Below are 45,187 nucleotides of genomic sequence, written 5' to 3'. Positions count from 1 at the left end.
AAGCGTGACGACGTCCAGCGCGGCCAGGTGCTGTGCAAGCCGGGTTCGATCAAGCCGCACACCGAGTTCGAAGGCGAGGTCTACGTGCTGTCGAAGGACGAAGGCGGCCGTCACACCCCGTTCTTCAACGGCTACCGCCCGCAGTTCTACTTCCGTACCACCGACATCACTGGCGCCGCCAAGCTGCCGGAAGGCGTCGAGATGGTGATGCCGGGTGACAACGTGAAGATGGTCGTGACCCTGATCAACCCGGTCGCCATGGACGAAGGCCTGCGCTTCGCGATTCGTGAAGGCGGCCGTACCGTCGGCGCCGGCGTGGTCTCCAAGATCATCAAGTAATCTGCTAGACTCTGCGCCCCGATGTTGCCTGGGTAGGGCATCGGGGTTGCAACACAAACGGGAAAAGAGGCGCAGGACGCACCTCGTGTTCCCCAGACCAGGAAGGGTCGCGCCATTCAGGCAGTGTCAACAGGACCCCCTGTTGACCGCCGCGTTGTATGCGCGCTATACTTTTTGTCTGGGCAGATCGGGAGACCGGTCTGCCTCGATTTTTGAGGTCTACGGAAAGATCTTGTCGCCGCGCAGGAATGTGCGGCGTCCGCATTCAGGATATTCATGGGACAAGGCAACCCAGAGGCCTTGTCCGTCGCTCTTTTAACGAAGGAACCTACCGCCATGGCGGACCAAAAGATCCGGATTCGGTTGAAGGCGTTCGATCATCGTTTGATCGACCGTTCGGCCAGCGAGATCGTTGAAACGGCAAAGCGGACCGGCGCGCAAGTGCGTGGCCCGATCCCGCTGCCGACCAAGATCGAGCGTTACACCATTCTCGTCTCGCCGCACGTCGACAAGGACGCGCGTGACCAGTACGAGACCCGCACGCACAAGCGCGTGCTCGACATCGTCGACCCCAACGACAAGACCGTGGACGCGCTGATGAAGCTCGAACTGGCTGCCGGCGTCGACGTTCAGATCAAGCTGACCTGAGGACTACGACCATGACGAAGAAATATTCGTTGGGCTTCGTGGGCCGCAAGGCTGGCATGAGCCGCGTGTTCACCGAAGATGGCCAGGCCATCCCGGTGACCCTGATTGAAGCTACCCCGAACCGCATCGCGCAGATCAAGACCGTCGAAGCTGACGGCTACAGCGCCGTGCAGGTGACCGTCGGCGCGCGTCGCGCTGCCCTGGTCAACAAGCCGGAAGCCGGCCACTTCGCCAAGGCGAAGGTGGAAGCCGGTCGTGGCCTGTGGGAATTCCGCGTTGAAGACGCGCAGCTCGGCGATTTCGCCGTTGGCGGCGAAGTCAAGGCGGACATCTTTGAAGTTGGCCAGAAGGTCGACGTCCAGGGTGTCACCAAGGGTAAGGGCTTCCAGGGCACCATCAAGCGCTACAACTTCCGTATGGGCGATGCAACCCACGGTAACTCGCTGTCGCATCGCGCGCCGGGTTCGCTGGGCCAGCGCCAGACCCCGGGTCGCGTTTTCCCGGGCAAGAAGATGTCGGGCCACATGGGTGCCGTGCAGCAGAGCACGCAGAACCTGGAAGTTGTCAAGGTCGACGTCGAGCGCGGTCTGATCGCGATTCGTGGCGCCGTGCCTGGCGCTGCGGGTGGTGACGTGATCGTGCGTCCGGCTAGCAAGGCATAAGGAGAGATGACGATGGAACTCGTTATCACGGGTAGCAACAACAAGGTCTCGGTCTCCGATGCCGTGTTCGGTCGCGATTTCAGCGAAGATCTGGTCCACCAGGTCGTCGTTGCCTATCGCAATGCCGGTCGCGCCGGCACCAAGGCACAGAAGACTCGTTCTGAAGTGGCTGGTACCACCAAGAAGTCGAAGAAGCAGAAGGGCGGCGGTGCGCGTCATGGCGCGCTGACGGCTCCGATCTTCGTCGGCGGCGGTGTCACCTTCGCGGCCAAGCCGCGCAGCTTCGAGCAGAAGGTCAACCGCAAGCAGTACCGTGCCGCCATGTGCGCGATCCTGTCCGAGCTGAACCGCCAGGGCCGTTTGACCATCGTGGAGTCCTTCGATGTCGAAGCGACCAGCACGAAGGCTCTGATCGCCAAGCTGGCCGGCCTGGAAGTGGGCAAGCGCCCGCTGATCGTCACCGAGGAAGCCACCGAGCACCTGTACCTGTCGGCCCGCAACATTCCCTACGTGGAAGTGCGTGACGTGCAGGGCCTGGATCCGGTGTCGCTGGTCGGTGCCGACACGGTCGTCATCACCGCTGATGCGGTCAAGAAGGTCGAGGAGTGGCTGGCATGAACAGCAACGAAAAAATCTTCAGCGTGCTGCGTGCTCCGCGAGTCTCCGAAAAGACCGCGCGCCTGCAGGAACATTCCAACCAGTATGTCTTCGAGATCTCGAACGAAGCGACCAAGGCCGACGTGAAGGCCGCGGTAGAGCAGTTGTTCGACGTCAAGGTCGAAGCGGTCAACGTGCTGAACGTGAAGGGCAAGAACAAGTCCTTCCGTAACCGCACCGGCCGCCGCGGCGATTGGCGCAAGGCGTACGTGCGTCTCGCCGATGGCCAGTCCATCGATGTAACGGCCAAGGCCTGAGGTACATCCCATGCCATTGATGAAATTCAAGCCCACTTCCCCCGGCCGCCGTTCGGCCGTGCGCGTGGTTACGCCCGATCTGCACAAGGGCGCACCGCACGCAGCGTTGCTGGAGCCGAAGAGCAACACCGGTGGTCGTAACCACCACGGTCGCATCACCACCCGTCACGTGGGCGGTGGTCACAAGCAGCATTACCGTCTGATTGACTTCAAGCGCAACAAGGAAGGCATTCCGGCGCGCGTGGAACGCATCGAATACGATCCGAACCGCACCGCCCATATCGCCCTGCTGTGCTACGTCGACGGCGAGCGCCGCTACATCATCGCACCGAAGGGCCTGAAGGCCGGTGACCAGGTGATCGCGGGTTCGGATGCGCCGATCAAGACCGGCAACACCCTGCCGCTGCGCAACATCCCGGTTGGTACCACTGTCCACGGCATCGAACTGAAGCCGGGCAAGGGTGCCCAGATCGCGCGTGCCGCCGGCGCTGCCGTGCAGCTCGTCGCTCGTGAAGGCGTCTTCGCCACCCTGCGCCTGCGCTCGGGTGAAATGCGCAAGGTGCCGGTCGAGTGCCGCGCAACGATCGGTGAAGTCGGCAACGACGAACACAACCTGGAAAAGCTGGGCAAGGCTGGCGCCAAGCGCTGGCGCGGTGTCCGCCCGACCGTTCGTGGTGCTGCCATGAACCCGGTTGACCACCCGCACGGTGGTGGTGAGGCGAAGGCCGGCCAGGGTAATCCGCATCCGGTCACCCCGTGGGGTGTTCCGACCAAGGGTTACAAGACGCGCAAGAACAAGCGCACCCAGCAATTCATCGTCCGCGATCGTAGGGGCTAATCGACCATGGCACGTTCACTCAAGAAGGGCCCGTTCGTCGATCACCACCTCGTCAAGAAGGTGGAGGCCGCTGCGGGTAGCAAGAAGCCGATCAAGACCTGGTCGCGCCGTTCGATGATCCTGCCGGAAATGGTAGGCATCACCATCGCCGTTCATAACGGTAAGAACCACGTTCCGGTGCTCGTCAACGAGAACATGGTCGGCCACAAGCTCGGCGAATTTGCCATCACCCGGACCTTCAAGGGTCACGGTGGTGACAAGAAGTCGGGCAAGTAAGGAGAGATGACAATGGAAGCGAAAGCAATCCTGCGCTCCGCGCGCATCTCTGCGCAGAAAGCACGCCTGGTCGCTGACCAGGTGCGCGGCCTGCCGGCCGAGCGTGCGGTCAACCTGCTGAAGTTCTCGGACAAGAAGGCTGCCCACCTGATCAAGAAGGTGGTGGAGTCGGCTATTGCCAATGCCGAGAACAACCAGGGCGCCGACGTCGACGAGCTGAAGGTTCAGACCATCATGGTTGATGAAGGTCCGACCCTGAAGCGTTTCATGGCGCGGGCGAAAGGCCGCGGCACCCGCATCCTCAAGCGCACCAGCCACATCACTGTGGTTGTGGGCGCCGGCAAGTAAGCGGAAAGGAAAACACCATGGGTCATAAAGTTCATCCGATTGGTATCCGCCTCGGCATCTCCAAGGACTGGAACTCCAAGTGGTACGCCAACAAGGCCGAGTTTGCTGGTTATCTGGCAGCCGACCTGAAGGTGCGGGACATGCTGCGCAAGAAGCTCGCGCAGGCCGGCATCAGCAAGATCCTCATCGAACGTCCGGCGAAGACCGCCCGCGTGACGATCCACACCGCCCGTCCGGGCGTGGTGATCGGCAAGCGTGGTGAGGACATCGAGAAGCTGCGCAAGGAAGTGAGCGAAATGATGGGCGTTCCGGCGCACATCAACGTCACCGAAGTGCGCAAGCCCGAGCTGGACGCGCAGCTGGTTGCCGAGTCGATCGCGCAGCAGCTGGAGCGTCGCATCATGTTCCGCCGCGCAATGAAGCGCTCGGTCGGCAACGCGATGCGCCTCGGTGCCCTGGGCATCAAGGTCAACGTCGGTGGCCGCTTGAACGGTGCTGAAATCGCCCGTTCAGAGTGGTACCGCGAAGGCCGCGTGCCGCTGCACACGCTGCGTGCCGACATCGACTATGGCTTCGCTGAAGCCAAGACGACCTACGGCATCATCGGCATCAAGGTCTGGATCTACAAGGGCGAGGTTTTCGATTTCTCCCAGGTTGGCCAGGAAAAGCAGGACGACACCCCGTCGCGCAACGATCGTAACGATCGCGGTGACCGCGGTGACCGTCAGCGCCCGGCCCGTGAAGCGAGGTAACGACAATGTTGCAACCCAAGCGAACCAAGTACCGCAAGGTACACAAGGGCCGTAACGATGGCCTGAGCTGGAGCGCCAACGCTGTCAGCTTCGGCGAATACGGCCTGAAGGCAACCGCCCACGGTCAGCTGACCGCGCGCCAGATCGAAGCGGCCCGCCGCTCGATCAGCCGCTACGTCAAGCGCGGTGGCAAGATGTGGATCCGAGTGTTCCCCGACAAGCCGATCACCAAGAAGCCCATCGAAGTCCGAATGGGTTCTGGTAAGGGCAACGTGGAGTACTGGGTAGCCCAGATCCAGCCCGGCCGCATGATCTATGAAATTGAAGGTGTGGGTGAAGACGTGGCACGCGAGGCGTTCCGCCTGGCAGCTGCCAAGCTCTCCGTGACCACCACTTTCGTGACCCGGACGGTGATGTGATGGATATCAAACAGCTTCGCGAAAAGTCGGCTGACGACCTGAAGTCCCATTTGGTTGACCTGCGTAAGGAGCAGTTCTCGCTCCGCATGCAGCAGGTCACCGGGCAGCTGCCGAAGACTCACGAAACCCGCCGGGTCCGCCGCGAGATTGCTCGCGTCAAGACCCTGCTCGGCAGCAACAAGTAAGGATGGCCGCGATGAGCGACAATACTGAAAACAAGCAGCTGCGCACGGTCGAAGGCCGTGTCGTCAGCAACAAGATGGACAAGACGGTCACCGTGTTGGTGGAGCGCCAGGTCAAGCACGCGCTGTACGGCAAGTACCTGCGTCGTTCGACCAAGCTCCACGCGCACGACGCCGACAACGCCTGCAATGAAGGCGATGTCGTCCGCGTGACCGAAATTGCTCCGATGTCCAAGACCAAGAACTGGCGCGTGGTGGAAATTGTCACCCGTGCGGCTCAATAAGGAGATCTGACTCATGATCCAGATGCAGAGCTACCTCGAGGTCGCGGACAATTCCGGTGCCAAGGAAGTGATGTGCATCAAGGTGCTGGGCGGCTCCAAGCGTCGCTACGCACACATCGGTGACATCATCAAGGTCACCGTGAAGGATGCAATCCCGCGCGGCAAGGTCAAGAAGGGTGAAGTGTTCGACGCCGTCGTGGTGCGTACCCGCAAGGGTGTGCGTCGCGCCGATGGCTCGCTGATCCGTTTCGACACCAATGCCGCGGTCCTGCTCAACAACAAGCAAGAGCCGATCGGCACCCGCATCTTCGGGCCGGTGACCCGTGAACTTCGTTCCGAGAAGTTCATGAAGATCGTCTCGCTCGCTCCCGAAGTGCTGTGAGCGACAGGAGATAATCATGGCTAACCGTATCAAGAAGGGCGACCAGGTCGTCGTCAACACCGGCAAGGACAAGGGCAAGCAGGGCGAAGTCGTCCGCGTCGACGGCGATCGTGTGATCGTCGCCAACGTGAACATCGTCAAGCGCCACACCAAGCCGAACCCGCAGGCAGGCGTTGCCGGCGGCGTGGTCGAGCGTGAAGCGTCGATCCATATCTCCAACGTGAATGTGCTCAACCCGGCTTCGGGCAAGGGCGAGCGCGTTGGCTTCAAGGTGCTGGAGGATGGACGCAAACTGCGTGTGTTCCGCTCCAGCGGTGAGGCGCTTGACGCCTGAGGAATGAGAAGATGAGTTCCCGTCTCGAAAAGTTCTACCAGGAAGAAGTGGTGCCGGCGCTGATGAAGCAGTTCGGCTACACCAATCCGATGCAGGTTCCCCGCCTGGTCAAGGTCACCCTGAACATGGGTGTCGGCGAAGCGGCGACCAACAAGAAGATCCTGGAAAATGCCGTCGCCGACATGGCCAAGGTCTCCGGCCAGAAGCCGATCGTGACCAAGTCCCGCGTCTCGGTGGCTTCGTTCAAGATCCGCGATGGTTGGCCGATCGGCTGCAAGACCACGCTGCGTCGTGCCAAGATGTATGAGTTCCTGGATCGCCTGATCAACATCTCGCTGCCGCGCGTGCGCGACTTCCGTGGTGTCTCGGGTCGTTCCTTCGACGGTCGCGGCAACTTCAACATGGGTGTGAAGGAACAGATCATCTTCCCGGAAATCGACTTCGACGCTGTCGACGCGATCCGCGGCATGGATATCGCCATCACCACCACCGCCAAGACCGATGCGGAAGCGAAGGCGCTGCTCGCAGCGTTCAAGTTCCCGTTCCGTAACTGATACGTCGAGGAATCCGAAATGGCAAAGACCTCCATGGTCAACCGCGACCTGAAGCGTGCGAAGCTGGCCGTCAAGTACGCCGGCAAGCGTGAAGAGCTGAAGAAGATCATCTCCAGCACGACCGCTTCGTACGAAGAGAAGGAACAGGCCGTGATCAAGTTGCAGAAGCTGCCGCGCGATTCGTCGCCGAGCCGCCACCGCAACCGTTGCGAACTGTCGGGCCGCCCGCGTGGCGTGTACAGCAAGTTCGGCCTCGGCCGCAACAAGCTGCGCGAAGCCACCATGCGTGGTGACGTGCCGGGCCTGCGCAAGGCCAGCTGGTAAGGGATCCGTCCCTGCAGTACGGGGTGGGCCTGTTCAGGTTCACCCCGACTTGAAGAGTCCGACCCCGGTCGGGCTCTTTTTGTCGTATACTCCCGCGTCTCACCCGCCCTTAACCTGGTGGAATGGGGAGTGGTAGAGCGGGCTGTTAGCCCGCTGAACAAAGAACGACGGGCCGCCAGGCCCATTCCAAATAGCAAGATTTTCGCGAAAGCGGATATCGGTGCACTCAAAGGTATCGACTATGAGCATGACTGATCCCATCGCCGACCTGCTGGTACGCATCAAGAATGCGGCCGCGGTTGGCAAGCAGACGGTGAAAGCACCGTCCTCCAAGATCAAGGTTGCAATCGCAGAAGTGTTGAAGGCCGAAGGCTACATCACCGACCTGCGCGTGACCAAGACCGAGAACAACAAGGCCGAGCTTGAAATCGTCCTGAAGTATTTCGAGGGCAAGCCGGTCATCGAGACCCTGAAGCGCTTCTCGCGTTCGGGTCTGCGCCAGTACCGTGGCAAGTCCGAGCTGCCGAAGGTCCTGAACGGCCTGGGCATCTCCATCATCTCCACCTCCAAGGGCATCATGACTGATGCGCAGGCGCGCCAGTTGGGCGTCGGCGGCGAAGTCCTGTGCTTCGTGGCCTAAGGCGAGAAGGAAACCACTATGTCCCGCGTAGCCAAGAAGCCGGTCAACCTGCCCAAGGGCGTTGAACTGAACATCCAGCCGGAATCCGTCAGCGTGAAGGGCCCGAAGGGCACCCTGAGCCTGGCCAAGGTTGCTGGCGTTGAAATTTCCGTCAACGACGGCGTTGCCACCCTGGCCGCCAGCAATGACGAGCTGGTCGCCCTCACCGGCACCGTCCGCGCGATCCTGGCCAACATGGTCAAGGGCGTCACCGATGGCTTCGAGCGCAAGCTTGAGCTGGTCGGCGTGGGTTACCGCGCCACCATGCAGGGCAAGGACCTGAGCCTGGCGCTCGGTTTCTCGCACCCGGTTGTGTACGTGGCGCCGGAAGGCATCACGCTGTCGACCCCGACCCAGACCGAAATCCTGGTCCAGGGCACCGACAAGCAGCTGGTGGGCGAAGTTGCCGCCAAGATCCGCGCTTACCGCAAGCCGGAGCCCTACAAGGGCAAGGGTGTGAAGTACGCCGGCGAAGTCATCATTCGTAAGGAAGCCAAGAAGGCGTAAGGGCGAGTCCCCGTTCCGGGGAGGAATCCTGTCTTCAGCTTTCAAGGAAAAAGATCATGAACAAGAACATTGCTCGCCTGCGTCGCGCCAAGTCCACCCGCGCACACATCCGTGTCCTCGGCGTGCCGCGTCTGTCGGTGCTGCGCACCGGTCAGCACCTGTACGCCCAGGTCTTCACCGCCGACGGCTCCAAGGTGCTGGCTGCTGCCAACACCACCCAGGCCGACGTCAAGGAAGGCCTGAAGAACGGCAAGAACAGCGACGCCGCCGCCAAGGTCGGCAAGCTGGTTGCCGAGCGCGCCAAGGCTGCGGGCATCGAGAAGGTCGCTTTCGACCGCTCGGGCTACCGCTACCACGGCCGCATCAAGGCACTGGCCGATGCAGCCCGCGAAGGCGGCCTGCAGTTCTAAGGGATAAGGAAGCGGGGTTGGTCCCCGCTTCCGCCTGCCTGCCGGCACGGGTTGTGCCGGGCGGCGTCCTTCTTCTGCAGGGGCGTTCGATCCACCGCGTCATTCCACAGCTATAAGCGGCCCTGAGCCGTACATACCCAATCAATCAAGGAATCAACATGGCAGAAGAACGTCAGCAGCGGGGTCGCGATCGCGACCGTAACCGCGAAGAGAAAGTCGACGACGGCATGATCGAGAAGCTGGTCGCGGTCAACCGCGTCAGCAAGACCGTCAAGGGCGGTCGTCAGTTCACCTTCACCGCACTGACCGTGGTCGGTGACGGCGCAGGCAAGGTTGGCTTCGGCTACGGCAAGGCGCGTGAAGTGCCGGTCGCGATCCAGAAGTCGATGGAGCAGGCTCGCAAGAACCTGGCCGACGTCGATCTGAACAACGGCACCCTGTGGCACCCGGTGAAGTCCGGCCACGGCGCAGCCCGCGTGTTCATGATGCCGGCTTCGGAAGGTACGGGCGTCATCGCCGGCGGTGCCATGCGCGCCGTGCTGGAAGCAGTGGGCGTCAAGAACGTGCTGGCCAAGGCCGTCGGTTCGCGCAACCCGATCAACCTGGTTCGCGCCACGCTGAAGGGTCTGTCCGAAATGCAGTCGCCGGCCCGCATCGCGGCCAAGCGCGGCAAGAAGGTGGAGGATCTCAACCATGGCTAATGACACCGTCAAGACCGTCAAGGTCCGTCTGGTTGGCGGCCTGCGTGGCACCCAGTCGCGTCACCGCCTGTCGGTGCGTGCCCTGGGCCTGAACAAGCTCAACGATGTTCGTGTCCTGAAGGACAGCCCGCAGGTTCGCGGTCTGATCAACAAGGTCCACTACCTCGTCAAGGTTGAGGAATAATCCAATGACCCTGCATCTCAATGAACTGAGCCCGGCACCGGGCGCGCGCAAAGAGCGCACCCGCGTCGGCCGTGGTATCGGCTCCGGCCTGGGCAAGACCTGCGGCCGCGGCCACAAGGGTTCGTTCGCCCGTAAGGGTGGCGGCAAGATCAAGGCGGGCTTCGAAGGCGGCCAGACCCCCATGCAGCGTCGTCTGCCGAAGGTCGGTTTCCGTTCCAAGATCGCCAAGGACACCGCCGAAGTGCTGTCGTACCACCTGGACCGCCTGGAAGCTGGCGAGATCGATTTCGCCGCGCTGCGCGCTGCGAAGCTGGTCCCGAGCACTGCCAAGCAGGCCAAGATCGTCATGAAGGGCGGCCTGACCAAGGCCTTCACCCTGAAGGGCATCGCAGCAACGGCCGGTGCCAAGGCCGCGATCGAAGCTGCCGGCGGCAGCGTACAGGAGTAAGACATGGCGCAAGCTGGCATTGGTAACCTGGGCGGCGGGCTCGGCAAGTTCACGGAACTTCGCCAGCGTCTGCTGTTCGTCGTCGGGGCTTTGATCGTCTACCGCATCGGCTGTTATGTGCCGGTGCCGGGCGTCAATCCCGATGCCATGCTTGCGCTCATGCAGGCGCAGGGCGGCGGCATCGTGGACATGTTCAACATGTTCTCGGGCGGCGCCCTGCACCGTTTCAGCATTTTCGCGCTGAACGTTATGCCGTACATCTCGGCATCCATCGTGATGCAGCTGGCCGTCCACATCTTCCCCGCGCTCAAGGCGATGCAGAAGGAAGGTGAGTCCGGTCGCCGCAAGATCACCCAATATTCCCGCATCGGCGCCGTGTTGCTGGCCGTGGTGCAGGGCGGCAGCATCGCGCTGGCGCTGCAGAACCAGCTGTCCCCGTCCGGTGCGCCGGTCGTGTACGCGCCGGGCATGGGCTTCGTGCTCACCGCCGTGGTCGCGTTGACCGCCGGTACCATCTTCCTGATGTGGGTTGGCGAGCAGGTCACCGAGCGCGGCATCGGCAACGGTGTGTCGCTGATCATCTTCGCCGGCATCGTGGCCGGCCTGCCGGGTGCGGTCATCCACACCTTCGACGCCTTCCGCGAAGGCAACCTGCAGTTCATCCAGCTGCTGCTGATCGCGCTGGTGGTGCTGGCCTTCACCTTCTTCGTGGTGTTCGTCGAACGCGGCCAGCGCCGCATCACGGTGAACTACGCACGTCGCCAGGGTGGCCGCAACGCGTACATGAACCAGACCTCGTTCCTGCCGCTGAAGCTGAACATGGCGGGCGTGATCCCGGCCATCTTCGCCTCCAGCATCCTCGCATTCCCGACCACCCTGGCCATGTGGTCCGGCCAGGCCAGCTCGGCGACCTGGCTGCAGAAGGTCGCCAACGCCCTGGGTCCGGGCGAGCCGCTGCACATGATCGTGTTCGCTGCCCTGATCACCGGTTTCGCGTTCTTCTATACCGCGCTGGTGTTCAACTCGCAGGAAACCGCCGACAACCTGAAGAAGTCGGGCGCGCTGATTCCGGGCATCCGTCCGGGCAAGGCCACCGCCGATTACATCGACGGCGTGCTGACCCGCCTGACCGCGGCCGGCTCGGCCTACCTGGTGATCGTCTGCCTGCTGCCGGAAATCATGCGCACGCAGCTGAACGCCTCGTTCTACTTCGGCGGCACCTCGCTGCTGATCGTGGTGGTGGTGGTGATGGACTTCATTGCGCAGATCCAGGCGCACCTGATGTCGCACCAGTACGAGAGCCTGTTGAAGAAGGCCAACCTGAAGGGCGGCAACCGCGGCGGTTTTGCCCGCGGCTGATTGGCCTGTTACACTATCGTCTTCCTGACGTGATGGTCCTCCGCTTCGCGGACCTGGCCACACAAACGAAGGGCGGCCCCCGCAGCGGTTCCGGGTGGGGGTGAGATCGGGTCGTCCCGCGCGGGAGTAGCGCGGGCGGCGCCGGAAGAGGGCCCGAAAGGGTCGCTTCCGGAGTCAACCTGGTCCGGCGCCGGAGCCTGGGCACACTCCCTGGGCCGGGTCCATGAAACCTTTCAGGTTTCACGGGCTTCCATGTAAACCGGAACCTTGTTAGTATCGCTAGTTCACTTTTTGATCCATCCTGCCGGATCGGCGCGCCTCGGGTGCGCTGTCGGCCATCACTCAGCTGGAGAACCGCGTCATGGCGCGTATTGCAGGCGTCAACCTGCCAGCCCAGAAGCACGTCTGGGTCGGGTTGCAAAGCATTTACGGCATCGGCCGTACCCGTTCGAAGAAGGTCTGCGACGCCGCAGGCGTGACCTCGACCACCAAGATCCGCGATCTGTCGGAGCCGGAAATCGAGCGTCTGCGCTCGGAAGTGGCCAAGTACATCGTGGAAGGCGATCTGCGCCGTGAAATCGGTATCGCGATCAAGCGCCTGATGGACCTGGGCTGCTACCGCGGTCTGCGTCACCGCCGCGGCCTGCCGCTGCGTGGTCAGCGCACCCGTACCAACGCCCGCACCCGCAAGGGCCCGCGCAAGGCGATCAGGAAGTAAGGGACCTAAGAAATGGCTAAGCCCGTCGCTAAGACCAAGAAGAAGATCAAGCGCGTCGTCACTGACGGCGTTGCCCACGTCCACGCTTCTTTCAACAACACCATCGTGACCATCACCGACCGCCAGGGCAATGCTCTGTCGTGGGCGACGTCCGGTGGCGCTGGCTTCCGCGGTTCGCGTAAGTCCACCCCGTTCGCTGCCCAGGTGGCTGCCGAGAAAGCCGGCCGTGCCGCGCTGGATTACGGCGTCAAGTCCCTGGAAGTCCGCATCAAGGGCCCGGGTCCGGGTCGTGAGTCGGCCGTGCGCTCGCTGAACAACGTGGGCTACAAGATCACCAACATCATCGACGTGACGCCAATCCCGCACAACGGGTGCCGTCCGCCGAAGAAGCGTCGCGTCTAAAGGAGCGATAAGAAATGGCTCGTTATATCGGTCCTACCTGTAAGCTCGCCCGCCGCGAAGGCGCCGACCTTTCCCTCAAGAGCCCGGCCCGTGCGCTGGACTCCAAGTGCAAGCTGGAGCAGAAGCCCGGCCAGCACGGCGCGACCGCCCGCAAGGGCAAGCTGTCCGACTACGCCACCCAGCTGCGTGAAAAGCAGAAGGTCAAGCGTATCTACGGTCTGCTGGAGCGTCAGTTCCGCAACTACTACAAGAAGGCCTCGACCAAGAAGGGCAACACCGGCGAGAACCTGCTGCAGCTGTTGGAAACCCGCCTGGACAACGTCGTCTATCGCATGGGCTTCGCAGTGACCCGTCCGGCTGCCCGTCAGCTGGTCTCGCACCGCGGCGTCACCGTGAACGGCAAGTCGGTCAACCTGGCTTCGTACCAGGTCAAGGCTGGCGACGCTGTCGCGCTGTCCGAGAAGGCTGCCAAGCAGCTGCGCGTTCAGGAAGCCCTGACCGTGTCCAAGACGCACGACCTGCGCCCGACGTGGATCGAAGTGGACGCCGACAAGTTCGCCGGCATCTTCAAGGCCGTGCCGGATCGTTCGGACCTGCCTGCGGATATCAACGAAGCGCTGATCGTCGAGTTGTATTCGAAGTAATTCACATTGGAGAGCCCCCGGCGACGGCCGGGGGTTCACTAGGAGAACCCGCAACATGACGGTTACCGCCAACCAGGTTCTGCGTCCTCGTGGTCCGCAGATCGAACGCCTTACCGACACCCGCGCCAAGGTCGTTATCGAACCCTTGGAGCGTGGTTACGGGCATACGCTGGGCAATGCCCTGCGTCGCGTGCTGCTGTCGTCCATCCCGGGCTTCGCCATCACGGAAGTTGAGATCGACGGCGTACTGCACGAGTACACCACGCTCGAAGGCCTGCAGGAGGACGTTCTCGAAGTCCTGCTCAACCTGAAGGACGTGGCGATCCGTATGCACACCGGCGACAGCGCAACCCTGTCGCTGTCCAAGCAGGGTCCGGGTGTCGTGACTGCTGCCGATATCAAGGTCGACCACAACGTCGAGATCCTCAACACGGATCATGTCATCTGCCACCTGACCAAGGACACGGCAGTCAACATGCGCCTGAAGATCGAGCGTGGTTTCGGCTACCAGCCGGCCGCCGCGCGTCGTCGTCCGGACGAAGAAACCCGTGCCATCGGTCGTCTGGTCCTGGACGCCTCGTTCTCGCCGGTCCGTCGCGTCGCCTATTCGGTGGAAGCGGCCCGCGTCGAACAGCGTACCGACCTGGACAAGCTGGTGCTGGACATCGAAACCAACGGCACGATCGATGCCGAGGAAGCCGTGCGCACTGCCGCCGACATCCTCAGCGATCAGCTGTCGGTCTTCGGTGACTTCACCCACCGCGACCGCGGTGCAGCCAAGCCGGCCAACAACGGCGTGGATCCGGTGCTGCTGCGCCCGATCGACGACCTGGAACTGACCGTGCGTTCGGCCAACTGCCTCAAGGCCGAGAGCATCTACTACATCGGCGATCTGATCCAGAAGACCGAAGTGGAACTGCTCAAGACCCCGAACCTCGGCAAGAAATCGCTGACCGAGATCAAGGAAGTCCTCGCCCAGCGCGGCCTTTCGCTCGGCATGAAGCTGGAGAACTGGCCGCCGGCCGGTGTCGCCCAGCACGGCATGCTCGGCTGATCCAGCGCAGTAAATGCTTTACCCCGCACCTTCGGGTGCGGGGGCTTTACCCGAAGCACCTCGCATCGACAGGCGCCAGCCTGCGGTGACGGTCGGCCAGGAGGGCCGGCACCGGACCATCCGCAGTCCAAGCAACAACGCCGGGAAGGCGACAGCGATACCCAACCGATCCAACATTCTTTCAAGGAACATCCGTCATGCGTCACATGAAATCCGGCCGTAAGTTCAGCCGTACCAGCGCCCACCGCGAAGCAATGTTCAAGAACATGGCCGCGTCGCTGTTCAAGCACGAGCTGATCAAGACCACCCTGCCGAAGGCCAAGGAACTGCGCCGCGTCGCCGAGCCGCTGATCACCCTGGCCAAGGTCGACTCCGTTGCCAACCGCCGTCTGGCTTTCGCCCGCCTGCGTGACAACGAAGCCGTGGGCAACCTGTTCACCACCCTGGGCCCGCGTTACGCGAACCGTCCGGGCGGCTACCTGCGTCTGCTGAAGTGCGGCTTCCGCGCTGGCGACAACGCGCCGATGGCCTACGTCGAACTGGTCGACCGTCCGGCCGCCGTGGCTGAAGCCGTCGAAGAATAATCGACGCGCTTTACCAAAGATTCTTCAAAGAACCCGGCCTTGTGCCGGGTTTTTTGTTGGCTGTAGATCAAGAGCAACGTCAACGTCAACGGCGCTGGTTGCTCGCTGGTCACTGCGGGGCCCCGGCCGGTGTGGGTTTGCGGGGGGCGCCGTGAACCCTTCCATGGGGGCTCTTACCAAACATCCATGTTTGGTAAAGCCCCCGCAAACCCACCCCGGCCGGGGCCCCCGACACGTGGTCGGTGGCCAAAGGGCCCATCGGCCGGGCGTGGGAGGCTGGCGCCTGAGACAGGCCGGGCACGCCCGGCCCGGCGTCGCCAACGGTAAAACCGGGCCTTGCCCGACTGCTGTTGCCCTCCCATGCGCACCGACCCACCGTCGGGGTCGCGACGGGGGCGGGTTTGCGGGGGCTTTGCGAAACATGGATGTTTCGCAAGAGCCCCCAAGGACGGGTTCACGGCGCCCCCCGCAAACCCGCCCCCGGCGCGGCCGGGCCGTGGACCTCTCAGCCGTGAAGCTGTTGGCGCAAACCCTGAAACACACCATATGGCCTACTAAGCCGATGTACGGCAAACGGCCGCAGCCTACACCGCACAGCTCCCTGTTAATCTTGGCGTCTGGACTAACAAGAGTGTTGGCAATGAATCCATTGCGCTGGAATTACCGCGCCCAGTTCCTTCTGGGGTTCCTGGTGTGTGCTGGCCTGCTGGGCTATGCGATCTTCCTGCAGCTGAAGATGGGGCTGGAGCCTTGCCCGCTGTGCATCTTCCAGCGCATCGCGTTCGCCGCGCTGGGGTTGTTGTTCCTGATTGGCGCGCTGCATGGCCCGCGGGATCGGCCCGGGCGCATCACCTATGGCGTGCTGGCCTTCATTGCCGCCGCCGTGGGCATCGGCATTGCCGGGCGCCATGTGTACGTGCAGCTGCTGCCCCAGGACATGGGCTCGAGCTGTGGGCCGCCGCTTTCGTTCCTGAGCGAGACCATGGGGCCGTTCGAAGTGTTCCGTACCGTGCTTACCGGTACCGGCAACTGCGGCAACATCGACTGGCAGTTCCTGGGGCTGACCATGCCCATGTGGAGCCTGGTGTGGTTCACCGTGCTGGGCCTGTGGGCGCTGGTGGTGTCGTTCCGCCGTCCTGCCCGTCGCTACTGATCTTTCTTCTGCTGGTTTACTGGATATTCCGATGACTGCCTCCGACCGTGCCACCCCTTCCGCTTCGCTGCCGACCGACTGGTCGCCGGAGAGCTGGCGCGGCCGGCCCGCGCTGCAGATGCCGACGTATCCCGATCCGGTGGCGCTGGATGCGTCCTTGCACGAGCTCAAGCGGCTGCCGCCGCTGGTGACCTCCTGGGAGATCCTCTCGCTCAAGCAGCAGCTCGCCGAGGCCCAGGAAGGCAAGCGTTTCCTGCTGCAGGGCGGCGATTGCGCGGAGAACTTCAGCGACTGCGAGTCCACCACCATCTCCAACCGGCTCAAGGTGCTGCTGCAGATGAGCCTGGTGCTCGTGCACGGCATGCGCAAGCCCGTGATCCGCGTCGGCCGGTTCGCCGGGCAATATGCCAAGCCGCGTTCGGCCGATACCGAAACCCGCGATGGCGTGACCCTGCCCAGCTACCGGGGTGATGTGATCAACGCGCCCGAGTTCACCGAAGCCGCGCGCCTGCCCGATCCGCGCAGGATGCTGCAGGCCCACGCGCATTCGGCCATGACCATGAACTTCGTGCGTGCGCTGATCGATGGTGGCTTCGCCGACCTGCACCATCCCGAGTACTGGAACCTGGAGTGGGTGCGGCATTCGCCGCTGGCCACCGACTACCAGAAGATGGTCTCCTCCATCGGCGATGCCGTGCGCTTCATGGAAACCCTGTCCGGCGCGCAGGTGTACAACCTCAACCGGATCGACTTCTATACCTCGCACGAAGCGCTGCTGCTGCCGTATGAGCAGGCGCTCACCCGCCAGGTGCCGCGCCAGCATGGCTGGCTCAACCTGAGCACGCATTACCCGTGGATCGGCATGCGCACCGCCGCCCTCGATGGCGCCCACGTGGAATACCTGCGCGGCGTGCGCAACCCCATTGCCATCAAGGTCGGCCCGTCCGTGCAGCCCGACCAGCTGCTGCGCCTGATCGACGTGCTCAATCCTGAAGACGAACCCGGCCGCCTGAGTTTCATCCATCGCATGGGGGCGGCCCAGATCGCCGGGAAGCTGCCGCCGCTGCTGGAGGCGGTCAAGCGCGATGGTCGCCGCGTGCTGTGGGTGTGCGATGCCATGCATGGCAACACCGAAAGCACCAGCAACGGCTACAAGACCCGTCGCTTCGACAACGTGCGCAGTGAAGTGGAGCTGTCCTTCGACCTGCACGCGGCCGCCGGTACGCGGCTGGGCGGCGTGCACCTGGAGCTGACCGGGGAGGATGTCACCGAGTGCACCGGGGGCGCGCGCGAGCTCACCGAGCGCGACCTGGAGCGTGCCTACCGGTCATCGGTAGATCCGCGCCTGAACTACGAGCAGTCGCTCGAGATCGCCATGGCCATCGTGCGCAAGCAGGGCGGCTGACCGCGTAACAATTCCGGGCGTGGCTCTACGCTACGGTCATGTCGTGTTTGGCACGCTAGAGCTCCTTTGTGATCAACACGGGAGCGTGCATGCACGTGGATTGGCAGACGGCCGCCGCTTATCTCTGGCCGATCGGGATCGCGCTGGCGATCGGTCTCACCGGATGGTGGGCACTGATGTTGCTGACCCGCCGCCTGAAGGGGCGCGACTACCGCCGTGCGCGCATCGCGCGCGTGATCAGCCGGCCGCTGGCGTTCGCGCTGCCGATGCTGGTGCTGATTCCCGCACTGGAAGCCACCCCGCTGGACGGGCGCTGGCTGGACCAGTCGCTGCGGCTGCTGCATATCGGATTGACGGCGTGCTTCATCTGGCTGCTGGTGCGCGCGGTGGCTGCCGGCGAGCAGGCGATCCTGCGTGACCACCCGATGGAAGTGGCCGACAACCTGGCCGCCCGCCGCATCCAGACCCAGACCCGCGTGCTCAGCCGCGTGCTGATGGGCGCCATCATCCTGGTCGGCGCCTCGATGGTGCTGCTGACCTTCCCGATGGTGCGCCAGATCGGCACCGCACTGCTGGCCTCGGCCGGCATCATCGGCCTGGTCGCCGGCATCGCCGCCAAGCCGGTGTTCGGCAACCTGATCGCCGGCCTGCAGATCGCGCTGACCCAGCCGATCCGCCTCGATGACGTGGTGATCGTCGAAGGCGAATGGGGCCGGGTGGAAGAGATCGGCAGCAGCTACGTGGTGGTGCGGATCTGGGACGAGCGGCGCATGGTGGTGCCGTTGACCTGGTTCATCGAGAATCCATTCCAGAACTGGACCCGGCGCAGCGCCGACCTGCTCGGCACCGCCTTCCTGTGGCTGGACTATCGGGCGCCGATCGCGGCGATCCGCACCGAGCTCGAGCGCATCTGCAAGGGCGAAGCGTTGTGGGATGGCCGCGTCTGCGTCACCCAGGTGACGGAAACCACCGATCACACGCTGCAGGTGCGCCTGCTGGTCAGTGCGCGCAATTCCGGCGACGCCTTCGACCTGCGCTGCATCGTGCGCGAACGCATGCTCGACTTCCTCGCCCGTGAACATCCGCAGGCGCTGCCACGCACGCGCGCCGAACTCCTCGAGCGCCCCGATCCGCCCACGCGCACCCCGCGCTCGCAGCCCGCCGACGACGTGCGCTCACCCGGCGCCGAAGACGGCCCCCCGGCGGTGGTCCCGGTCGAAGACCCCACGGTGGGTTGATCCCGATCCCAATGCGCCCGTAAAAATTCGTAGCCCCGGCCGTTGGCCGGACCGCAGCCAACCTACGGCAACAACGCCTGCGTCCCGAACCGCGGCGGACGCCGGGCCCGGGTGCGCTGCTCATAGTCGTACGCCAGCTCGATCAGCTTCGGCTCGCTCCAGGCCGTGCCCATGAACAACAGCCCCAAGGGCAGTCCGTTCACGTGCGCCATCGGCACGGTCAGGCTCGGGTAGCCGGCCACGGCGGCGGCGCTGTAGCTGCCGCCGGGGAAGTCATCGCCCTGGCCGGTACGGATCGGCCATGCGGTGCCCGTGGTGGGCGCCACCAGGGCGTCCAGGCGCTCGGCCTTGAGCACCGCGTCGATCCCCTCGGGGCCGGCCAGGCGGCGCGCCTGGGTGCGTGCAGCGATGTACTCGGGGCTGCCCAGGCCGCCGGCCTGCGCGGCCGTCTCCATCAGATCCTGCCCGAACAGCACCAGCTCCTTGTCGGCATGGGTCCGGTTGAAGGCGATGATCGCGTCCAGGTCGCGCACCGGGGCCTGGTGGCGGGTGAGGTAGCGCTGCATGCCGGCTTTGAACTCGTGCAGCAGCACCAGGCGTTCGGCGTCTTCCCACTGCCCCTCGGTAGGCAGCTGCACCGGTACCACCACGGCGCCGGCATCGCGCAGCACGCCGATCGCGTGCTGCAGGGCGGGAGCGACCCCGGGCTGCTGGTCCAGCGGACCATGCAGGACGCCGATCCGGGCGCCGCGCAGGCCGTCCGGATTCAGTCGCGCGGTGTAGTCATACACCGCCCGCCCGGGCATGGTCGCCGTGGCCGGGTCGGCGTCGTCGCGGCCGGCCATCGCCGTCAACAGGGCGGCGGCATCGGCCACGCTGCGGGTGATCGGGCCGGCGGTGTCCTGGCTGAAGGAAATCGGCACGATGCCATCGCGGCTGACCAGCCCGACCGTGGGTTTGAGCCCGACCACGCCGTTCACCGCAGCCGGGCAGACGATGCTGCCGTCGGTCTCGGTACCCACCGCGGCGGCTGCCAGGTTGGCCGCCACCGCCACCGCGCTGCCGCTGCTGGAGCCGCACGGGTTGTGGCTGAGCCGGTAGGGATTCCGGGTCTGGCCACCACGCGCGCTCCAGCCGGAAATCGACTGGCTGGAACGGAAGTTCGCCCATTCGCTGAGATTGGTCTTGCCCAGGATCAGCGCGCCGGCCGCGCGCAGCCGGGTGACCAGGAACGCATCGTCGGGGCGGAACCCGGCCAGTGCCAGCGAACCGGCGCTGGTGCCCATCGGGCGTGCCCCGATGTTGTCCTTGAGCAGCAGCGGAATGCCGTGCAGGGGGCCGCGCAGCTGCCCGCGGCGGCGTTCGGCATCCAGTGCCGCCGCTTCCTTCAGGGCATCCGGATTGAGCTCCAGCACGGCGTTGAGGCGCGGGCCGGCGCGGTCGAGCCGGGCGATCCGTTCCAGGTAGGCGCGGGTCAGGGTGACGCTGTCCAGCTCGCCAGCGGCCATCGCCGCCTGCAACTGGACGATATCGGTTTCGGCGTAGGCGAACGGCGTATCGCGTGGGGCCGCGGACGCGGCGGCATGGGCCTGGTTGAACAAGGGCACGGGCGAGGGCGAGCAGCCTGCCAGCAGTGCGATGGCCAACACGAGCGATGTCAGTGGCGCGCGCATCTGTGTATCCCCGGAACCAGCGCTCAGGCTAACCAGCGCTCCGCACGCTTGGCAACTCACGCCGGCGGTTGGGCCGGGCCGTGACGCTTGCGGATGTCGCGGGCGAGGACGCCGACCACGATGAGGTTGATCACCAGCACCGACCACGAGGCCCAGCCCGGGTGGCGGATGATCGCGAAAATGTCGAACGGCAGGTAGATGCCGGCGGTGACGCAGCCCAGCCAGGATGCCCAGGCTTTGGCGCGCCAGAGGCCCCAGGCCTCGAAGAGATGCAGGATGCCGTAGGCAACCATGGCCGCAGCGGCCAGGTGGACGGCATCGGGGCTGATCATGTTGAGCAGCGAGGGCAGGGTGCCGTGATCCGGGTCCAGGCTGAAACGCCGGATCAGGGCATTGACCCCATCACGCAGTGGCTGCGGGCCGAGCACTTCCAGCCCGGTAGCCGCCAACAGCGCCAGGACCGCCTTGCTGGCTTCCAGCAAGGCGATCATGTGAAGTCCCGGATGCTTGTGAGGATCCGGGTTGTAGGCCGTGTCGGTCACAAGGGTCCGATCAGCCGCCGCGCGAGGCCTTCTTGCGGTCGCTTTCGGTCAGGAACTTCTTGCGCAGACGGATTTCCTTGGGCGTGATTTCGACCAGTTCGTCGTCTTCGATGAAGTCCAGGGCCTGCTCCAGCGAGTACTTGATCGCCGGGGTCAGCTGGATCGCGTCGTCCTTGCCCGAAGCGCGCATGTTGGTCAGCGGCTTGGTCTTGATCGCGTTGACGGTCAGGTCGTTGTCCTTGGAGTGGATACCGATCAGCTGGCCTTCGTACACGTTGTCACCTTCAGCAGCGAACAGCTTGCCGCGTTCCTGCAGCGGCCCCAGCGAGTACGCGGGGGTGGCGCCCGGGGCGTTGGCGATCATCACGCCGTTCTGGCGCTTGGCGATGGCGCCCTGTTCCTTCGGGCCGTAATGGTCGAACACGTGGAACAGCAGGCCAGAACCCTGGGTCAGGGTCTTGAACTCGTTCTGGAAGCCGATCAGGCCACGGGCCGGGATCATGTATTCCAGGCGCACACGGCCCTTGCCGTCCGGCTCCATGTTCTTCAGCTGGCCCTTGCGGGTGCCCAGCTTTTCCATCACGCCGCCCTGGTGCACTTCTTCAACGTCCACCACCAGCTGCTCGATCGGCTCCATGGCCTGGCCGTCGATCTGCTTGATGATCACTTCCGGGCGCGACACGGCCAGCTCGTAGCCTTCGCGACGCATGTTCTCGATCAGCACCGACAGGTGCAGTTCGCCACGGCCGGAGACCAGGAACTTGTCGGCGTCTTCCAGCTGTTCCACCTTCAGGGCCACGTTGTGGACCTGTTCGCGGTCCAGGCGGTCCTTGATCTGGCGGCTGGTCAGGAACTTGCCACCGGACAGATCCTTGTTGCCGGCGAACGGCGAGTTGTTGACCTGGAAGGTCATGGAGATGGTCGGCTCGTCGACGGTCAGCGCCGGCAGTGCTTCCGGGGTGTCCGGGTGGCACAGGGTGTCGGAGATGGTCAGCTCCGGAATGCCCGAGATGGCGACGATGTCGCCGGCTTCGGCCGTTTCCTGCTCGATGCGCTCAAGGCCCAGGAAGCCCAGCACCTGGGCGACCTTGCCGTTGCGCTTCTTGCCTTCACGGTCGATCACCGCGACCTGCATGTTCTTCTTCAGGGTGCCGCGCTGGATGCGGCCGATGCCGATCACGCCCACGAAGTTGTTGTAGTCCAGCTGGCTGATGCGCATCTGGAACGGACCTTCCGGGTCCACTTCCGGCTTCGGCGCGTGCTGCATGATCGCTTCGTACAGCGGGGTCATGTCGCCATCGCGCACGCTGTCTTCCAGGCCGGCGTAGCCGTTCAGGGCCGAAGCGTAGACGATCGGGAAGTCGAGCTGTTCATTGGTGGCGCCGAGCTTGTCGAACAGGTCGAAGACCTGGTCGATCACCCAATCCGGACGCGAGCCCGGGCGGTCGACCTTGTTGACCACCACGATCGGCTTGAAGCCCATCGCGAAGGCCTTCTGGGTGACGAAGCGGGTCTGCGGCATCGGGCCGTCCATGGCGTCGACCAGGATCAGCACGGTGTCCACCATCGACAGCACGCGCTCCACTTCACCGCCGAAGTCGGCGTGTCCGGGGGTGTCGACGATGTTGATGCGGTTCTTGACGCCGGTGCGCTTGTCTTCCCAGGTGATGGCCGTGTTCTTGGCCAGGATCGTGATGCCACGCTCCTTTTCCTGGTCGTTGCTGTCCATCACGCGCTCGGCGAGCACGGTGCGCTCGGAGAGGGTGCCGGACTGCTTCAGCAGCTGGTCCACAAGGGTGGTCTTACCGTGGTCGACGTGGGCGACGATGGCGATGTTGCGAAGATTTTCGATAGACATGCGAAAGGGGGCCAGTCGGCGCCGGATTTGGAAAAAGAAGTCCATCATTATACGGCTTTGATGGCCAAACGCGAAAACAACCTTTGGCGCATTCAGGTAGCGCCCGCCGTTGGCGGGCACACGGGTACCTGAGGGCCGGCCAACGGCCTGCGCTACCGGGTGGGTTCGACCATGGTCAGGCGGGCTCCGCGCGTCCCTCCGGTGTATCCTTACGGGCTGACGACAACCCCCGAATATCAAGGATCCTCATGTCCCTCATCGCCACTTTCGACACCACCCAGGGCCCGATCAAGGTCGAGCTGTTCGCCGACAAGGCGCCGCTGACCGTCGCCAACTTCGTGAACCTGGTCCAGAAGGGCTTCTATGACGGCCTGATCTTCCACCGCGTGATCCCCGATTTCATGATCCAGGGCGGTTGCCCCAAGGGCCAGGGCACCGGCGGCCCGGGCTACAAGTTCGAAGACGAGAAGAACGGCGTGAAGCACCAGGTCGGTTCGCTGTCCATGGCCAATGCCGGCCCGAACACCAACGGCAGCCAGTTCTTCATCACCCACATCAAGACCGACTGGCTGGACGGCAAGCACACCGTGTTCGGCCAGGTGCTGGATGGCCAGGCCATCGTGGACTCGGTCAAGCAGGGCGACGTGATCCATTCGATCACCCTGGAAGGCGACACCGACGCCGTGCTGGCCGCCCAGGCCGACCGCGTGGCCGAGTGGAACAAGCTGATCCCGGCCAAGTAATTCCCTTTCAACGGCCTCCCTCGCGGGAGGCCGTTGCGCATTTCCGGCCGCCCCGCCAGGTTTCTCCCCGCCCGGTGGCCACTCCCACACAGCTTCTTAGCAGAGGAAATCCCCATGAAAGCACCTGTTCGTGTTGCCGTGACCGGCGCCGCCGGCCAGATCGGCTACGCCCTGCTGTTCCGCATCGCCTCCGGCGAAATGCTGGGCAAGGACCAGCCGGTCATCCTGCAGCTGCTCGAGCTGCCGGTCGACAAGGCCCAGGCCGCCCTGCGCGGCGTGATGATGGAACTGGAAGACTGCGCGTTCCCGCTGCTGGCCGGCATGGTCGGCACCGATGACGCCGAAGTGGCGTTCAAGGACGCCGACATCGCCCTGCTGGTCGGCGCGCGTCCGCGCGGCCCGGGCATGGAGCGCAAGGACCTGCTGCTGGAAAACGCCAAGATCTTCACCGCGCAGGGCGCGGCGCTGAACAAGGTCGCCAGCCGCAACGTGAAGGTGCTGGTCGTCGGCAACCCGGCCAACACCAATGCCTACATCGCCATGAAGTCGGCGCCGGACCTGAACCCGCGCAACTTCACCGCCATGCTGCGCCTGGACCACAACCGTGCGCTGAGCCAGCTGTCGTCCAAGCTGGGCAAGTCGGTGGGTGGCATCGAGAAGCTGGTCGTGTGGGGCAACCACAGCCCGACCATGTACCCGGACTACCGTTTCGCCACCGCCGACGGTGCCTCCGTCGCCGATGCGATCAACGACCAGGAATGGAATGCCGGTACCTTCATTCCGACCGTGGGCAAGCGCGGCGCGGCGATCATCGAAGCCCGTGGTTCGTCCTCGGCTGCTTCGGCCGCCAATGCCGCCATCGACCACGTGCGCGACTGGGTGCTGGGCAGCAACGGCAAGTGGGTGACCATGGGCGTGCCGTCCGACGGTTCCTACGGCATCCCGGAAGGCGTGATCTTCGGCTTTGCGGTGACCACCGAAAACGGTGAGTACACCCTGGTCAAGGACCTGCCGGTCGACGACTTCAGCCAGAAGTACATCGACAAGACCCTGGCCGAGCTGGAAGAAGAGCGCAGCGGCGTGGCCCACCTGCTGGGTTGATCCCTTGGTCGGTACGCATTGAAAAACGCCGGGCTTGCCCGGCGTTTTTTTGTTCCGCTACCCGGCGCGCAACCGCCCTGCATCTTTCGCCGGCGGCGCGCCGAATACGCGGACGTAGTCGCGGCTGAACTGCGAGGGGCTTTCGTAGCCGACGTGGAAGCCGGCGCTGGCCGCGTCCAGTGCATCGCCCACCATCAACCGGCGCGCCTCCTGCAGGCGCAGGCGGGTGCGGAACTCCAGCGGGCTCAGCGTGGTGATCGCCTTGAAGTGCTGGTGGAAACTGGAGCGGCTCATGCCGGCCACCTCGGCGACCTGTTCGATCCGGCACGGCTGGTGGAAGTTCGTCTTGATCCACGCGATGGCGCGGGCGATCTGGTTGAGCCGGCTGTCGGCCTGCGCGATGTGGCGCAGGATCCCGCCACCGGGCCCCTGCAGCAGCCGGTACAGCAGTTCGCGCACGGTCAGGGGCGCCAGCGCGTCGATATCAGACGGTGCGTCCAGCAGCGCCAGCAGGCGAACCGCAGCATCCAGCAGTTCCGGGCTGGTGCGGTTGAGCGACAGCCCGCTGGCGGGCGCTGGCGCAAGTGCCGGCGCGGCCGGGTGGGCGAGGGCGAGTTCGGACAACGTGGCCATGTCCAGATCCAGCTGCAGGCACAGATAGGGCCGTTCGGGACTGGCCTGGATCACCGAGCCCATCACCGGCAGGTCCACCGAGGCGATCAGGTAGTGTTGCGGGTCATAGCGGTACGAGGTCGCGCCCAGGTGCGCCTGTTTGACGCCCTGGCCGACCAGGCACACGGTGGGTTCGTAGATCACCGGCATGGGCAGCGTCGGCGATGCGGCGCGGATCAGCGTGACCCCCGGCAGTGCGACGGCATGCATGCCGTCGGACGGCGCGTGGCGGTCCAGCAGGGCAACGAAGGCAGCGAGTCGGTCCATGCCGTTGGATGGTACAGGCCGACCGGCGCGGGGCGCGTGGGGGATGGACGATCGTGCAAGCCTGCCGGACGCACAGGCTATCGCCTCCCGGAGCCGCCGCCGGAAGATTCCCGGCACTTCCCTGGCCCGAGGCTCTGCCGATGACCACCAACGCCCTCAATCACTACCGCCTGCTCGGACGATCCGGCCTGCGCGTGTCGCCGCTGTCGTTGGGCACCATGACCTTCGGTGCCGACTGGGGCTGGGGCGCCGACGACACCGAGGCCGCGCGCATCTTCGATGCCTATGTCGAGCGCGGCGGCAACTTCATCGACACCGCCGTGAACTACACCAACGGCAGCGCCGAACGCATCCTCGGCCGGCTGATCAAGGCCATGCGCGAACGCATCGTGCTCGCCACCAAGTTCACCATGTCGCGCGAGGCGGGCAATCCCAATGCCGGTGGCAACCACCGTCTCAACCTGGTGCGCTCCGTGGAAACCAGCCTGCGCCAGCTCGATACCGATCGTATCGACCTGCTGTACCTGCACGCGTGGGACTTCACGACATCGCCGCAGGAGGTGATGCGTGCGCTGGACGATCTGGTCCGCGCGGGCAAGGTGCTTTACCTCGGTATCTGCAACACGCCGGCATGGCGCGTGGCGCAGATGCAGACCCTGGCCGACCTGCGCGGCTGGTCGCCGTTCGTCGCGCTGCAGATCGAGTACAGCCTGCTCGAGCGTACCGTGGAGCACGAGTTGATGCCGATGGCCGAAGCGCTCGGTCTCGGCGTGCTGCCCTGGTCGCCGCTGGGCGGCGGGGTGCTCACCGGCAAGTACAGCCGCGCGGATCTGACCGACGACAATGCTGCCGACGTATCGCCCACGCGCAAGGGCGTGATCGCGTCCACCGGACACCTTACCGGGCGCGCCCTGGATATCGCCGACGTGGTCGGTGCGATCGCCGAGGAGCTGGGTGCCAGCCGTTCGCAGGTCGCCCTGGCCTGGACGCTGCGGCATCCGGCCGTGGTCTCGCCGGTCATGGGCGCGCGCACCTTGGCGCAGTTCCAGGACAATATCGGTGCGCTGGACATCGTGTTCAGTGATGCGCAGCTGCAACGCCTGGACGCGGCGAGCGCGCCGGCACCGATCTTCCCCGCGCGTTTCATCGCACGGCCGATGGCACAGCAGCTGATCACTGGTGGAAGCCGGATCCGGAGCCGGTAGCACCGGGCCCTCCTACGACCAAGGTCGGACGGCCGGTCCACCGCCATCGGACTATGCTCGATCCCATGACTTTGTCTGGGAGGGCTGTCATGCGTTACGAAGAGGTTTACCGTCGGTCGGTGGAAGAACCCGAAGCGTTCTGGGCCGAGGAAGCGCACCGGATCTACTGGCATGTACCGCCGCAGCAGATCCTGGATTACAGCAACCCGCCATTCCGGCGCTGGTACGTGGGGGGCCAGACCAACCTCTGCTACAACGCGGTGGACCGGCACCTGGCCGAGCGCCCCGACCAGCTGGCGCTGGTGGCCATTTCCACCGAGACCAACGTCACCCGCGAAATCACCTACCGCGAGCTGTACCGCGAAGTGAATGCGTTCGCCGCCGTGCTGCAGCGGCTGGATGTGCAGCGCGGCGACCGCGTGGTGATCTACATGCCGAACATGGCCGAGGCGGTCTTCGCCATGCTGGCCTGCGCCCGCATCGGCGCCATCCACTCGGTGGTGTTCGGTGGGTTTGCCGCGCACAACCTGGCGCTGCGCATCGACGATGCCGCGCCCAAGCTGCTGATCGCCGCCGATGCCGGCAAGCGCGGCGGCAAGGTGATTCCATACAAGGCGATGGTGGATGCGGCCTGCGCCGAAGCGCAGTCGCCGCCGCCGCACGTGCTGATCGTCTCGCGCGGGCTGGACCCGGCCGAGCCGAAGGTGCCGGGCCGTGATGTCGACTACGCGACCCTGCGCGACGAAGTCGGCGACCAGGACGTGCCGGTGGTGTGGCTGGAATCGAGCGAGCCCAGCTACCTGCTGTACACCTCCGGCACCACCGGCAAGCCCAAGGGTGTGCAGCGCGACGTGGGCGGCTATGCGGTGGCGATGGCGCAGTCCATGGAAACCGTGTTCGACTGCAAGCCGGGCCAGGTGATGTTCTCCACCTCGGACGTCGGCTGGGCGGTGGGGCATTCCTACAACGTCTACGGCCCTCTGATCGGCGGCTGCACCTCGCTGTTGTATGAAGGGCTGCCCACCAACCCGGATCCGGGCATCTGGTGGGCACTGTGCGAACAGTACGGAGTGCGCACGTTGTTCTCGTCGCCGACCGCGATCCGTGTGCTGAAGAAGCACGATGCCGACTTCATCCGACGCCACGACCTGGACGCATTGAAGTATGTATTCCTGGCCGGTGAGCCACTGGACGAGCCGACCGCGCACTGGATCAACGATGCGCTGGGCAAGCCGATCATCGACAACTACTGGCAGACCGAAACCGGCTGGCCGGCGCTGACCCTGCTGCCGGGCGTGGACCTCAAGCCGGTGCGTTTCGGTTCGCCGGGCTTCCCCAACCTCGGTTACCGCATGAAGGTGATCGATGAGAACACCGGCGCCGAAGTGCAGGCCGGGCAGAAGGGCGTGCTGGTGATGGTGCCGCCGCTGCCGCCGGGCTGCATGAGCACGGTCTGGAACGACGACGACCGTTTCATCCAGAGCTACTTCAGCCACTTCAAGGAACTGCTGTACAGCTCGCTGGACTGGGCGATCCGCGACGAAGACGGCTACACCTTCATCCTTGGCCGCACCGACGATGTGATCAACGTGGCCGGGCACCGGCTGGGCACGCGCGAAATCGAGGAATGCATCTCCGGGCACCCGCTGGTGGCCGAAGCGGCGGTGATCGGGGTCAAGGACGAACTCAAGGGCCAGGTGCCGCTGGTGTTCGTCACCCTCAAGCAGGCAGTGGACGGCGACGGCAGCGCGGTGGTGGCCGAGATGATGCAGCGGGTCACCCAGAGCCTGGGCGCGGTCGCGCGTCCGGCGCACATCCACCTGGTCAACGCCCTGCCCAAGACCCGCTCGGGCAAGCTGCTGCGCCGTTCACTGCAGGCCCTGGCCGAACACCGCGACCCGGGCGACCTGTCCACCCTGGACGACCCCGGCGCGCTGGACGAGATCCGCCGGGCGCTGGGGCGGTAACGTGTCCCGTGCTGCGGTGCATTATCCGCCGCGCGGGACCTCGGTTAAGCTGCGGGGGTGATCGTTGTGGGTCCGATGCGCGACACGCCGGGGATGGCGTGCGCGGCCCGGGCTGCTGTCTGGACGACCGCAAGGGGGCGTACGGGTTCCGGTAACCGCCGGGGAGCGTGCGTGCAGGGGGACCAGGTAACAGGGGGAACACATGGCGTACATCCATGCCAAGACGGCCGCTGGCCGTCAGGAAATCGAAGACCGCGCGCGCCGGCTGGTGCCGGGGTTGCGCTCCATTCTGCTGATGGTTGATGGTCAGCGCGATGACAACGAATTGACCGCGATGTTGCCCGGGCTGCGCGCGCCGGACGATGCGCTGGCCCAGCTGGCGGAGATGGGCCTGATCGAAGTGGTCGGTGGTGCGCTGGCGCCAGCCGCGCCACGGGCGCTGACCTCCGGTCGCGAACAGGACCCGGTGCTGTACAAGCAGCTGTATGACTGGATGAGCGAATCGGTCCGCAGACATCTCGGCCTGAAGGGCTACTTCATGCAGCTCAAGATCGAGCGTTGTACCGATGCGGCCAGCCTGGAAAAACTGTGGCCGGAGATGGCCGCCGCCGTGTCCAAGGCGAAGAGTCCCGCGTTGGCCAACCGCTGGCTGGAGGAAACCCGCGCGCTGCTGCACAGCGATGCGCAGCCCGCCTGACGAGAGCGGCGCGGCGCAGCGTTGATGGCGTACATTGGCGTCCTTGCGGGGCGCCAGGAGCAGCGCGTGGACGAACAACACATCGACAACAGCCTCGACGCCGGCAACGACGACGGTACCCCGGGCTGGGACGCCATCAACGCGGCCCTGGGCCCGCTGTACCCCGGGCAGGCGCCGCGCCATTACGGCACCGCGCTGCCGTACACGCTGGGTGGGCGCGACCCGCTCGATGGCATCAGCGTGTACCGCGCCGAGCCGCCGCGCCCGCACTGGCATTACGTCACCTACGGTTTCTCCGAGCTGTACGACAAGCAGAGCGATGACGCTGACAGCAGCGGCTTCGGCTTCGAGCTCACCTTCCGCCTGGCCATCGACAGCGGCGAGGACACCCCGCCGGCATGGCCGATGAACCTGCTGCAGAACCTGGCGCGCTACGTGTTCGGCAGCGGCAACGTGTTCGAGGCCGGGCACCACATGAATGCCAACGGTCCGATAGCGCTGGATACCGACACCTGCCTGCGCCACCTGGCCTTCATGCCCGATCCGCAGCTGCCGGCGCGGGCCACGCCCAATGGTGAACTGGCGTTCCTGCAGGTGATCGGGCTGAGCGACGACGAGATGGCGGCGATCAAGCGCTGGTCAACCGACGGTGTGCTGCAGGCATTGGCACCGCGCATGCCGCTGTGGATCACCGACCTGCACCGTGCCAGCCTGCTGGATGACCCGGCGCTGGTACGGCAACTGCAGGAAGGCAGCGAACGCGAAGGGTCCAGTACCGCGGTCCTGTTTGTGGAGACCCTGGCGTGGCGCGAAGAAGGCGACCAGGTCGTGCTGGTGCTGGGGGCGGGGCAGGTGCCCAATGTGCTTGAACTGCTGCCGCTGCGCCTGCGCCATGGCAATCCGTTGACCATCGTCAGCCGCGAACACGAATGGGTGTTCGCCCCCGGTGATCGCGATGCTGTCGCCAAGGACGGGGAGGGCATGCGCTGCACGCTGACTGCGCAGGGCCTGGATGCGCTGGAGCAGCAGGTGCAGGCTGGGCGCGGGCGCTATCCCGTACCCGGCACGTCGCTGGTGGTGGAAGTGGTGCCGACCGCACTGCGAGATGCACAGGGCAATGTGGTGCGCGAGATCGGCTGATCGCGCGCACCACTTTTGTTTATTGCAGGCCTTCGGCCTTCAGCGCGGCCTGCACGCCGGTGTCGGCTTCCATCCGGGTCTTGAACGCAGCCAGGTTGTCCAGGCCGGTGAGGTCGACCTTGGCACCGGCTGCCCAACGCAGGGTGATGTAGAAGTACGCGTCGGCGTAGCTGCGGAAGCCGGCCAGCCAGGGCTTGTCGGCCAGCTGGCGGTTGGCGGTCTCGAACAGGCCGCGCAGGCGCTTGCGGGCGGCGTCGCGGATCGCGTCGTACTGGCTGTCATCGGCGATGAACTTGGCCGGTGCGAACAGCGGCGAGAACGCCGGGTGCACGTCCGAGTTGACGAAGGCCAGCCAGCGGTTGGCTTCAGCGCGTTGCTGCGGGCTGCCGTCGCCGCCAAGGCCGGCCTGCGGGTAGCTGTCGGCGATGTAGCCCATGATGGCCGCGTTCTGGGTCAGCACGAAGCTGCCGTCCACGATGGTCGGCACCGAGCCGGCCGGATTGATCGCAAGATAGGCCGGGGCCTTCAGGGTGTCCTTGTCGAGCAGTTCCACCTCGAACGGCTGGCCGGTCCACTGCAGGGCGATGTGGTCGGCGGTGGAGCAGGCACCGGGCTTGCTGTACAGCTTCATGGGGAACTCCGTCGGGATGCAGGAAAGGTAAGCGGCCCACTATTCCAGAGCCGGCCCCGCATCCTCAACGGTATGGCCGTAACAGATCGTTACGACGCGCGTGGCTTGAGTTTCTGCACGCGATAGAACGTATGGTCGCCGATGGTGGCCACCTGGTAGGCATTGCGCCAGCTGGGGCTGGCGATGGACAGCGCGGCGAAGTGGCTGGCACCGGGCACGATCTCCTTGCGCTCGCCTTCCGGCAGCGCCCAGTTGCGCTCGGCATCAAAGGCCACGGTCATGGCTTCTTCCCACGCATCGGTGTTGCCCAGCTGGGTGCCCGGCGCCACGATGGTCGGAGCGAACTGCTTGCGCGCGGTGACCACCTTGCACATCGAATCGCCCCACAGCCCGCTGTCCAGCCGGCGCAGCGCCACTTCCGCAACGGCTTGCTGGCCGCGCAGGGTCTGGTCACGCGCTTCGAGGTAGACGGTCGTGCTCAAGCACAGCGAATCGGCGGCCGGCTGGGGCAACAACTGCGACAGCCAGAGAATCCAGGCCAGTTTCATAAATCTCCTTGCTCCGTATGGGCCGCACCTGGCTGTCCATCCGATCAACGGGATGGGGCGGGGTGTACGACTTGGCGTCATGGGGAGGCGGCCATCGGGGCCGCCCTGGAGCGGCACCCGAAAGACGTGGGGGCCGCGCGCTCACTCGAACTGGGTGGTGAGCGGGAAAGTTGGCGCACGATAGGGGGGGATTTCGCAACGCATCCTGAACCGAAAGGCTTGACATTCAGGTTCGGAAGGGGGCCATTTTCGCCCATTCAGGCAGTGCCGGCCGGTGGCCGGCACTCCGGTTACAGGCCTGCCGCCAGGCGGCTGCCCTGGTTGATCGCGCGCTTTGCATCCAGTTCCGCGGCCACATCGGCGCCGCCGATCAGGTGCGCATCCACGCCTGCGGCCAGCAGTGCGGCATGCAGGTCGCGGCGCGGTTCCTGGCCGGCGCAGACCACCACGTGGCTAACCGGCAGGGTCTGTTCCTGGCCATCGATGCGGATGCGCAGGCCGTCGTCGTCCACGCCCAGGTATTCAACGCCGCCCAGCATCTTCACGCCCTTTGCCTTGAGCGTGGCGCGGTGGATCCAGCCGGTGGTCTTGCCCAGCCGTGCGCCGGGCTTGCCCGGGCTGCGCTGCAGCAGCCAGACCTTGCGTGCGGGTGCCTCGGGCTGCGGCCGGGCCAGCGCGCCACGTGCCTCGAAGTTCGGGTCGACGCCCCATTCGGCCATCCAGCGGGCCGGATCCAGCGCGGGGGAGGGGCCCTCGTGCACCAGGAACTCGCCCACGTCGAAGCCGATGCCACCGGCACCGATGATCGCCGCTTCCGCGCCAACCTGCACCCGGCCCAGCAGCACATCGAGATAGCTGACCACCTTGGGATGGTCGGCGCCGGGGAAATCGACCTGGCGCGGGGTGATGCCGGTGGCAACCACCACCGCATCGAAGCCGGCCAGCGTGGCGACATCGGCCACGGTATCGAGCTTCACGCTCACGCCGGTTTCGTCCAGCTTGTGGCGGAAGTAGCGCAGCGTTTCGTGGAATTCTTCCTTGCCGGGAATGCGCTTGGCCACGTTGAACTGGCCGCCGATCTCGCTGCCGGCGTCGAACAGGGTGACCTCATGCCCGCGTTCGGCGGCCACCGTGGCGCAGGCAAGGCCGGCCGGACCAGCACCGACCACCGCGACCTTCTTCGGGGCCGTGGTGGGGCGGTAGACCAGTTCGGTTTCATGCACCGCGCGTGGGTTGACCAGGCAGCTGGCGGTCTTGTTCTCGAACACGTGGTCCAGGCACGCCTGGTTGCAGGCAATGCAGGTATTGATCGCGTGCGCACGACCGGCGCGCGCCTTGTTGGCCCATTCCGGGTCGGCCAGCAGCGGCCGTGCCAGCGACACCATGTCCGCGCCGCCGCCGGCCAGGATGTGTTCGGCCACGTCGGGCATGTTGATGCGGTTGGTGGCGATCACCGGCACGCGTACATGCGGCTTGAGCTTGGCGGTGACCCCGGCGAACGCCGCGCGCGGCACCGAGGTGGCGATGGTGGGCACGCGTGCTTCATGCCAGCCGATGCCGGAATTGATCAGGGTGGCGCCGGCCGCTTCAATGGCCTTGGCCTGCTGCACGATCTCATCCCAGTTGCTGCCGTCCTCCACCAGGTCCACCAATGACAACCGGTAGATGATGATGAAATCCGGGCCGCACGCTTCGCGGATGCGGCGCACGATCTCCACCGCGAACTGCATGCGCCGGGTAGCGTCGCCGCCCCAGCGATCGTCGCGCAGGTTGGTGCGCGGGGCGATGAACTCGTTGATCAGGTAGCCCTCCGAGCCCATCACCTCCACACCGTCGTAGCCGGCTTCGCGGGCCAGCCGCGCGCTGCGCGCGTAATCGGCGATATGCCGTTCCACGCCGCGTGCCGACAGCGCGCGGGGGGTGAACGGATTGATCGGCGCCTTCTTCTTCGACGGCGCCACCGACAGGGGGTGGTAGGCGTAACGGCCGGCGTGCAGCAGCTGCAGGCAGATCTTGCCGTCATGGCCGTGCACCGCCGCGGTGAGCTGGCGGTGCGGACCCACTTCCCACGGCCAGGACAGCTTGCCGCCGAACGGCTTGAGCCAGCCCACCACGTTGGGCGCATAGCCGCCGGTGACGATCAGCCCGACCCCACCCGCCGCGCGCTCGGCGAAGTACGCGGCCAGCCGCGGGAAGTCGCGCGCGCGGTCTTCCAGCCCGGTGTGCATGGACCCCATCAGGATGCGGTTGCGCAGGGTGGTGAAGCCCAGGTCGAGCGGGGCGAACAGGTGGGGGTAGGCGGGAGTTTCGGCGGCTGGCGACATGAAGATACGCTTGCGTACGGTAGGTGCGAAGGGTGCCGCGTATCGCCATTGCACGCAAGGGTCACCGCAGGGCGGGCGCCGGCTCCGGTCTGCGCACACCAAACAGGGGCAGCGTATAGCCGCACAGGGGGCCGATCAGCAGCGCGAAGGCAAGGGTGCCCAGGCCGACGTTGCCGCCCAGGTACCAGCCGATGACCAGAACGGTGCCCTCGATGAGGCTGCGCACCAGCCAGATCGGCCAGCCGGTGCGGGCATGCAGGCCGGTCATCAGGCCATCGCGCGGGCCCGGTCCGAAACGGGCACCGATGTAGAGGCCGGTGGCGACCGCCACCAGCAGCAGCCCCAGGGCAAACATCGGCACCTGCCACACCAGCCCGTGCACTTCCGGCAGCAGCCACAGGCCGAACTGCGCGCTGGGGCCGATCAGCAGCACGTTCAACACCGTGCCCAGTCCCGGCTTCTGCCGGATCGGCCACCACAGCAGCAGTACCAGCGCTCCGATCACGTTGGTGGCCACGCCGAACGACAGCGGCGTCTGCAGCGCGATGCCCTGGGAGAGCACATCCCAGGGCGCCACGCCGATCGCGGCGCGGATCATCACCGCCGCGCCCATCCCGTACAGGAACAGGCCGATCAGAAGTTGCAGCAGGCGCAGGGGGAGGGAGGTGGGCATGGCGGCGTCATCGACAGGGCGTTTGACTGTAGGGCGCGCGCTGTCGCGCCGACAGATACAGATGCAGGCGAAAGCGCGCACACACCGCGCGCGCCGACGCTCACTCCCAGCCGGACAGCACCAGCTTGCCGGTAACTCCGCCGCCTTCCAGCAGGCGATGGGCTTCGCGCAGGTTGGCCGCATTGATGCTGCCCAACGAGGTATGCGCGGTGCTGCGCAGTTCACCGGCATCGACCAGGCTGGCCACCCGGCTGAGGATGCGGTGCTGTTCCACCATGTCGGCGGTCTGGAATCGCGATCGGGCGAACATGAATTCCCAATGGATGCCGATGCACTTGGCCTTGTAGGGATCGCCGATGCGGAGCGGGCCACGCGGTTCCACGATGAGGCCGACATGCCCCTGCGGCGCCAGCAGCTCGCCCAGCACTTCCCAGTAGTGGTCGGTGTCGGCCAGGTTCAGCGCCACCTCCACCTGCGCAATGCCCAGCGCCTGCAGCTGCGCCGGCAGCGGCTGGCGGTGATCGACCACATGGTCGGCGCCCATCCGGCGACACCATTCGGCCGAGTCGTCACGCGATGCGGTGGCCACCACGGTGAAGCCGGCATGGCGTGCCAGTTGAATCGCGATGGAACCGACACCGCCTGCACCGCCGATGACCAGCAGGGTCTGGCCAACGTGGCGGCGATCATCGAAATGCAGCGGCATGCGCTCGAACAGCAGTTCCCATGCGGTCAATACAGTCAGTGGCAGCGCTGCGGCTTCAGCGAAATCCAGCGTGGTCGGCTTGCGGCCCACCAGGCGCTCATCCACCCACTGCCACTGTGCATTGCTGCCGGGTCGCGTTACGTCGCCGGCGTAATACACCTCATCGCCCGGAGCGAACGCGGTCACGTGCGCACCCACGGCCTCAACGGTGCCCGAAGCGTCAAATCCCAGAACGCGCGGTGGCGACACGTCACCGGCGCGCGGCGCGCGCTGCTTGGTGTCGACCGGATTCACCGAGACGGCGTGAACGCGCACCAGAACGTCATGCCCCTGGGGCGCGCCGGGTTCAGGTAACGCGAGGTCAAGAAGCGAATCGACGTGGTCGATGGGCAGGTACCGAGAGAGGCCTACGGCTTTCATGGCAGCTCCTGTGGAGATGAACAACGTCATCATAAGGTCGCTTTTGAACCTGTTTGCGAGCTGAATCGCCAGCCTGCGACAAACTGCATCAAATACTGTGGCGAGCCTTTGAAAACTCTGGGAAAGTCCTGAAAAGCCTTGCCATTGTTGGGTCTTGCGGAAGTTCACCAACCTGTATAGGGTGCCACCAGCTGGACCCGGAGGAGGTCTGGTCGCTGATTTCACATGTTACGTGACCGTTAACATCGCCTTCACTCCCCTGAGCATAATGTTCGCGGCGGTGGCGTGCTGAATCGGCAGTCTTAAACGACGCAGTAGTGCTGGCCCATGCCTCTACCGGTTTCATACCCCCGAAATAGGAGCTGTATTACATGAACAAGAAGATCCTCACTGCCGCGCTGCTGGGCGGCCTGGCGTTTGCCCAGGCAGCCTCCGCGCAGGATTTTGATGACCGCTGGTACCTGACCGGTTCGGCCGGCTTCAACTTCCAGGATAGCGACCGTACGACCAACGACGCTCCGTTCGTTACCCTGGGTCTTGGCAAGTTCATCAGCCCCAACTGGTCGCTGGACGGCGAGCTGAACTATCAGAACCCGAACTTCGACGACAACCAGGACCTGAACTGGAGCCAGTACGGCGCCTCGATCGACCTGCGCCGCCACTTCATCTCCGAAGGCCGTGGCTGGAACCCGTACCTGCTGATGGGCCTGGGCTACCAGAAGTCGGAAGAGGAATACAACAACTTCCCGTCGCCGGACAGCCCGGGTGAGCGCAAGGACGGCAACTTCGCCGCCAAGCTCGGCGTCGGCCTGCAGACCACCTTCGACAAGCGCGTTGCAGTCCGCGCCGAAGTGGCCTACCGCGGTGACTTCGACGACAAGAGCGTTGCCGCTGCGGACGAAAGCTGGTTCGGCGACGTGCTGGCCTCGGTCGGCGTCGTGATCCCGCTGGGCCCGCCGCCGGCTGCCGCGGTTGTTGCCCCGCCGCCGGTTGCCCCGAGCTGCGCAGACCTGGATGACGACGGTGACGGCGTCAACAACTGCGACGACAAGTGCCCGAACTCGCAGCCGGGTCAGACCATCGGTCCGGACGGTTGCCCGGTGCCGGTCTCCATCGACCTGAAGGGCGTCAACTTCGACTTCGACAAGTCGAACCTGCGTCCGGACGCCGTGGCGATCCTGTCCGAAGCTACCCAGATCCTGGTGCGTTACCCGGACATCCGCGTCGAAGTGGCTGGCCACACCGACCTGTGCGGCAAGGATGACTACAACCAGAAGCTGTCCGAGCGTCGTGCGACCGCCGTGTACAACTATCTGACCCAGAACGGCGTGGCTGCCAGCCGTCTGGCCGGTCCGATCGGTTACGGCGAGAGCCGTCCGCTGGAGCAGACCCCGCAGACCTTCCCGGCCTGCAAGAGCGAGAAGAACCGTCGTACCGAGCTGAACGTCCAGAACTAATCGTTCCGGAACATCAGTCTCAGGAAAGGGCCCGGCATTGCCGGGCCCTTTTTTTTGCCCTGTTCGCCAGGAATCAACAATAAATCCAACAAGTTGCCGTATTCATTGAATGTGGGATCTTGAAAGGCGTTGTGGCGCTGTTAAACTCGGTGCGTCGCCCTCTTTCCTGGATGCATCCCATGCTGCGTATCGCACTGGCCGCCGCACTCGGCCTGGCCCTGGTTCCCACCGCTTACGCAGCCGTGGATTGCTCCGCTTCGGCCACCAGCGTCAAGCCGCTGCCGTTGCCGGCCACCGCGATCGCCCCGGTGGCGTCCGAGCTGTACATCCGCAATGTGCAGCTGGGCATGCCCGCGGGCGTGCTGACCTCCAACTTCGACCAGCAGCAGTCGCTCGACCGCGTGCTGCAGCGCCTTCGCATCGATGGCTGCCAGAACATCGCCAAGGCGATGCCGGGCGCGCCTGCCATCAAGCCGAACGATCCGGCCGCCTACAAGCCGCAGACCGAGTTCGACAACACGCCGTGGCGCTTCGACATGAGCCAGAACGGCAAGCGTATGACCGCCGATGAGTTCGACGCCTGGATGAAGTCGCGCGGCGTGCGCGTGGTCAAGCCGCGTGCGGCCGCCGCCGCGGCACCCGCACCCGCACCGGCCGCTGAAGCACCGGCTGAGACCAAGCCGGGCGGCAAGAAGTAAGCAACGCGCGCGGCGCCCGATGCGTAACCGTCGCCCCCCCGCCGCGCCCACCGCTCGACCACGCCGCGATCCGCGGCGTGCGTCCGCCCCCGCCAGACCTGCAGCCCAGCCCAGCGATGCGCCACGCCACGGGCTGGCGCGCGTGCTGTCCAAGGCCGGGCTGTGCTCGCGCACCGAAGCGGCGCGCTGGATCGGCGAGGGCCGGGTGACGGTCGATGGGCGCACCATCAACAACCCCGAATTCCCGATCATCGACGGCCGTCACGTGGTGCGTGTCGATGGCCAGCCGTTGGATGCACCGCGCCGCCTGCACATCGTGCTCAACAAGCCGCGCGGCCTGGTCACCACCGCGCAGGACGAGCAGGGCCGCGACACCGTGTACCGCTGCTTCGACGGGGCGGGGCTGCCGTGGCTGGCGCCGGTCGGGCGGCTGGACAAGGCCAGTGAAGGCCTGCTGCTGTTCAGCAACGACCCGCAGTGGGCTGCGCGGCTGACCGACCCCAGCACCGGGCCGGACAAGACCTACCACGTCCAGATCGATGCCATTCCCGATGCCGCGCAGCTGGCTGCGCTGTGCAGCGGCGTGGACGACGACGGCGAATTCCTGCGCGCCCGCCAGGCACGCCTGCTGCGCAGTGGCGACAAGACCGCCTGGCTGGAAGTGGTGCTGGAAGAAGGCCGCAACCGCCATATCCGCCGCCTGCTGGCGGCCTTCGACATCAACGTGCTGCGGCTGGTGCGCGTAGGCATCGGCCGGCTGCCGCTGGGCACCCTGGCCAAGGGTGCCTGGCGCGAACTGGAGCCGCACGAGCTGGACCTGCTGACCGCCACGGCCGATGTCGCCGTGGCCGATACCTGAGATTGGGCAAGGGATGGCCTGCGACCGAGATTTCGTCACCTACCGGGAGAATGCCATGTACGCCCACCCCCTGACCCGTTCCCTGCTGCGCAGCGCCTGGCTGCTGCTGCCTGCCGCGCTGCTCAGCGCCTGCGGCGGCCATAAGGAGGTGGTCAAGGCCACGCCGCCGCCGGTGACCGACAAGATCGTGGAGATCCAGCCCACCGAACGCGATGGGCGGGGCGCCTATCGCTTCCACATGAGCAACGGCGAAAAGCGCATGAGCGCCGACGAGTTCGATGCGTGGATGAAGGCCAACGGCATCCGGGTCGCCAAGGGCAACCCGAATGGAACGCCGGCGGCCAAGCCGGTGGTGGTGGCCAGCAAGGAAGACGCGAAGGGCAAGAAGAAAAAGAAATGACGCGCGATGCGCGTCAGCCCTTGATCACGCCCAGCTCCAGGCCGATCCGGGTGAACGCATCAATCGCCCGGTCCAGGTGTGCACGGGTGTGCGCGGCGCTGATCTGGGTGCGGATGCGGGCCTGGCCCTTGGGCACGACCGGGAAGAAGAAACCGATCGCATAGATGCCTTCCTCGAGCAGGCGCTCGGCGAACTTCTGCGCCAGCGGCGCGTCATACAGCATCACCGGGCTGATCGGGTGCACGCCGGGCTTCACGTCGAAGCCGGCGGCGGTCATCTTCTGGCGGAAGTAGGCGGTGTTGTCGGCCAGCGTGGTGCGCAGGTCGTCGGCAGCGGCCAACATGTCGAATGCCTTGATCCCGGCGGCGACCACGTGCGGCGGCAGCGAGTTGGAGAACAGGTACGGGCGCGAACGCTGGCGCAGGAGCTCGATCACTTCGGCGCTGGCGGTGGTGAAGCCGCCCAGCGCGCCGCCCATGGCCTTGCCCAGGGTGCCGGTGATGATGTCGATCTTCTCGAGCACGCCCTTGACCTCGGCCGAGCCGCGGCCGGTAGCGCCCAGGAAGCCGGTGGCGTGGCACTCGTCGATGTGCACCAGCGCGTTGTACTTCTTCGCCAGCGCGGTGATCTCATCGAGCGGGGCAATGAAGCCGTCCATCGAGAACACGCCGTCGGTGGTGATCAGCTTGGTGCGGCAGCCAGCCGCATCGGCCGCCTGCAGCTGGGCTTCCAGGTCGGCCATGTCGCAGTTGGCGTAGCGGAAGCGCTTGGCCTTGCACAGGCGCACGCCGTCGATGATCGAGGCATGGTTGAGCGCGTCGGAGATGATCGCGTCATTCTCGCCCAGCAGCGGCTCGAACAGGCCGCCGTTGGCGTCGAAGCAGGCCGCGTACAGGATGGTGTCCTGCTTGCCGAAGAAGCCGGCGATCTGCTGCTCCAGCTGCTTGTGCAGGTCCTGGGTGCCGCAGATGAAGCGCACCGAGGCCATGCCGAAGCCGTGGCTGTCCAGCGCGTCCTTGGCCGCCTGGATCAGGTCCGGGTGGTCGGCCAGGCCCAGGTAGTTGTTGGCGCAGAAGTTCAGCACCGTGCGGCCGTCGTCCAGGGTGATCTCGGCCGACTGGGGGCTGGTGATGACGCGCTCGGACTTGAACAGGCCCTGGGCACGGATCGCCTCCAGTTCTTCAACATAGTGCTGGGTGAGCGGGGCGGTCGGGGCGTCGGTCATGGCAGGCGGTCATCGGCACGGGGAAAACCGGGATTTTACAGCCCACCGCAGGAAACGGTTGCAGATGGGATTGTTGCATCGCAATATCAATCAGGTTAAGAATCCGTAAACACGCGCTGCATCCACCCCACGTCCCGGAGACCCCGCATGAACCACGCCACGCGCTGTACTGCCGCCGCTGTGCTCTGCGCCGCCTTGCTTGCCCCGTTTGCCGCCAGTGCCCAGGACGAGGCCGAATCGCCGTTCAGCTGGAACGTGACCGGCGTGTCCGATTACGTGTTCCGCGGTGTCTCCCAGACCGACGAAGACCCGACCGTGCAGGCCGGCTTCACCTACACCTCGCCGGTCGGCCTGTACGCCGGTGTGTGGGGTTCGGGCGTGGACTTCGGCGACGGCGGCCCGGATGCCGAAGTCGATTACTTCATCGGCTACGGCGTGGACGTCACCGACAGCGTCAACTTCGACGTGATGCTCAACCACTACAGCTACCCCGGCTCCAGCGAACTGGCGTACACCGAGCTGATCACCAAGACCAGCTTCGCCGAGCACTACAACGTGACCGTGGCCTACACCAACGATGTCTGGAACACCGACACCGATGGCTGGTACTTCGCCGCAGGCACCGAATGGGCGCTGCCCAATGAGTTCAACCTGACCGCCAACGTCGGCCGCAGCACGTTCGAAGACGGTGTTGCCAAGGACTACACCGACTGGAACATCGGCGTGAACCGCACTTGGGGCCTGTTCACCCTGGGCCTGGGCTACTACGGCACGGACGGCAACGGGCGCGACAATTCCGGCAAGCTCGCCGACAACCGCGTGGTGTTCACGGTCGCCATCGGGCAATAACGCGCGTTTGGCCGGCAAAGAAAAAGGCACCCGATGGGTGCCTTTTTCGTACCGACCAACGGTCGGCACCTACCGCAATTTTCGTACCGACCAACGGTCGGCACCTACCGCAATTTTCGTACCGACCAACGGTCGGCACCTACCGCGATCTGGTAGGTCACGACCGTTGGTCGTGACCTACCGGCATCAGTTCCAGCTCAGGACCACCTTGCCGGCCTTGCCCTGTTCCATCAGGTCAAAACCCTTCTGGAATTCGTCGATCGGCAACTGGTGGGTCATCACCTTGCCGAGCGGGAAGCCGGACAGCACCAGCTGGGTCATCTTGTACCAGGTCTCGTACATCTTGCGGCCGTAGATGCCCTGCACGGTCAGGCCCTTGAAGATGATCTTGTCCCAGTCGCAGCCGGCGCCCTTGGGCATGATGCCGAGCATGGCGATCTTGCCGCCGTGGTACATGCAGTCGAGCATGTCGTTGAACGCGCGCGGGTTGCCGCTCATTTCCAGGCCCACGTCGAAGCCCTCCATGTGCAGTTCCTTCATCACGTCCTTCAGCGAGGTGTTGGCCACGTTGACCACGCGGGTGGCGCCCATGTCGGCGGCCAGCTTCAGGCGGAAGTCGTTGACGTCGGTCACCACCACGTTGCGGGCACCGATGTGCTTGCAGATGCCGGCGGCGATGATCCCGATCGGGCCCGCACCGGTGATCAGCACGTCTTCGCCGATCACGTCGAATTCCAGCGCGCAGTGCGCGGCATTGCCGTACGGGTCGAAGAAGGCGGCCAGCTCGGACGGGATCTGGTCGGGGATCGGCCACAGGTTGCTGGCCGGCATCACCATGTATTCGGCAAAGGCGCCGTTGACGTTCACGCCGATGCCCACGGTATTCGGGCACAGGTGCGGGCGGCCGCCGCGGCAGTTGCGGCAGTGGCCGCACACGATGTGGCCTTCGGCCGACACGCGCTGGCCGATCTCGTAGCCGGTCACGCCCGGGCCGATCTCGGCGATCCGCCCGACGAACTCATGGCCGATGGTCAGGCCCGGCTTGATCGTGCGCTGGCTCCACTCGTCCCACAGGTAGATGTGCAGGTCGGTACCGCAGATGGCGGTCTTCTCCAGCTTGATCAGGACCTCGTTCGGGCCCGGCACCGGCACCGGCACTTCTTCGAGCCAGATGCCCTTGGCGGCTTCACGCTTGACCAGGGCCTTCATTGTTTGCTGCGCCATCGGGGTGGAACTCGTCTGGGGGAAAGGCGGAATTATAGGGCCGGCAGGGGCTTGGGCATGTTGCGGTGCGGTCCGTGACTTTCGGCCGACAGGGCAGGCGGGGGACCCGGCTACAATCGGCGGTTCTTTCACCAGGGGCCGCCCATGCGCTCGAACCTGCTTGCCTTCTCCGTCGTCGCCAGCCTTGCGCTGGTCCAGGCCGCCCATGCCGCTGAGGGCATGTGGGTGCCGCAACAGTTGCCGGAGATCGCCGGGCCGCTCAAGCAGGCGGGCCTGAAGCTGTCCCCGGAACAGATTTCCGACCTGACCGGCGACCCGATGGGCGCGGTGGTCGCGCTGGGCGGCTGCACCGCCAGCTTCGTGTCCCCGCAGGGCCTGGTGGTGACCAACCACCATTGCGCCTACGGTGCGATCCAGCTCAATTCCACCGCCGAGAAGAACCTGATCAAGGACGGCTTCAACGCGCCGACCCTGAAGGATGAGCTGAGCGCCGGCCCGAACGCGCGCGTGTTCGTGCTCGACCAGATCACCGATGTCACCGACCAGGCCAAGGCCGCCATCGCCGCCGCCGGCAAGGATCCGCTGGCCCGCACCCGCGCGCTGGAAGCCTTCGACAAGGCGCAGACCGCCGCCTGCGAAGCCGATGCTGGCTTCCGCTGCCGCCTGTACAGCTTCTCCGGCGGCAACACCTACCGCCTGTTCCGCAACATGGAAATCAAGGACGTGCGCCTGGTCTACGCGCCCCCGGGCAGCGTCGGCAAGTTCGGCGGCGACGTCGACAACTGGATGTGGCCGCGCCACACCGGTGACTTCTCCTTCTACCGCGCCTACGTGGGCAAGGACGGCAAGCCGGCGGCGTTCTCGGCCGACAACGTGCCGTACCAGCCCAAACACTTCCTGAAATTCGCCGACCAGCCGCTGGGCGCAGACGACTTCGTGATGGTGGCCGGCTACCCGGGCCGCACCAACCGCTACGCACTGGCTGCGGAATTCAACGAAACCGCCAGCTTCACCTACCCGACCATCGCCCGCCACTACAACGCGGTGCTGGACCTGATCGCCAAGGCCGGCAAGGCCGATCCGGACGTGAAGGTGAAATACGCCGCCACCGCCGCCAGCATGAACAACGTGGCCAAGAACTACGTGGGCCAGCTGGAAGGCTTCAAGCGCATCGACGCGGCGGGCCAGAAGCAGGCCGAAGAGGCTGCGGTGCTGGCCTGGTTGAAGAAGCAGGGCGCTGCCGGCAAGCCGGCGCTGGCCGCGCACGCGCAGCTGGTCAAGCACCTCGATACGAGCAAGAGCACCCGCGAGCGCGATCTGTTCGTGGGCCAGTTCAACAACACCTCCGCTGTCGGCGCCGCGCTGGCCCTGTACCGCCTGTCGATCGAGCGCGCCAAGCCCGACGCGCAGCGCGAAGCCGGTTACCAGGAACGCGACCTGCCGACCATCGAAGGCAGCCTGCGCCAGATGGACCGCCGTTACGTGCCGGGCATGGACCAGCAGCTGCAGCAGTACTGGCTGAACCAGTACGTGGCCCTGCCGCCGGCGCAGCGCACCAATGACGTGCTGAACCAGTGGCTGGCCGGCAGTGATGCCGCCGCCGTGGACGGCCTGGTCAGGAAACTGTCCGGCACGAAGCTGGGCAGCCTCGACGAGCGCCTGACCTGGTTCAAGGCCGACCGCGCTGCTTTCGAAGCCAGCACCGACCCGGTCATCCAGTACGCCGTGGCGACCATGCCGGCCCTGCTGCAGCAGGAAGAGCAGAAGAAGACCCGTGAAGGCGAATCGCTGCTGGCCCGCCCGGCCTACCTGCAGGCCGTGGCCGACTACAAGAAGAGCGAGGGTGAATTCGTCTACCCGGACGCCAACCTGTCGCTGCGCATCACCTTCGGCAACGTCATGGGCTACGGCAAGGACGGGGTGAACTACACGCCGTTCACCACCCTGGAAGGCGTGGCGGCCAAGGAAACGGGCGAAGATCCGTTCGATTCGCCCAAGGCCCTGCTGGATGCGGTCAAGGCCAAGCGCTACGGCGGGCTGGAAGACAAGCGGATCGGCTCGGTGCCGGTCAATTTCCTCTCCAACCTGGACATCACCGGCGGCAACTCCGGTTCCCCGGTACTGGATGCGCACGGCAAGCTGGTCGGCCTGGCCTTCGACGGCAACTGGGAATCGGTCAGCTCCAACTGGGTGTTCGACCCGGTGATGACCCGCATGATTGCGGTGGACAGCCGCTACATGCAGTGGATCATGCAGGAAGTGGCTCCGGCCCCGCAGCTGCTCAAGGAGCTGAACCTCACGGCCAGGTAACGCAAGGGACGGCGCAGCCGGCCCTAACGTCGCTTGTCGACGGCCCGAAGGGTGCCCACCCCGGTGGGCATACCGTTGGTCGCTACTCCGGTTAAAGAAACCCCGCGGCAATGCCGCGGGTTTTTTTTTGCGCACTGGATCAAACGCGGCTGCCGGTGAATCGAGCGCCGGGCCCCCATACCCTTTCCGGCGAATGTCCCCCGGGTTCGGCCTGCGGCCGCCCCCTCCTCCTTTAATTCGCCTACAAGGGTATGGA

53 protein-coding genes and 1 pseudogene are annotated in these 45,187 nt (G+C 65.3%); 43 read left to right on the top strand and 11 right to left on the bottom strand.

What is annotated here, in order from left to right; genetic code table 11:
* From ACQG3P_RS17875 to ACQG3P_RS17725, 31 genes and pseudogenes are all read left to right on the top strand, one after another.
* Nucleotides 1–339, top strand: a pseudogene (locus ACQG3P_RS17875) (hypothetical protein); the annotation flags it as partial.
* 336 nt (nt 340–675) lie between these two features.
* On the top strand, nt 676–987 hold the full coding sequence (gene rpsJ, locus ACQG3P_RS17870; RefSeq protein ID WP_010341589.1) for a 30S ribosomal protein S10: 312 nt from the start codon (nt 676–678) through the stop codon (nt 985–987).
* Between the two features lie 11 nt (nt 988–998).
* Entirely contained in the window at nt 999–1,649 is a 651-nt protein-coding gene (rplC, locus tag ACQG3P_RS17865; RefSeq protein ID WP_068849456.1) for a 50S ribosomal protein L3, read from the top strand.
* Nucleotides 1,650–1,661: 12 nt separating this feature from the next.
* The gene (gene rplD, locus ACQG3P_RS17860; protein WP_068849458.1) at nt 1,662–2,267 is read left to right on the top strand and encodes a 50S ribosomal protein L4; all 606 of its coding nucleotides are present in this window, start codon (nt 1,662–1,664) and stop codon (nt 2,265–2,267) included.
* Nucleotides 2,264–2,563 carry a 50S ribosomal protein L23 gene (rplW, locus tag ACQG3P_RS17855; protein WP_068854553.1) on the top strand — a complete coding sequence of 100 codons (300 nt, stop codon included), beginning with the start codon at nt 2,264–2,266 and terminating at the stop codon, nt 2,561–2,563. Before rplD ends, rplW begins: the two co-directional genes overlap by 4 nt.
* A gap of 10 nt (nt 2,564–2,573) precedes the next feature.
* Complete coding sequence (rplB, locus tag ACQG3P_RS17850; RefSeq protein WP_068849460.1) at nt 2,574–3,401, top strand: 50S ribosomal protein L2; 828 nt, start codon at nt 2,574–2,576, stop codon at nt 3,399–3,401.
* 6 nt (nt 3,402–3,407) lie between these two features.
* Complete coding sequence (gene rpsS, locus ACQG3P_RS17845) at nt 3,408–3,677, top strand: 30S ribosomal protein S19 (protein WP_017355409.1); 270 nt, start codon at nt 3,408–3,410, stop codon at nt 3,675–3,677.
* Between the two features lie 12 nt (nt 3,678–3,689).
* Nucleotides 3,690–4,025, top strand: a complete 336-nt coding sequence (rplV, locus tag ACQG3P_RS17840) for a 50S ribosomal protein L22 (RefSeq protein ID WP_017355410.1) — start codon at nt 3,690–3,692, stop codon at nt 4,023–4,025.
* A gap of 17 nt (nt 4,026–4,042) precedes the next feature.
* Nucleotides 4,043–4,777: a 30S ribosomal protein S3 gene (gene rpsC, locus ACQG3P_RS17835; protein WP_068849461.1), complete on the top strand. Its 735-nt coding sequence runs from the start codon at nt 4,043–4,045 to the stop codon at nt 4,775–4,777.
* Nucleotides 4,778–4,782: 5 nt separating this feature from the next.
* A complete protein-coding gene (gene rplP / locus ACQG3P_RS17830) occupies nt 4,783–5,196 on the top strand; it encodes a 50S ribosomal protein L16 (RefSeq protein ID WP_068849463.1) in 414 nt (137 codons plus the stop codon).
* On the top strand, nt 5,196–5,381 hold the full coding sequence (gene rpmC, locus ACQG3P_RS17825; RefSeq protein WP_068849465.1) for a 50S ribosomal protein L29: 186 nt from the start codon (nt 5,196–5,198) through the stop codon (nt 5,379–5,381). Before rplP ends, rpmC begins: the two co-directional genes overlap by 1 nt.
* 11 nt (nt 5,382–5,392) lie before the next feature.
* Nucleotides 5,393–5,662: a 30S ribosomal protein S17 gene (gene rpsQ, locus ACQG3P_RS17820; protein ID WP_068849467.1), complete on the top strand. Its 270-nt coding sequence runs from the start codon at nt 5,393–5,395 to the stop codon at nt 5,660–5,662.
* 13 nt (nt 5,663–5,675) lie between these two features.
* Entirely contained in the window at nt 5,676–6,044 is a 369-nt protein-coding gene (gene rplN, locus ACQG3P_RS17815) for a 50S ribosomal protein L14 (RefSeq protein ID WP_068849469.1), read from the top strand.
* Nucleotides 6,045–6,060: 16 nt separating this feature from the next.
* Nucleotides 6,061–6,378 (top strand): 50S ribosomal protein L24, encoded by a 318-nt coding sequence (gene rplX / locus ACQG3P_RS17810; RefSeq protein WP_017355416.1) that lies wholly within the window; start codon nt 6,061–6,063, stop codon nt 6,376–6,378.
* Nucleotides 6,379–6,389: 11 nt separating this feature from the next.
* Nucleotides 6,390–6,932, top strand: a complete 543-nt coding sequence (rplE, locus tag ACQG3P_RS17805) for a 50S ribosomal protein L5 (protein WP_068849470.1) — start codon at nt 6,390–6,392, stop codon at nt 6,930–6,932.
* A gap of 18 nt (nt 6,933–6,950) precedes the next feature.
* Nucleotides 6,951–7,256 (top strand): 30S ribosomal protein S14, encoded by a 306-nt coding sequence (gene rpsN / locus ACQG3P_RS17800; RefSeq protein WP_068849472.1) that lies wholly within the window; start codon nt 6,951–6,953, stop codon nt 7,254–7,256.
* Between the two features lie 241 nt (nt 7,257–7,497).
* The gene (gene rpsH / locus ACQG3P_RS17795; protein ID WP_017355419.1) at nt 7,498–7,896 is read left to right on the top strand and encodes a 30S ribosomal protein S8; all 399 of its coding nucleotides are present in this window, start codon (nt 7,498–7,500) and stop codon (nt 7,894–7,896) included.
* Between the two features lie 18 nt (nt 7,897–7,914).
* Nucleotides 7,915–8,442 (top strand): 50S ribosomal protein L6, encoded by a 528-nt coding sequence (rplF, locus tag ACQG3P_RS17790; RefSeq protein ID WP_068849473.1) that lies wholly within the window; start codon nt 7,915–7,917, stop codon nt 8,440–8,442.
* Nucleotides 8,443–8,498: 56 nt separating this feature from the next.
* A complete protein-coding gene (gene rplR / locus ACQG3P_RS17785) occupies nt 8,499–8,852 on the top strand; it encodes a 50S ribosomal protein L18 (protein WP_019186158.1) in 354 nt (117 codons plus the stop codon).
* 158 nt (nt 8,853–9,010) lie between these two features.
* Nucleotides 9,011–9,553, top strand: a complete 543-nt coding sequence (gene rpsE, locus ACQG3P_RS17780) for a 30S ribosomal protein S5 (RefSeq protein ID WP_038690276.1) — start codon at nt 9,011–9,013, stop codon at nt 9,551–9,553.
* Nucleotides 9,546–9,737: a 50S ribosomal protein L30 gene (gene rpmD, locus ACQG3P_RS17775; RefSeq protein ID WP_068849475.1), complete on the top strand. Its 192-nt coding sequence runs from the start codon at nt 9,546–9,548 to the stop codon at nt 9,735–9,737. Before rpsE ends, rpmD begins: the two co-directional genes overlap by 8 nt.
* Nucleotides 9,738–9,741: 4 nt before the next feature.
* Nucleotides 9,742–10,185 (top strand): 50S ribosomal protein L15, encoded by a 444-nt coding sequence (gene rplO / locus ACQG3P_RS17770; protein WP_068849476.1) that lies wholly within the window; start codon nt 9,742–9,744, stop codon nt 10,183–10,185.
* Nucleotides 10,186–10,188: 3 nt separating this feature from the next.
* Nucleotides 10,189–11,544, top strand: a complete 1,356-nt coding sequence (secY, locus tag ACQG3P_RS17765) for a preprotein translocase subunit SecY (protein WP_068849478.1) — start codon at nt 10,189–10,191, stop codon at nt 11,542–11,544.
* A 361-nt stretch (nt 11,545–11,905) separates the two neighbouring features.
* Entirely contained in the window at nt 11,906–12,262 is a 357-nt protein-coding gene (gene rpsM, locus ACQG3P_RS17760; RefSeq protein WP_017355426.1) for a 30S ribosomal protein S13, read from the top strand.
* Between the two features lie 12 nt (nt 12,263–12,274).
* Nucleotides 12,275–12,664 carry a 30S ribosomal protein S11 gene (gene rpsK, locus ACQG3P_RS17755; RefSeq protein WP_017355427.1) on the top strand — a complete coding sequence of 130 codons (390 nt, stop codon included), beginning with the start codon at nt 12,275–12,277 and terminating at the stop codon, nt 12,662–12,664.
* Between the two features lie 14 nt (nt 12,665–12,678).
* Nucleotides 12,679–13,308 carry a 30S ribosomal protein S4 gene (gene rpsD / locus ACQG3P_RS17750; RefSeq protein WP_068849480.1) on the top strand — a complete coding sequence of 210 codons (630 nt, stop codon included), beginning with the start codon at nt 12,679–12,681 and terminating at the stop codon, nt 13,306–13,308.
* A 55-nt stretch (nt 13,309–13,363) separates the two neighbouring features.
* Nucleotides 13,364–14,362 carry a DNA-directed RNA polymerase subunit alpha gene (locus tag ACQG3P_RS17745; RefSeq protein ID WP_068849481.1) on the top strand — a complete coding sequence of 333 codons (999 nt, stop codon included), beginning with the start codon at nt 13,364–13,366 and terminating at the stop codon, nt 14,360–14,362.
* A 197-nt stretch (nt 14,363–14,559) separates the two neighbouring features.
* A complete protein-coding gene (gene rplQ / locus ACQG3P_RS17740; RefSeq protein ID WP_068849483.1) occupies nt 14,560–14,946 on the top strand; it encodes a 50S ribosomal protein L17 in 387 nt (128 codons plus the stop codon).
* Nucleotides 14,947–15,586: 640 nt separating this feature from the next.
* The gene (locus tag ACQG3P_RS17735; protein WP_068849485.1) at nt 15,587–16,099 is read left to right on the top strand and encodes a disulfide bond formation protein B; all 513 of its coding nucleotides are present in this window, start codon (nt 15,587–15,589) and stop codon (nt 16,097–16,099) included.
* Between the two features lie 31 nt (nt 16,100–16,130).
* Nucleotides 16,131–17,504, top strand: a complete 1,374-nt coding sequence (locus tag ACQG3P_RS17730; RefSeq protein WP_068849487.1) for a class II 3-deoxy-7-phosphoheptulonate synthase — start codon at nt 16,131–16,133, stop codon at nt 17,502–17,504.
* 89 nt (nt 17,505–17,593) lie between these two features.
* Complete coding sequence (locus tag ACQG3P_RS17725) at nt 17,594–18,742, top strand: mechanosensitive ion channel domain-containing protein (protein WP_184124912.1); 1,149 nt, start codon at nt 17,594–17,596, stop codon at nt 18,740–18,742.
* A gap of 62 nt (nt 18,743–18,804) precedes the next feature.
* Here ACQG3P_RS17725 and ACQG3P_RS17720 read toward each other — a convergent pair whose 3' ends face one another.
* The 3 genes from ACQG3P_RS17720 to typA all read right to left on the bottom strand — a co-directional run bounded on the left by ACQG3P_RS17720 (nt 18,805) and on the right by typA (nt 22,815).
* Nucleotides 18,805–20,415 (bottom strand): amidase, encoded by a 1,611-nt coding sequence (locus ACQG3P_RS17720; RefSeq protein ID WP_426805788.1) that lies wholly within the window; start codon nt 20,413–20,415, stop codon nt 18,805–18,807.
* Between the two features lie 56 nt (nt 20,416–20,471).
* The gene (locus tag ACQG3P_RS17715; protein WP_221414303.1) at nt 20,472–20,906 is read right to left on the bottom strand and encodes a DUF2127 domain-containing protein; all 435 of its coding nucleotides are present in this window, start codon (nt 20,904–20,906) and stop codon (nt 20,472–20,474) included.
* Between the two features lie 61 nt (nt 20,907–20,967).
* Nucleotides 20,968–22,815: a translational GTPase TypA gene (gene typA, locus ACQG3P_RS17710; RefSeq protein WP_184124918.1), complete on the bottom strand. Its 1,848-nt coding sequence runs from the start codon at nt 22,813–22,815 to the stop codon at nt 20,968–20,970.
* Nucleotides 22,816–23,063: 248 nt separating this feature from the next.
* On the opposite strand from typA, the gene ACQG3P_RS17705 reads away from it, so the two are divergent.
* Nucleotides 23,064–23,558 carry a peptidylprolyl isomerase gene (locus ACQG3P_RS17705; protein ID WP_093534590.1) on the top strand — a complete coding sequence of 165 codons (495 nt, stop codon included), beginning with the start codon at nt 23,064–23,066 and terminating at the stop codon, nt 23,556–23,558.
* Nucleotides 23,559–23,672: 114 nt separating this feature from the next.
* On the top strand, nt 23,673–24,659 hold the full coding sequence (locus ACQG3P_RS17700) for a malate dehydrogenase (protein WP_038690241.1): 987 nt from the start codon (nt 23,673–23,675) through the stop codon (nt 24,657–24,659).
* Nucleotides 24,660–24,716: 57 nt separating this feature from the next.
* On the opposite strand, the gene ACQG3P_RS17695 is transcribed toward ACQG3P_RS17700, so the two are convergent.
* Nucleotides 24,717–25,598 (bottom strand): AraC family transcriptional regulator N-terminal domain-containing protein, encoded by an 882-nt coding sequence (locus tag ACQG3P_RS17695; protein WP_426805787.1) that lies wholly within the window; start codon nt 25,596–25,598, stop codon nt 24,717–24,719.
* A gap of 140 nt (nt 25,599–25,738) precedes the next feature.
* Here ACQG3P_RS17695 and ACQG3P_RS17690 point away from each other — a divergent pair, with 140 nt between their 5' ends.
* The 4 genes from ACQG3P_RS17690 to ACQG3P_RS17675 all read left to right on the top strand — a co-directional run bounded on the left by ACQG3P_RS17690 (nt 25,739) and on the right by ACQG3P_RS17675 (nt 30,607).
* On the top strand, nt 25,739–26,803 hold the full coding sequence (locus ACQG3P_RS17690) for an aldo/keto reductase (protein WP_426805786.1): 1,065 nt from the start codon (nt 25,739–25,741) through the stop codon (nt 26,801–26,803).
* A gap of 89 nt (nt 26,804–26,892) precedes the next feature.
* The gene (gene prpE, locus ACQG3P_RS17685) at nt 26,893–28,770 is read left to right on the top strand and encodes a propionate--CoA ligase (RefSeq protein ID WP_426805785.1); all 1,878 of its coding nucleotides are present in this window, start codon (nt 26,893–26,895) and stop codon (nt 28,768–28,770) included.
* A gap of 202 nt (nt 28,771–28,972) precedes the next feature.
* Nucleotides 28,973–29,467: a hypothetical protein gene (locus tag ACQG3P_RS17680; RefSeq protein ID WP_068849505.1), complete on the top strand. Its 495-nt coding sequence runs from the start codon at nt 28,973–28,975 to the stop codon at nt 29,465–29,467.
* A gap of 66 nt (nt 29,468–29,533) precedes the next feature.
* Entirely contained in the window at nt 29,534–30,607 is a 1,074-nt protein-coding gene (locus tag ACQG3P_RS17675) for a suppressor of fused domain protein (protein WP_426805784.1), read from the top strand.
* Nucleotides 30,608–30,626: 19 nt separating this feature from the next.
* On the opposite strand, the gene ACQG3P_RS17670 is transcribed toward ACQG3P_RS17675, so the two are convergent.
* From ACQG3P_RS17670 to ACQG3P_RS17650, 5 genes are all read right to left on the bottom strand, one after another.
* Entirely contained in the window at nt 30,627–31,238 is a 612-nt protein-coding gene (locus ACQG3P_RS17670) for a glutathione S-transferase N-terminal domain-containing protein (protein WP_093534601.1), read from the bottom strand.
* 89 nt (nt 31,239–31,327) lie between these two features.
* The gene (locus tag ACQG3P_RS17665; RefSeq protein WP_068849509.1) at nt 31,328–31,786 is read right to left on the bottom strand and encodes a cell wall hydrolase; all 459 of its coding nucleotides are present in this window, start codon (nt 31,784–31,786) and stop codon (nt 31,328–31,330) included.
* A 290-nt stretch (nt 31,787–32,076) separates the two neighbouring features.
* Entirely contained in the window at nt 32,077–34,110 is a 2,034-nt protein-coding gene (locus tag ACQG3P_RS17660) for an FAD-dependent oxidoreductase (RefSeq protein WP_426805783.1), read from the bottom strand.
* Nucleotides 34,111–34,171: 61 nt separating this feature from the next.
* Entirely contained in the window at nt 34,172–34,783 is a 612-nt protein-coding gene (locus ACQG3P_RS17655; RefSeq protein ID WP_068849513.1) for a YczE/YyaS/YitT family protein, read from the bottom strand.
* Nucleotides 34,784–34,883: 100 nt separating this feature from the next.
* A complete protein-coding gene (locus ACQG3P_RS17650) occupies nt 34,884–35,909 on the bottom strand; it encodes a zinc-binding alcohol dehydrogenase family protein (RefSeq protein ID WP_426805782.1) in 1,026 nt (341 codons plus the stop codon).
* 371 nt (nt 35,910–36,280) lie between these two features.
* Here ACQG3P_RS17650 and ACQG3P_RS17645 point away from each other — a divergent pair, with 371 nt between their 5' ends.
* From ACQG3P_RS17645 to ACQG3P_RS17630, 4 genes are all read left to right on the top strand, one after another.
* A complete protein-coding gene (locus ACQG3P_RS17645; RefSeq protein ID WP_093534607.1) occupies nt 36,281–37,366 on the top strand; it encodes an OmpA family protein in 1,086 nt (361 codons plus the stop codon).
* A 179-nt stretch (nt 37,367–37,545) separates the two neighbouring features.
* Nucleotides 37,546–38,064 carry a hypothetical protein gene (locus ACQG3P_RS17640; protein ID WP_068849519.1) on the top strand — a complete coding sequence of 173 codons (519 nt, stop codon included), beginning with the start codon at nt 37,546–37,548 and terminating at the stop codon, nt 38,062–38,064.
* A gap of 19 nt (nt 38,065–38,083) precedes the next feature.
* On the top strand, nt 38,084–38,923 hold the full coding sequence (locus ACQG3P_RS17635; RefSeq protein WP_426805781.1) for a pseudouridine synthase: 840 nt from the start codon (nt 38,084–38,086) through the stop codon (nt 38,921–38,923).
* Nucleotides 38,924–38,978: 55 nt separating this feature from the next.
* On the top strand, nt 38,979–39,323 hold the full coding sequence (locus ACQG3P_RS17630; RefSeq protein WP_426805780.1) for a hypothetical protein: 345 nt from the start codon (nt 38,979–38,981) through the stop codon (nt 39,321–39,323).
* A gap of 13 nt (nt 39,324–39,336) precedes the next feature.
* Here the strand turns inward: ACQG3P_RS17630 and kbl are convergent, their stop codons facing one another.
* Entirely contained in the window at nt 39,337–40,548 is a 1,212-nt protein-coding gene (gene kbl, locus ACQG3P_RS17625) for a glycine C-acetyltransferase (protein WP_068849526.1), read from the bottom strand.
* Between the two features lie 147 nt (nt 40,549–40,695).
* Between kbl and ACQG3P_RS17620 the strand changes: the two genes are divergently transcribed.
* Nucleotides 40,696–41,397, top strand: a complete 702-nt coding sequence (locus ACQG3P_RS17620; protein WP_184124935.1) for a TorF family putative porin — start codon at nt 40,696–40,698, stop codon at nt 41,395–41,397.
* A gap of 186 nt (nt 41,398–41,583) precedes the next feature.
* Here ACQG3P_RS17620 and tdh read toward each other — a convergent pair whose 3' ends face one another.
* Entirely contained in the window at nt 41,584–42,606 is a 1,023-nt protein-coding gene (gene tdh, locus ACQG3P_RS17615) for an L-threonine 3-dehydrogenase (protein ID WP_210131951.1), read from the bottom strand.
* Nucleotides 42,607–42,765: 159 nt separating this feature from the next.
* On the opposite strand from tdh, the gene ACQG3P_RS17610 reads away from it, so the two are divergent.
* Complete coding sequence (locus tag ACQG3P_RS17610) at nt 42,766–44,931, top strand: S46 family peptidase (RefSeq protein ID WP_426805779.1); 2,166 nt, start codon at nt 42,766–42,768, stop codon at nt 44,929–44,931.
* Nucleotides 44,932–45,187 lie beyond the last annotated feature (256 nt).

Origin of the sequence: Stenotrophomonas sp. SrG, from assembly GCF_050031795.1 — a bacterium.
Classification (GTDB): Bacteria; Pseudomonadota; Gammaproteobacteria; order Xanthomonadales; family Xanthomonadaceae; genus Stenotrophomonas; species Stenotrophomonas rhizophila_A.
The sequence above is the reverse complement of the archived record's forward strand: the minus strand, read 5'-3'. Positions and strand labels throughout refer to the sequence as shown.

Coding starts and splice junctions, on each gene's coding strand:
- rpsJ (WP_010341589.1), top strand. CDS start 676: ATGGCGGACCAAAAGATCCGGATTCGGTTGAAGGCGTTCGATCATCGT.
- rplC (WP_068849456.1), top strand. CDS start 999: ATGACGAAGAAATATTCGTTGGGCTTCGTGGGCCGCAAGGCTGGCATG.
- rplD (WP_068849458.1), top strand. CDS start 1,662: ATGGAACTCGTTATCACGGGTAGCAACAACAAGGTCTCGGTCTCCGAT.
- rplW (WP_068854553.1), top strand. CDS start 2,264: ATGAACAGCAACGAAAAAATCTTCAGCGTGCTGCGTGCTCCGCGAGTC.
- rplB (WP_068849460.1), top strand. CDS start 2,574: ATGCCATTGATGAAATTCAAGCCCACTTCCCCCGGCCGCCGTTCGGCC.
- rpsS (WP_017355409.1), top strand. CDS start 3,408: ATGGCACGTTCACTCAAGAAGGGCCCGTTCGTCGATCACCACCTCGTC.
- rplV (WP_017355410.1), top strand. CDS start 3,690: ATGGAAGCGAAAGCAATCCTGCGCTCCGCGCGCATCTCTGCGCAGAAA.
- rpsC (WP_068849461.1), top strand. CDS start 4,043: ATGGGTCATAAAGTTCATCCGATTGGTATCCGCCTCGGCATCTCCAAG.
- rplP (WP_068849463.1), top strand. CDS start 4,783: ATGTTGCAACCCAAGCGAACCAAGTACCGCAAGGTACACAAGGGCCGT.
- rpmC (WP_068849465.1), top strand. CDS start 5,196: ATGGATATCAAACAGCTTCGCGAAAAGTCGGCTGACGACCTGAAGTCC.
- rpsQ (WP_068849467.1), top strand. CDS start 5,393: ATGAGCGACAATACTGAAAACAAGCAGCTGCGCACGGTCGAAGGCCGT.
- rplN (WP_068849469.1), top strand. CDS start 5,676: ATGATCCAGATGCAGAGCTACCTCGAGGTCGCGGACAATTCCGGTGCC.
- rplX (WP_017355416.1), top strand. CDS start 6,061: ATGGCTAACCGTATCAAGAAGGGCGACCAGGTCGTCGTCAACACCGGC.
- rplE (WP_068849470.1), top strand. CDS start 6,390: ATGAGTTCCCGTCTCGAAAAGTTCTACCAGGAAGAAGTGGTGCCGGCG.
- rpsN (WP_068849472.1), top strand. CDS start 6,951: ATGGCAAAGACCTCCATGGTCAACCGCGACCTGAAGCGTGCGAAGCTG.
- rpsH (WP_017355419.1), top strand. CDS start 7,498: ATGAGCATGACTGATCCCATCGCCGACCTGCTGGTACGCATCAAGAAT.
- rplF (WP_068849473.1), top strand. CDS start 7,915: ATGTCCCGCGTAGCCAAGAAGCCGGTCAACCTGCCCAAGGGCGTTGAA.
- rplR (WP_019186158.1), top strand. CDS start 8,499: ATGAACAAGAACATTGCTCGCCTGCGTCGCGCCAAGTCCACCCGCGCA.
- rpsE (WP_038690276.1), top strand. CDS start 9,011: ATGGCAGAAGAACGTCAGCAGCGGGGTCGCGATCGCGACCGTAACCGC.
- rpmD (WP_068849475.1), top strand. CDS start 9,546: ATGGCTAATGACACCGTCAAGACCGTCAAGGTCCGTCTGGTTGGCGGC.
- rplO (WP_068849476.1), top strand. CDS start 9,742: ATGACCCTGCATCTCAATGAACTGAGCCCGGCACCGGGCGCGCGCAAA.
- secY (WP_068849478.1), top strand. CDS start 10,189: ATGGCGCAAGCTGGCATTGGTAACCTGGGCGGCGGGCTCGGCAAGTTC.
- rpsM (WP_017355426.1), top strand. CDS start 11,906: ATGGCGCGTATTGCAGGCGTCAACCTGCCAGCCCAGAAGCACGTCTGG.
- rpsK (WP_017355427.1), top strand. CDS start 12,275: ATGGCTAAGCCCGTCGCTAAGACCAAGAAGAAGATCAAGCGCGTCGTC.
- rpsD (WP_068849480.1), top strand. CDS start 12,679: ATGGCTCGTTATATCGGTCCTACCTGTAAGCTCGCCCGCCGCGAAGGC.
- ACQG3P_RS17745 (WP_068849481.1), top strand. CDS start 13,364: ATGACGGTTACCGCCAACCAGGTTCTGCGTCCTCGTGGTCCGCAGATC.
- rplQ (WP_068849483.1), top strand. CDS start 14,560: ATGCGTCACATGAAATCCGGCCGTAAGTTCAGCCGTACCAGCGCCCAC.
- ACQG3P_RS17735 (WP_068849485.1), top strand. CDS start 15,587: ATGAATCCATTGCGCTGGAATTACCGCGCCCAGTTCCTTCTGGGGTTC.
- ACQG3P_RS17730 (WP_068849487.1), top strand. CDS start 16,131: ATGACTGCCTCCGACCGTGCCACCCCTTCCGCTTCGCTGCCGACCGAC.
- ACQG3P_RS17725 (WP_184124912.1), top strand. CDS start 17,594: ATGCACGTGGATTGGCAGACGGCCGCCGCTTATCTCTGGCCGATCGGG.
- ACQG3P_RS17720 (WP_426805788.1), bottom strand. CDS start 20,415: ATGCGCGCGCCACTGACATCGCTCGTGTTGGCCATCGCACTGCTGGCA.
- ACQG3P_RS17715 (WP_221414303.1), bottom strand. CDS start 20,906: ATGATCGCCTTGCTGGAAGCCAGCAAGGCGGTCCTGGCGCTGTTGGCG.
- typA (WP_184124918.1), bottom strand. CDS start 22,815: ATGTCTATCGAAAATCTTCGCAACATCGCCATCGTCGCCCACGTCGAC.
- ACQG3P_RS17705 (WP_093534590.1), top strand. CDS start 23,064: ATGTCCCTCATCGCCACTTTCGACACCACCCAGGGCCCGATCAAGGTC.
- ACQG3P_RS17700 (WP_038690241.1), top strand. CDS start 23,673: ATGAAAGCACCTGTTCGTGTTGCCGTGACCGGCGCCGCCGGCCAGATC.
- ACQG3P_RS17695 (WP_426805787.1), bottom strand. CDS start 25,598: ATGGACCGACTCGCTGCCTTCGTTGCCCTGCTGGACCGCCACGCGCCG.
- ACQG3P_RS17690 (WP_426805786.1), top strand. CDS start 25,739: ATGACCACCAACGCCCTCAATCACTACCGCCTGCTCGGACGATCCGGC.
- prpE (WP_426805785.1), top strand. CDS start 26,893: ATGCGTTACGAAGAGGTTTACCGTCGGTCGGTGGAAGAACCCGAAGCG.
- ACQG3P_RS17680 (WP_068849505.1), top strand. CDS start 28,973: ATGGCGTACATCCATGCCAAGACGGCCGCTGGCCGTCAGGAAATCGAA.
- ACQG3P_RS17670 (WP_093534601.1), bottom strand. CDS start 31,238: ATGAAGCTGTACAGCAAGCCCGGTGCCTGCTCCACCGCCGACCACATC.
- ACQG3P_RS17665 (WP_068849509.1), bottom strand. CDS start 31,786: ATGAAACTGGCCTGGATTCTCTGGCTGTCGCAGTTGTTGCCCCAGCCG.
- ACQG3P_RS17660 (WP_426805783.1), bottom strand. CDS start 34,110: ATGTCGCCAGCCGCCGAAACTCCCGCCTACCCCCACCTGTTCGCCCCG.
- ACQG3P_RS17655 (WP_068849513.1), bottom strand. CDS start 34,783: ATGCCCACCTCCCTCCCCCTGCGCCTGCTGCAACTTCTGATCGGCCTG.
- ACQG3P_RS17650 (WP_426805782.1), bottom strand. CDS start 35,909: ATGAAAGCCGTAGGCCTCTCTCGGTACCTGCCCATCGACCACGTCGAT.
- ACQG3P_RS17645 (WP_093534607.1), top strand. CDS start 36,281: ATGAACAAGAAGATCCTCACTGCCGCGCTGCTGGGCGGCCTGGCGTTT.
- ACQG3P_RS17640 (WP_068849519.1), top strand. CDS start 37,546: ATGCTGCGTATCGCACTGGCCGCCGCACTCGGCCTGGCCCTGGTTCCC.
- ACQG3P_RS17635 (WP_426805781.1), top strand. CDS start 38,084: ATGCGTAACCGTCGCCCCCCCGCCGCGCCCACCGCTCGACCACGCCGC.
- ACQG3P_RS17630 (WP_426805780.1), top strand. CDS start 38,979: ATGTACGCCCACCCCCTGACCCGTTCCCTGCTGCGCAGCGCCTGGCTG.
- kbl (WP_068849526.1), bottom strand. CDS start 40,548: ATGACCGACGCCCCGACCGCCCCGCTCACCCAGCACTATGTTGAAGAA.
- ACQG3P_RS17620 (WP_184124935.1), top strand. CDS start 40,696: ATGAACCACGCCACGCGCTGTACTGCCGCCGCTGTGCTCTGCGCCGCC.
- tdh (WP_210131951.1), bottom strand. CDS start 42,606: ATGAAGGCCCTGGTCAAGCGTGAAGCCGCCAAGGGCATCTGGCTCGAA.
- ACQG3P_RS17610 (WP_426805779.1), top strand. CDS start 42,766: ATGCGCTCGAACCTGCTTGCCTTCTCCGTCGTCGCCAGCCTTGCGCTG.